This is a genomic window from Rhodococcus sp. 14C212, assembly GCF_011058195.1.
Classification (GTDB): Bacteria; Actinomycetota; Actinomycetes; order Mycobacteriales; family Mycobacteriaceae; genus Rhodococcus; species Rhodococcus aetherivorans.
In genome coordinates this window covers 113,773-155,773 of sequence record NZ_JAALEH010000005.1, presented here as the reverse complement: position 1 = coordinate 155,773, position 42,001 = coordinate 113,773, and the positions used below count along the sequence as shown (strand labels likewise).

General features: G+C 70.9%; 40 protein-coding genes (1 of these 40 cut by a window edge). 17 read left to right on the top strand and 23 right to left on the bottom strand.

Translation table 11 applies throughout. The annotated features are described in order from the left end of the window. Nucleotides 1-965, top strand: a 965-nt coding sequence (locus tag G6038_RS04585) for a bifunctional lytic transglycosylase/C40 family peptidase (protein WP_165036128.1), incomplete at its 5' end; no start/stop codon positions are given. 92 nt (nt 966-1,057) lie between these two features. On the opposite strand, the gene greA is transcribed toward G6038_RS04585, so the two are convergent. Both greA and G6038_RS04575 read right to left on the bottom strand, forming a co-directional pair. Then, nucleotides 1,058-1,552: a transcription elongation factor GreA gene (gene greA / locus G6038_RS04580; protein ID WP_003935085.1), complete on the bottom strand. Its 495-nt coding sequence runs from the start codon at nt 1,550-1,552 to the stop codon at nt 1,058-1,060. Between the two features lie 222 nt (nt 1,553-1,774). Further along, a complete protein-coding gene (locus G6038_RS04575; protein ID WP_029542204.1) occupies nt 1,775-2,206 on the bottom strand; it encodes a DUF4307 domain-containing protein in 432 nt (143 codons plus the stop codon). 154 nt (nt 2,207-2,360) lie between these two features. Between G6038_RS04575 and mca the strand changes: the two genes are divergently transcribed. From mca to G6038_RS04560, 3 genes are read left to right on the top strand one after another with little or no spacing between them, the layout of a single operon-like run. Then, nucleotides 2,361-3,239 carry a mycothiol conjugate amidase Mca gene (gene mca, locus G6038_RS04570; protein ID WP_346772740.1) on the top strand — a complete coding sequence of 293 codons (879 nt, stop codon included), beginning with the start codon at nt 2,361-2,363 and terminating at the stop codon, nt 3,237-3,239. Next, nucleotides 3,236-3,511, top strand: a complete 276-nt coding sequence (locus G6038_RS04565) for a hypothetical protein (protein ID WP_006940388.1) — start codon at nt 3,236-3,238, stop codon at nt 3,509-3,511. Before mca ends, G6038_RS04565 begins: the two co-directional genes overlap by 4 nt. A gap of 10 nt (nt 3,512-3,521) precedes the next feature. Continuing rightward, nucleotides 3,522-5,549 carry a thioredoxin domain-containing protein gene (locus tag G6038_RS04560; RefSeq protein ID WP_165036127.1) on the top strand — a complete coding sequence of 676 codons (2,028 nt, stop codon included), beginning with the start codon at nt 3,522-3,524 and terminating at the stop codon, nt 5,547-5,549. Between the two features lie 12 nt (nt 5,550-5,561). On the opposite strand, the gene G6038_RS04555 is transcribed toward G6038_RS04560, so the two are convergent. Both G6038_RS04555 and G6038_RS04550 read right to left on the bottom strand, forming a co-directional pair. Next, nucleotides 5,562-6,476: a mechanosensitive ion channel family protein gene (locus G6038_RS04555; protein WP_165036126.1), complete on the bottom strand. Its 915-nt coding sequence runs from the start codon at nt 6,474-6,476 to the stop codon at nt 5,562-5,564. A gap of 62 nt (nt 6,477-6,538) precedes the next feature. After that, entirely contained in the window at nt 6,539-7,207 is a 669-nt protein-coding gene (locus tag G6038_RS04550) for a hemolysin III family protein (protein WP_165036125.1), read from the bottom strand. A 164-nt stretch (nt 7,208-7,371) separates the two neighbouring features. On the opposite strand from G6038_RS04550, the gene G6038_RS04545 reads away from it, so the two are divergent. Next, on the top strand, nt 7,372-8,139 hold the full coding sequence (locus G6038_RS04545) for an isoprenyl transferase (protein WP_165036124.1): 768 nt from the start codon (nt 7,372-7,374) through the stop codon (nt 8,137-8,139). A 55-nt stretch (nt 8,140-8,194) separates the two neighbouring features. Here G6038_RS04545 and coaA read toward each other — a convergent pair whose 3' ends face one another. Beyond that, entirely contained in the window at nt 8,195-9,127 is a 933-nt protein-coding gene (gene coaA, locus G6038_RS04540; protein WP_165036123.1) for a type I pantothenate kinase, read from the bottom strand. Nucleotides 9,128-9,305: 178 nt separating this feature from the next. On the opposite strand from coaA, the gene G6038_RS04535 reads away from it, so the two are divergent. The 3 genes from G6038_RS04535 (at nt 9,306) to G6038_RS04525 (ending at nt 13,526) form a co-directional block, all read left to right on the top strand. After that, on the top strand, nt 9,306-10,496 hold the full coding sequence (locus G6038_RS04535; protein WP_165036122.1) for a DUF885 domain-containing protein: 1,191 nt from the start codon (nt 9,306-9,308) through the stop codon (nt 10,494-10,496). 111 nt (nt 10,497-10,607) lie between these two features. Continuing rightward, nucleotides 10,608-11,903: a serine hydroxymethyltransferase gene (glyA, locus tag G6038_RS04530; protein WP_165036121.1), complete on the top strand. Its 1,296-nt coding sequence runs from the start codon at nt 10,608-10,610 to the stop codon at nt 11,901-11,903. A 342-nt stretch (nt 11,904-12,245) separates the two neighbouring features. After that, nucleotides 12,246-13,526 (top strand): PhoH family protein, encoded by a 1,281-nt coding sequence (locus G6038_RS04525; protein ID WP_165036138.1) that lies wholly within the window; start codon nt 12,246-12,248, stop codon nt 13,524-13,526. 86 nt (nt 13,527-13,612) lie between these two features. Here G6038_RS04525 and G6038_RS04520 read toward each other — a convergent pair whose 3' ends face one another. Genes G6038_RS04520 through G6038_RS04510 form a run of 3 tightly spaced genes read right to left on the bottom strand, consistent with a single transcriptional unit; the run spans nt 13,613 to nt 16,111 of the window. Beyond that, nucleotides 13,613-14,023 carry a carboxymuconolactone decarboxylase family protein gene (locus G6038_RS04520; protein WP_006940401.1) on the bottom strand — a complete coding sequence of 137 codons (411 nt, stop codon included), beginning with the start codon at nt 14,021-14,023 and terminating at the stop codon, nt 13,613-13,615. Nucleotides 14,024-14,075: 52 nt separating this feature from the next. After that, nucleotides 14,076-14,501 (bottom strand): limonene-1,2-epoxide hydrolase family protein, encoded by a 426-nt coding sequence (locus tag G6038_RS04515; protein WP_165036120.1) that lies wholly within the window; start codon nt 14,499-14,501, stop codon nt 14,076-14,078. Next, the gene (locus G6038_RS04510) at nt 14,498-16,111 is read right to left on the bottom strand and encodes a serine hydrolase (protein ID WP_165036119.1); all 1,614 of its coding nucleotides are present in this window, start codon (nt 16,109-16,111) and stop codon (nt 14,498-14,500) included. The genes G6038_RS04515 and G6038_RS04510 overlap by 4 nt, the downstream gene beginning before the upstream one ends. A 190-nt stretch (nt 16,112-16,301) precedes the next feature. On the opposite strand from G6038_RS04510, the gene G6038_RS31135 reads away from it, so the two are divergent. After that, a complete protein-coding gene (locus tag G6038_RS31135; protein WP_240918289.1) occupies nt 16,302-16,490 on the top strand; it encodes a hypothetical protein in 189 nt (62 codons plus the stop codon). A 25-nt stretch (nt 16,491-16,515) separates the two neighbouring features. Here the strand turns inward: G6038_RS31135 and G6038_RS04500 are convergent, their stop codons facing one another. The 3 genes from G6038_RS04500 to G6038_RS04490 are packed head-to-tail and all read right to left on the bottom strand — an operon-like array spanning nt 16,516 to nt 19,594. Continuing rightward, nucleotides 16,516-17,499 carry an NADPH:quinone oxidoreductase family protein gene (locus tag G6038_RS04500; protein WP_165036118.1) on the bottom strand — a complete coding sequence of 328 codons (984 nt, stop codon included), beginning with the start codon at nt 17,497-17,499 and terminating at the stop codon, nt 16,516-16,518. A 40-nt stretch (nt 17,500-17,539) separates the two neighbouring features. Beyond that, on the bottom strand, nt 17,540-18,334 hold the full coding sequence (locus tag G6038_RS04495) for an SDR family oxidoreductase (protein WP_165036117.1): 795 nt from the start codon (nt 18,332-18,334) through the stop codon (nt 17,540-17,542). 3 nt (nt 18,335-18,337) lie between these two features. Then, entirely contained in the window at nt 18,338-19,594 is a 1,257-nt protein-coding gene (locus tag G6038_RS04490) for an acyl-CoA dehydrogenase family protein (RefSeq protein WP_165036116.1), read from the bottom strand. A 169-nt stretch (nt 19,595-19,763) separates the two neighbouring features. On the opposite strand from G6038_RS04490, the gene G6038_RS04485 reads away from it, so the two are divergent. After that, a complete protein-coding gene (locus G6038_RS04485) occupies nt 19,764-20,240 on the top strand; it encodes a MaoC family dehydratase (RefSeq protein ID WP_029542221.1) in 477 nt (158 codons plus the stop codon). Between the two features lie 67 nt (nt 20,241-20,307). Here the strand turns inward: G6038_RS04485 and G6038_RS04480 are convergent, their stop codons facing one another. Then, nucleotides 20,308-21,690: an MFS transporter gene (locus G6038_RS04480; protein ID WP_165036115.1), complete on the bottom strand. Its 1,383-nt coding sequence runs from the start codon at nt 21,688-21,690 to the stop codon at nt 20,308-20,310. Between the two features lie 151 nt (nt 21,691-21,841). Here G6038_RS04480 and G6038_RS04475 point away from each other — a divergent pair, with 151 nt between their 5' ends. Further along, nucleotides 21,842-23,359 carry an AMP-binding protein gene (locus tag G6038_RS04475; RefSeq protein WP_165036114.1) on the top strand — a complete coding sequence of 506 codons (1,518 nt, stop codon included), beginning with the start codon at nt 21,842-21,844 and terminating at the stop codon, nt 23,357-23,359. 53 nt (nt 23,360-23,412) lie between these two features. On the opposite strand, the gene G6038_RS04470 is transcribed toward G6038_RS04475, so the two are convergent. From G6038_RS04470 to glpX, 3 genes are all read right to left on the bottom strand, one after another. Further along, a complete protein-coding gene (locus G6038_RS04470) occupies nt 23,413-24,387 on the bottom strand; it encodes a phosphotriesterase (protein ID WP_165036113.1) in 975 nt (324 codons plus the stop codon). Between the two features lie 96 nt (nt 24,388-24,483). Next, nucleotides 24,484-25,893, bottom strand: a complete 1,410-nt coding sequence (locus G6038_RS04465; RefSeq protein WP_165036112.1) for a class II fumarate hydratase — start codon at nt 25,891-25,893, stop codon at nt 24,484-24,486. Between the two features lie 84 nt (nt 25,894-25,977). Next, nucleotides 25,978-27,015 carry a class II fructose-bisphosphatase gene (glpX, locus tag G6038_RS04460; RefSeq protein ID WP_006932905.1) on the bottom strand — a complete coding sequence of 346 codons (1,038 nt, stop codon included), beginning with the start codon at nt 27,013-27,015 and terminating at the stop codon, nt 25,978-25,980. Nucleotides 27,016-27,193: 178 nt separating this feature from the next. On the opposite strand from glpX, the gene G6038_RS04455 reads away from it, so the two are divergent. Further along, nucleotides 27,194-27,763 (top strand): DUF4245 domain-containing protein, encoded by a 570-nt coding sequence (locus G6038_RS04455; protein WP_165036111.1) that lies wholly within the window; start codon nt 27,194-27,196, stop codon nt 27,761-27,763. 12 nt (nt 27,764-27,775) lie between these two features. Here G6038_RS04455 and G6038_RS04450 read toward each other — a convergent pair whose 3' ends face one another. The 3 genes from G6038_RS04450 to G6038_RS04440 are packed head-to-tail and all read right to left on the bottom strand — an operon-like array spanning nt 27,776 to nt 30,019. Beyond that, nucleotides 27,776-28,018, bottom strand: coding sequence for an exodeoxyribonuclease VII small subunit (locus G6038_RS04450; RefSeq protein ID WP_165036110.1), 243 nt, complete (start codon nt 28,016-28,018; stop codon nt 27,776-27,778). Between the two features lie 10 nt (nt 28,019-28,028). Beyond that, nucleotides 28,029-29,276, bottom strand: coding sequence for an exodeoxyribonuclease VII large subunit (gene xseA, locus G6038_RS04445; RefSeq protein WP_165036109.1), 1,248 nt, complete (start codon nt 29,274-29,276; stop codon nt 28,029-28,031). Then, complete coding sequence (locus tag G6038_RS04440) at nt 29,273-30,019, bottom strand: lipid droplet-associated protein (RefSeq protein ID WP_165036108.1); 747 nt, start codon at nt 30,017-30,019, stop codon at nt 29,273-29,275. Before G6038_RS04440 ends, xseA begins: the two co-directional genes overlap by 4 nt. A 79-nt stretch (nt 30,020-30,098) precedes the next feature. Here G6038_RS04440 and G6038_RS04435 point away from each other — a divergent pair, with 79 nt between their 5' ends. After that, entirely contained in the window at nt 30,099-31,100 is a 1,002-nt protein-coding gene (locus G6038_RS04435) for a 4-hydroxy-3-methylbut-2-enyl diphosphate reductase (RefSeq protein ID WP_165036107.1), read from the top strand. A 36-nt stretch (nt 31,101-31,136) separates the two neighbouring features. On the opposite strand, the gene G6038_RS04430 is transcribed toward G6038_RS04435, so the two are convergent. Together G6038_RS04430 and G6038_RS04425 are read right to left on the bottom strand one after the other, a co-directional pair. Continuing rightward, nucleotides 31,137-32,039, bottom strand: a complete 903-nt coding sequence (locus G6038_RS04430) for an exosortase/archaeosortase family protein (protein ID WP_165036137.1) — start codon at nt 32,037-32,039, stop codon at nt 31,137-31,139. Nucleotides 32,040-32,092: 53 nt separating this feature from the next. Further along, nucleotides 32,093-33,256: a DNA recombination protein RmuC gene (locus tag G6038_RS04425; protein WP_165036106.1), complete on the bottom strand. Its 1,164-nt coding sequence runs from the start codon at nt 33,254-33,256 to the stop codon at nt 32,093-32,095. A gap of 84 nt (nt 33,257-33,340) precedes the next feature. Here G6038_RS04425 and G6038_RS04420 point away from each other — a divergent pair, with 84 nt between their 5' ends. Both G6038_RS04420 and G6038_RS04415 read left to right on the top strand, forming a co-directional pair. Beyond that, the gene (locus G6038_RS04420; RefSeq protein WP_165036105.1) at nt 33,341-34,516 is read left to right on the top strand and encodes an exonuclease SbcCD subunit D C-terminal domain-containing protein; all 1,176 of its coding nucleotides are present in this window, start codon (nt 33,341-33,343) and stop codon (nt 34,514-34,516) included. Continuing rightward, nucleotides 34,513-37,488: an SMC family ATPase gene (locus tag G6038_RS04415; RefSeq protein WP_165036104.1), complete on the top strand. Its 2,976-nt coding sequence runs from the start codon at nt 34,513-34,515 to the stop codon at nt 37,486-37,488. The genes G6038_RS04420 and G6038_RS04415 overlap by 4 nt, the downstream gene beginning before the upstream one ends. 10 nt (nt 37,489-37,498) lie before the next feature. Here G6038_RS04415 and G6038_RS04410 read toward each other — a convergent pair whose 3' ends face one another. Next, nucleotides 37,499-38,677, bottom strand: coding sequence for an AI-2E family transporter (locus G6038_RS04410; RefSeq protein WP_165036136.1), 1,179 nt, complete (start codon nt 38,675-38,677; stop codon nt 37,499-37,501). Nucleotides 38,678-38,804: 127 nt separating this feature from the next. On the opposite strand from G6038_RS04410, the gene G6038_RS04405 reads away from it, so the two are divergent. Next, nucleotides 38,805-39,221, top strand: coding sequence for a hypothetical protein (locus G6038_RS04405; protein WP_165036103.1), 417 nt, complete (start codon nt 38,805-38,807; stop codon nt 39,219-39,221). A gap of 160 nt (nt 39,222-39,381) precedes the next feature. After that, nucleotides 39,382-40,461 carry a redox-regulated ATPase YchF gene (gene ychF / locus G6038_RS04395; protein ID WP_165036102.1) on the top strand — a complete coding sequence of 360 codons (1,080 nt, stop codon included), beginning with the start codon at nt 39,382-39,384 and terminating at the stop codon, nt 40,459-40,461. 213 nt (nt 40,462-40,674) lie between these two features. On the opposite strand, the gene G6038_RS04390 is transcribed toward ychF, so the two are convergent. Then, nucleotides 40,675-41,652: a pseudouridine synthase gene (locus tag G6038_RS04390; protein ID WP_165036101.1), complete on the bottom strand. Its 978-nt coding sequence runs from the start codon at nt 41,650-41,652 to the stop codon at nt 40,675-40,677. Between the two features lie 121 nt (nt 41,653-41,773). Next, nucleotides 41,774-42,001, bottom strand: the end of a protein-coding gene (locus G6038_RS04385; RefSeq protein WP_165036100.1) for a ferritin-like domain-containing protein. It continues 735 nt past the right edge of the window; only the last 228 of its 963 coding nucleotides appear in the window; its start codon lies off the right edge, out of view — the gene reads right to left on this strand; its stop codon occupies nt 41,774-41,776.

The window sequence follows — 42,001 nt, the reverse complement described above, 5'->3', positions numbered from 1 at the left end:
AGCTGTGTATAAGAGACAGGGGTGGCGGTGCGGTGACGTTGCCGTCGATCCCGGCGATCCTGCCGGGCACGAACCTGGCGCCGATCGGGGCGATCGCGGTGTTCGCGCCGTGGCTGCGCAAGGCCGGGCAGCTGTGCGACGGGGTCGGGGCGCCGGTGCTGGCGGCGCTGTACTCGGCGGAGAACGGCTTCCGGTACGGGCCGAGCGCCCCGGTCTCGCCGGTGGGGGCGAAGGGGCCGGGGCAGTTCATGCCCGGGACGTGGGATGCCTACGGCAAGGACGCCGACGGGGACGGGCGGGCCGACGTGCTCGGCATCGCCGATCCGGTGATGGCGTCGGGGAATCTGCTGTGCGACAACTACCGGCAGATCGAGCAGTGGAAGGCGCAGGGGGTGGTGCGCGGGGACACCCTCGACCTCACGCTCGCGGCGTACAACGCCGGCCTGGGGGCGGTGCGCCGGTCCGGGGGGATGCCGTCCGGGTCGCCGGATTACGAGAACCAGACCAAGCCGTACGTGGCGAAGATCCGGGCGACGGAGATGGTGTTCGCGCGGTTGCTCTCGCCGTTCTTCGGGCTCGGGTTGCCGGGGATGACCGAGACCGGCAACCGGGTGGTGGATCTGGCGTTCCGGTATCTGGGGCTGCCGTACGTGTGGGGTGGCGGCAACATCAACGGCCCGTCCGGGGGCGGGTTCGACTGCTCGGGCCTGACGTCGTACGCGGTGTACGCGGCGACCGGGGTGACGTTGCCGCGCACCTCGCAGACGCAGTGGCGGGTCGGCACCGAGATCCCGATCCAGCTGGCCCGGCCGGGGGATCTGGTGTTCGGCAACTGGCAGTCCGACGGACCGGGGCATGTGGGCATCTACATCGGCGGTGGTCAGATGGTGCACGCCCCGACCTTCGGTGACGTGGTGCGCGTCGGCGCGGTCTTCCCCGGCATGAAGGCCCGGCGCCTGCTCTGAACAACCTGCTTCAGGCGCGCGAGAAGGGCCCGACCGGAGACCGGTCGGGCCCTCACGTCGTGCCGGCCGAGCCGCGGGGCGGCTGCCGCCGATCAGCTGTGGTACGGCTCCGCGCTGACGAGCGTCACCTTCATGGTGCTGCCGTTGGGGAGCGTGTACTCGCGGGTCTCGCCGACCTTCGCGTCGATCAGGGCACCGCCCAGTGGAGAGCTGGGGGAGTAGATCTCGATCTCGTTGCCCCGGGCGCCTTCCTCACGGGTGGCGATGAGGAACGTCTCCTTGTCGCTTTCGTCGCCGTCGTAGTACACCGTGACGACCGAGCCGGGCAGCGCGACGCCGGACTGCGTGGGCGCAACACCGACCTTCGCGTTGTTCAGCAGTTCCTGCAGCTGACGAATCCGGGCCTCTTGCTGACCCTGCTCCTCGCGAGCGGCGTGGTAACCACCGTTCTCCTTGAGGTCGCCCTCTTCACGGCGCTCGTTGATCTCGGCCGCGATGACGGGACGATTCGCGATGAGCTGGTCGAGTTCTGCCTTGAGTCGGTCGTACGACTCCTGTGTCAGCCAGGTCACCTGGGTCTCGGTCATCCTCGATCACTTCCTTCGGGTTGGAGCCCCCGGCTCCGTCGACTGGTCGCCGCACTCGCAGCGACGACGGCAACGCGGATCCCTCGAACGTTCCCCCCAAGCCAGTGGCGAACAGGACCGCACTGCTTCCTATGCAGCAATACACGGCCCCAAAGGGTGGAACCGTGTATCCGGCGATTCTAGCACCAACGTGGTCTCCGCCACGGAATCCGCAGCGTGCGGTCAGTGTGCGCGCAGGTATTCGGGCACGTCGAAGCTGCAGCCGTACATGTCCGCCATGCCCGGGCGCTGCGAGGTCACCACCGGGGCGTCCATCAGCAGGGTCCCGGACTCGGACGACGGGATCAGCACCTCGCGGCGGCCCGTCTCGGACCCGTCCTTCGACCGCGAGCGGATGATGCACACCGCCTCCTGCGACGGATCCTTCCGCGTCACGGTGAACTGCACCTGGACGGTCGAGTCGTCGACGACGGTGTAGGTGACGACGTCGCTCTCGATCTCCGGGGTGCCGAACTTCTGGTAGAGCAGGAACGCCCCGACCACCCCGACGACGAGGCCGACCGCGACCAGCGCCCACAACCAGGTGCGGCGGGATCCGCCCGTCGCCGGGTAGCGGCCGGTCGGATAGCGGTCGATCGGGGTGGTGTCGGTCATCACATTTACTTTCGTGCACCCGCGAAGGCCGCGGGGGCGTGGCTGACGGTGGACGTGTCAGGTGGAACTATAGGGGAGGAACCCAGGACGCCGGCTCGCAGTGCCGGTGGTCCGGGCAGCGACGATGCAGCCGACGGCGAGGTGGAGGAAAGACGTGAGCGGACTACGGCTCATGGCCGTGCATGCCCATCCCGATGACGAGTCGAGCAAGGGTGCCGCCACGACGGCCCGCTATGCCGCAGAAGGGCACGAAGTACTGGTGGTGACCCTCACCGGGGGCGAGGCCGGTGACATCCTCAACCCGGCGATGGACATCCCCGGCATCCGGGAGCGCATGCCCGAGGTCCGGCGCGAGGAGATGGCCGAGGCCGCCCGCATCCTCGGCGTGCAGCACCGCTGGCTCGGCTTCGTCGACTCCGGACTGCCGGAGGGTGACCCCAAGCCGCCGCTGCCCGAGGGCTGCTTCGCGCTGGTGCCCCTCGAGGAACCGACCCGCAAGCTCGTCGAGGTGATCCGCGAGTTCCGGCCGCACGTGATGACCACGTACGACGAGAACGGCGGCTACCCGCACCCCGACCACATCCGCTGCCACGAGGTCTCCGTCGCGGCGTACGAGGCGGCCGGCGACCCGGATCGGTTCCCCGAGGCCGGACCGGCGTGGAAGGTGCAGAAGCTGTACTACTCGCACGGGTTCATCCGCAAGCGCCTGGAACTGTTCCGCGAGGAGTACGAGCGGCGCGGCGAACCGTTCCCCATGGCGGAATGGCTCAAGCGGTGGCGCACCGAGCAGGGCGACATCATGGCGCGGGTGACCACGCAGATCACCTGCAGCGACTACTTCCCGAAGCGGGACGACGCACTGCGCGCCCACGCGACGCAGATCGACCCCAACGGCTCCTTCTTCGCCGTGCCGCTGGACATCCAGCAGAAGGTGTGGCCGACGGAGGAATTCGAATTGGCCAAGACCCGCGTGCACACGGCGATCCCCGAAACGGATCTGTTCGCGGGCCTCGAGGACGGACAGGTGAGATGACGGTAGGCATGCTGGCGGCCGAGGTCCTGGCCCAGGACCCCACCGGCCCCGAATTCGGCAAGGCGTCGCCGCTCGGTCTCGCGCTCATCGTGATCCTGCTCGTGGCGACCGCCCTGCTGATCCGCTCGATGAACAAGCGGCTCGGCAAGCTGCCCGAGACGTTCGAGCCCGAGCATCCGGAGCCGGACCAGGCCGCGGACGAGGGGACCGATCGCGGGGCCGCGGAGAGCCGCAAACCCGACCATCCCCAGCCCCCGATGGCCACGAACTGACGGGCGCGTCGTGACGCCCCCGGAGCCGTCGGTGCCCGACACCCGCAACCGGAACACCCTCGGCGAAGCGACCAGCCCCTACCTGCGGCAACACGCCGGCAACCCGGTGCACTGGCACCAGTGGGGCGACGAGGCGCTGGCCTGGGCCCGGGAGCGGGACGTGCCGGTCCTGCTGTCCGTGGGGTACGCGGCGTGCCACTGGTGCCACGTGATGGCGCACGAGTCGTTCGAGGACGAGGCCACCGCCGCCCTGATGAACGAGCACTTCGTGTGCATCAAGGTGGACCGGGAGGAACGCCCGGACATCGACGCGATCTACATGAACGCCACCGTCGCGATGACCGGGCAGGGCGGCTGGCCGATGACGTGCTTCCTCACCCCGGACGGCGCTCCGTTCTACTGCGGCACCTACTACCCGAAGGCGCCGCGCGGCGGCATGCCGTCGTTCACCCAGCTGCTCGAGGCGATCGCCGAGACCTGGCGCAACCGTCGCGCCGACGTGCACCGGTCCGCCGTCGCCATCGTCTCGGAGCTGCGCCGCGGCAGCGGCGGTCTCGCTCCCGGCGCGCGCCCGGTGGACGCCGTGCTGCTCGACGCCGCCGACGCCGCCGTCGCCGCCGACGAGGATGCGGTGCACGGCGGGTTCGGGGGCGCCCCGAAGTTCCCGCCGTCCGCGCTGCTCGAGGGTCTGCTGCGCGGATACGAGCGCAGCGGGAACCCGGCCGTGCTGTCCCTCGTCGAGCGGACGGCCGAAGCGATGGCGCGCGGCGGCATCTACGACCAGCTGGCCGGCGGCTTCGCCCGCTACAGCGTCGACGCCGGGTGGGTGGTCCCGCACTTCGAGAAGATGCTCTACGACAACGCGCTGCTGCTGCGGATGTACGCGCACCTCGCGCGACGGACGTCGGCGCCCTGGGTGCGACGGGTCACCGAGGAGACCGTCGAGTTCCTGCTGCGGGACCTGCGCACGCCCGGGCGTTGCTTCGCCTCCGCACTCGACGCCGACACCGACGGGGTCGAGGGCCTGACCTACGTGTGGACCCCCGGGCAGCTGACCGAGGTCCTCGGCGTCGACGACGCGCAGTGGACGGCCGAGCTGTTCGCCGTGACCGACGCCGGCACCTTCGAACACGGCTCGTCGGTGCTGCAACTGCTCGCCGACCCGGACGATGCCGAGCGCTACGAGCGGGTGCGGGCCGAGCTGTTCGCCGCCCGGCTGCAGCGGCCGCAACCCGGCCGCGACGACAAGGTCGTCACGGCGTGGAACGGTTTCGCGATCACCGCGCTGGCCGAGGCCGGTGCCGCGTTCGGCCGCGCCGACTGGGTCGACGCGGCCGTCGACTGCGCCCGGGCCCTGCTGGACCTGCACCTCGTGGACGGACGGCTCCGGCGTGCCTCCCTCGGCGGCACGGTCGGCGCCCCGGCGGGTGTGCTCGAGGACTACGGCGCCCTCGTCACCGCCCTGCTGGCGGTGTACCAGGCGACGGGCGACGCCGCGTGGCTCGACCCGGCCCGGACCCTCGCCGACGTCGCATTGACACACTTCCAGGATCCGGCGCGGCCCGGAAGCTGGTTCGACACCGCCGACGATGCCGAGACCCTGGTGGCGCGGCCCCGTGACCCGATCGACGGCGCCACCCCGTCGGGGGCGGCGCTGATCTCCGAGGCCCTGCTCACCCTCGCCGCGGTCGTGCCCGAGGACCCGCGGTACGCCGACGCGGCGGACGCGTCGCTGCGGTCGGCGGTGGTGCTGCTCGAACGGGCGCCGCGCTCGGCCGGGCACTGGCTCACGGTCGCCGAGGCGGCGGTGCGCGGCCCGATCCAGGTCGCCGTTGTCGGCGGTGGCGAGTTGCTCTCCGTCGGGCGACGGGCCGCTCCCGGCGGCGCCGTCGTGGTCGGCGGGGACCCGGACTCGTCACCGTTGCTGGCCGACCGCCCGCTGGTCGACGGGGGACCGGCGGCATACGTGTGCCGCGGATACGTGTGCGACAGGCCGGTCACGACGGAGGCCGACCTGCGCGCGGCGCTCTCGGCCTGAGCGGGCCGGGGCTCAGCCGGCGCGGGACGGGGTGAGCAGCGCCGGCAGCGGAGCGTCGATGCCGTTGCCGTCGAACGCCTCGAGCACCGCGCGGGCGATCGCCCGCTGCACGGCCCACTGCTTGCCGGCACGCGTGCGCACGGTGATCCGCAGTGTCACCGACTCGGGGGTGACGGAGTTGACGCCGAGCATCTCGGGCGGTTCGAGGATGTCGCCGGCCAGGTCGTCGCGTTCGACCGTCTCGAGGGCCGCGCGCAGGGCCACCTCGCAGGCCCGGTGCACGTTGGCGGCGTGGGCGATGGGGGCGTCGACGACGGCGACGGCGTAACCCTGGCTCATGTTGCCCACGCGCAGGATCTCGCCGTTGCGGCAGTACCAGAGGGTGCCGCTGATGTCGCGGACGGTGGTGACCCGCAGACCGACGGATTCGACGGTGCCGACCGCGTCGCCCAGGTCGACCACGTCGCCGACGCCGTACTGGTCCTCGAGCAACATGAACATTCCGGAGATGAAGTCACGCACCAGGTTCTGCGCACCGAAACCGAGCGCCACGCCGACAATGCCGGCGGACGCGATGAACGGCGCGACGTTGAGTCCGAGCGTGCCGAGGATCTGCAGGACGCACCAGACGAGAACCACGACGGAGACGCCGGACTTCAGCACCGAGCCGATCGTCTCGGCGCGCTGCGTGCGCCGCTCGTTGACCAGCACGCCCGGCAGGCCCCGGGGGGCGCGTTCCTGGAAAGGCCGGAGCAGTCCGGGTTTGCCGTTCTGGTGCCGCGGCTTCGTCATCCGGTCGATGAGCCGGTGCAACACGTACCTCAGGATCAGCGCTGCCACGAGGTATCCCGCGATCGTCAGCGGCCGCTCGACGAGCCACTCCCGGTTGGTTTCGGTCAGTTCGAATGCCAGTCGCTGAACAGTCATCCCGGCCGAGTTTACGGATCCGTGGCGCGGCCGCCACCGATGTGATCTTCGTCCGAACGGGTTTACCCGAACACCACCAGCCACACGGCAACGGCATGGCACAGCGCGGCGAGCACGGTCGCCGCGTGGAAGAACTCGTGGTAACCGAAGACGTGCGGCCACGGGTCGGGCCACTTGGTGGCGTAGAGGATCGCGCCGATGCTGTAGAGGATGCCGCCGACGAGCAGCAGCACCATCGGGACGATGCCCGCCTCGTCGATCAGCTGACCGGCGACGGGGACGATCGCCCAGCCGAGCAGCAGGTACAGCGGGACTCCCACCCAGCGCGGCGCGGTGGGCCAGAGCATCTTCAGCGCGACCCCGGCGAGGGCGCCGGCCCACACCACGAACAGCAGGGTGCGGCCGGTCTCCGGCGGCAGGGCGAGCGTCGCGAAGGGGGTATAGCTACCGGCGATGAACAGGAAGATCATCGAGTGGTCCGCACGCTTCATCCACGTGCGTGCCCGTGGATCGTGCCAGTGGACGCGGTGATAGAGGGCGCTCACGCCGAACACGCCGCAGACGGTGAGGCTGTAGATCACCGTCGACCAGCCCGCGGGCGGATCGGCCACGGTCTGCGACAGGACCACCAGCGCGATGCCGGCCACCACTGCGACGCCGAACGCCCACAGATGGATCCAGCCGCGCAGCCGCGGCTTCACGGGCAGTTCGTCGATCCCGAAAACCGTCATGGTCGGGCCTCCCTTCGGTACCGAAGAGTAACCTACGCTTCCGTAACTTTCGCGGTGCGCCGGATCCGCGGCGGGGCGAAGGCCGGCACGCGGGCGTCGGCCCCGACCGCCGCTGCGACCGGAGACGACCGTGAGCGTAATGTGACCCGCGTGGTGATCTCGGGGTGAACGCGCGCGGCCTGCTGTATCAGCTCTACGAACGACGGCTGCTGAGCAAGCTGGACGGCGCGCAGCATCCCCGGCACGTCGCCGTGATGTGCGACGGCAACCGTCGCTGGGCCCGCGAGAACGGGTTCACCGACGTCAGCCACGGGCACCGCATGGGCGCACTCAAGATCGCCGAACTGCTGAGCTGGTGCGACGCCGCCGGCATCGAGCGGGCCACCATATACCTGCTCTCCACGGAGAACCTGCAACGTGAGCCCGAGGAACTCGAGGCGCTGCTCGAGATCATCACCGACGTCGTCGAGGAGATCTCCGGGCCGGAGCAGAACTGGAGCGTCAAGATCGTCGGCACGCTCGACCTGCTGCCGGACGAACTGGGCCGGCGGCTGAGCGAGGCCGCCGAGCGCACGCAGGGGCGCACCGGCACCCACGTCAATGTCGCGGTCGGCTACGGCGGCCGGCAGGAGATCGCCGACGCCGTGCAGGCCCTGCTCCGGTCCAAGCAGGCCGAGGGGCTCGACGGCGAGGGCCTGGTCGAGGCCGTCACGGTCGAGGCCATCAGCGATCACCTCTACACCTCGGGGCAGCCCGATCCCGATCTCGTCATCCGGACCTCCGGCGAGCAGCGGCTCTCGGGCTTCCTGCTCTGGCAGAGCGCGTACTCCGAGATCTGGTTCACCGAGGCCTATTGGCCGGAGTTCCGCCGCGTGGACTTCCTTCGCGCCCTGCGCGACTTCGCGGCGCGGCACCGCCGCTTCGGCGCCTAGGCGCCGGTGCGTCCTTCGGGCTGTTCCCGCAGCCCAAAGGACGCACCGCCTGCGTCTACAGCTTCCGCAGGCGCAGGCGGTTGACCGAATGGTCGGAGTCCTTGCGCAGGACCAGCGTTGCGCGCGGCCGCGTCGGCAGGATGTTGTCCACCAGATTCGGCCGGTTGATCGAATGCCAGATCTCCTTCGCGGCCCCCACGGCGTCGCGGTCCGACAGGTTCGCGTAGTGGTGGAAATGCGCCTCGGGATCGGAGAACGCCGTCTTGCGGAGCGCGAGAAACCGCTCGACATACCACTTCTCGATGTCCTCGAGGCGGGCGTCGACGTAGATCGAGAAGTCGAACAGATCCGACACCATCAGCCGTGGACCGGTCTGCAGGACGTTCAGGCCCTCGATGATGAGAATGTCCGGTTGCCGCACCACGTGGTACTGGCCCGGGATGATGTCGTAGGAGATGTGCGAGTACACCGGGGCGGCCACCTCTGCGGCGCCGGACTTGACCTCCGTCACGAACCGCAGCAGCTTGCGACGATCGTAGCTCTCTGGAAAGCCCTTGCGGTGCATGATGTTCCGACGCATCAGTTCCCGGGAGGAGTACAGGAATCCGTCGGTGGTCACCAGGTCCACCCGGGGATGGTGCTCCCACCGCGCCAGCAGTGCCTGCAGCACGCGCGCCGTCGTCGACTTGCCGACCGCGACCGACCCGGCCACCCCGATCACGAACGGCACCTGCTGGTCCGGGTGCTTCTCGCCGAGGAACGTGGCGGTCGCGGCGAACAACCGCTGCCGCGCGGCGACCTGCAGGTGGATCAGACGGGCCAGCGGGAGGTACACCTCCGCCACCTCCGCCAGGTCGATCTGCTCGCCGAGGCCGCGCAGGCCGCGCAGTTCCTCCTCGGTCAGCACCAGCGGCGTCGACTTGCGCAGCGTCCGCCACTGCTTGCGATCGAACTCGACGTACGGACTCGGCTCGCTCAGGCGCGCCACCGGCACACTCCCGACTCGACGACGGGCCCGGCGGCGGCACACCCCGGGTATGGCTGGCGGCGAAGGAGGTCCATATCGGCCGATTGTGCTCGCTGACACATCCGCTCGCCGCGCGGGGTCCGGTTTCCGGGCTCGCCGGCAGGCACGGGGCCGATCCGGGGGACTAGGGTGCGAGGGCATGGACCCGGACTCGTTGGTGCGCGAATATCTCCTGCTCGGCCTGGCTTTCGACCGGCTCGAGGAGGGGTTCGTCGATGCCTTCACCGGCGACCCCGCCCTGCGCCGCCGGGTGGAGAACGCGCCGCCCCCCGATCCTCGTGACTTATCCCACACCGCGCGCACACTGCGGGCCGCGCTGCCCGGCTCCGGGCTCTCCGACGAGCGCAGCCGCTTCCTCGACGTGCACCTGCGTGCCCTCGACTGCTCGGCCCGCAAGTTCGCCGGCGCGGACATCGCCTTCGTCGACGAGGTCGAGGCCTACTTCGACGTGCGCATCGACATGGGCGACGAGGACGCGTACCGCGAGGCCCACCGCCGCATCGACGTGCTGCTGCCCGGCAGTGGCCCGCTCGCCGAGCGAGTGCAGGCCCACCGCAAGTCCGAGATCGTCCCCGCCGACCGCCTCGCCGAGTGCGTCGACGCCTTCTCGAGCGCCCTGCGCGACAAGGTCCGCGCGGTGTTCCCGCTACCCGAGACCGAAACCGTCGAATACGAGGTGGTCGGCGACAAGCCGTGGTCCGGGTTCAACTACTACCTCGGCAACTATCGCTCCCGCGTCGCGATCAACTCCGACCTCGAACAGCACATGTCCCACCTGCCGCGGCTGATCGCGCACGAGTCCTACCCCGGCCACCACACCGAACACTGCCGCAAGGAGGCCGGACTCGTCGCCGGCGGCCACGACGAGCAGACCCTCTTCGTCGTCAACACCCCGCAGTGCCTCATGGCCGAGGGACTCGCAGACCTCGCCCTCGAGACGATCGTCGGGCCCGGCTGGGGACGGTGGGCGCAGGACATCTACGCCGACCTGGGCCTGCGGTTCGACGGTGAACTCGCCGAGCAGCTGCACGAGGCGTCCGCCGGACTGCTCGGCGTCCGCCAGGACGCCGCCCTGCTCCTGCACGACCGCGGCCGCACCGGCGACGACGTCGTCGCCTTCCTGCGGCGCTGGTCGCTGTCGAGCCCGGAGCGGGCCCGGCAGTCGCTGCGCTTCCTGTCGTCGCCGTTGTGGCGGGCCTACATCAGCACCTACGTCGAGGGTTACCGCCTGCTCGGTGGCTGGCTGGCGCAGGCCCCTGCGGGCGCGGAACGCATCGAACGGTTCCGTCGCCTGCTCGACGAGCCCCTGGTGCCCAGCGCCCTGCGGTAACGGGCGGGCGTGACCTGGGCCATCGCCGGAGGGGACCGGGTTCCTCGACTGGGGGTGAGGTTCGTAGACTGGTAGGTGAATTCCTGCCGTCCCCAGCTTGGAGAATCCTCGATGACCGTTGTGCCCGGCACCGACGTCAACACCGCCTCGCTCTCAGACCTCGACCCCGAGCTGGCGCAGGCCATGGCCGGCGAGTTGTCGCGCCAGCGCGACACGCTCGAGATGATCGCGTCGGAGAACTTCGTGCCGCGCGCGGTGCTCCAGGCGCAGGGCAGCGTGCTCACCAACAAGTACGCCGAGGGCTACCCGGGGCGCCGCTACTACGGCGGCTGCGAGAACGTCGACATCGTCGAGGACCTCGCCCGCGCCCGCGCCAAGGAACTGTTCGGCGCCGAGTTCGCGAACGTCCAGCCGCACTCGGGCGCGCAGGCCAACGCCGCCGTGCTGATGGCGCTGATGAACCCGGGTGAGAAGCTGCTGGGGCTCGACCTCGCCCACGGCGGGCATCTGACCCACGGCATGAAGCTGAACTTCTCCGGCAAGCTGTACGACGTCGCGTCCTACGGGGTCAGCAAGGACGACCACCGCGTCGACATGGACGAGGTCCGCTCGATCGCGCTGGCCGAGAAGCCGAAGGTCATCGTCGCCGGCTGGTCCGCGTACCCGCGGCACGAGGACTTCGCCGCGTTCCGCTCCATCGCCGACGAGGTCGGCGCCTACCTGTGGGTCGACATGGCGCACTTCGCCGGGCTCGTCGCCGCCGGCCTGCACCCGTCGCCGGTGCCGTACGCCGACGTCGTGTCCACCACCGTCCACAAGACCCTGGGCGGCCCGCGCTCGGGTCTGATCCTCGCCAAGCAGGAGTGGGCCAAGAAGATCAACTCCGCGGTGTTCCCGGGCCAGCAGGGCGGCCCGCTCATGCACGTCATCGCCGCGAAGGCCGTCGCGCTGAAGATCGCCGCGAGCGAGGAGTTCAAGGACCGGCAGCGCCGCACCGTCTCCGGTGCGCAGATCCTCGCCGAGCGCCTGATGCAGTCCGATGTCACCGACAAGGGCATCACCGTGCTGACCGGCGGCACCGACGTGCACCTCGTCCTCGTCGATCTGCGCAACTCGCAGCTCGACGGCCAGCAGGGCGAGGACCTGCTGCACGAGATCGGCATCACCGTCAACCGCAACGCGGTCCCGTTCGACCCGCGTCCGCCGATGGTCACGTCCGGTCTGCGCATCGGCACCCCGGCTCTGGCCACCCGCGGCTTCGGGGACGAGCAGTTCACCGAGGTCGCCGAGATCATCGCGGCCGCGCTGACGGGGGCGTCCGACACCGCGACGCTGCGCGGCCGGGTGCGCAAGCTTGCCGCCGACGCTCCGCTGTACCAGGGTCTCGAGGACTGGAACCTGATCTAGGCGCGATGCCCGGCAATCTGCCCGGATCGTCTCGTTTACCCAATCTTCACCGACACGCCTCGTCGCTCGTCGAGCGAACGGGGCGTGTCGGCGTTAGCGTCGGGGGTGTAGACGGCGCAGTTGCCGGCTACGCGGGAGGTCCTGATCGTGACTGTGACAGGCAGAGCGAGGGGCCGGCACCCGGCCCTCGTGTCCCTCGTGGACACCAGGTCCGACCGGCCCATCGAACGAAGTCTGTGTGGTGCTACACAGGCGTAGGAGCCTCACGTGACTGCAACACGCTCCGTCCCCGCCCGCCGCTCCGGCAGGACCCCGGCGAAGAAACCCGATGTACGCACCTTCGTGCTGGACACCTCCGTGTTGCTCTCCGATCCGTGGGCGGTGACCCGCTTCGCTGAGCACGAAGTGGTGCTGCCCCTCGTCGTGATCGGTGAACTCGAAGGCAAACGGCACCATCACGAACTGGGTTGGTTCGCGAGGGAATCGTTGCGGCTGCTCGACGACCTGCGCCTGCAGCACGGCCGGCTCGACCAGCCCATCCCCATCGGGAACGCGGGAGGCACCCTGCACGTCGAGCTCAACCACACCGACCCGGAGGTGTTGCCACCCGGATTCCGCACCGACACCAACGACTCCCGGATCCTGGCGTGCGCGCTGAACCTCGCCGGCGACGGCCGCGACGTGGTGCTGGTCAGCAAGGACATCCCGCTCCGGGTCAAGGCCGGGGCCGTTGGGCTGACCGCCGACGAGTACCACGCCCAGGACGTGGTGACGTCGGGCTGGACCGGTATGACCGAGCTCGAGGTGGACAGGACGCTGATCGACGATCTGTTCGCCGAGGGGCTCGTCGACCTCGACACCGCGAGGGATCTGCCGTGCCACACCGGGATCCGCCTGCTGGGCGGCTCGTCCAGCGCCCTGGGCCGGGTCACGTCGGACAAGCGGGTACAGCTGGTGCGCGGAGATCGGGAGGCGTTCGGGTTGCACGGGCGTTCCGCGGAACAGCGGGTGGCGCTGGACCTGCTGCTCGACGAGTCCGTCGGCATCGTCTCGCTCGGCGGGAAGGCGGGCACGGGCAAGTCGGCGCTGGCGCTGACCGCGGGCCTCGAGGCCGTGCTGGAGCGTCGCACCCAGCGCAAGGTCGTGGTGTTCCGCCCGCTGTACGCCGTCGGTGGCCAGGAACTGGGCTATCTGCCGGGCAGCGAGAGCGAGAAGATGGGCCCGTGGGCGCAGGCCGTGTTCGATACCCTCGACGGTCTCGCGAGCCCGGAGGTGATGGACGAGGTCATCAGCCGGGGCATGCTGGAAGTGCTTCCGCTGACCCATATCCGGGGCCGGTCGCTGCACGACTCGTTCGTCATCGTCGACGAGGCGCAGTCCCTCGAGCGTAACGTGCTGCTCACCGTGCTGTCCCGGCTCGGCGCCGGCTCCCGGGTCGTGCTCACCCACGACGTCGCCCAGCGCGACAACCTGCGGGTGGGCCGCTACGACGGCGTCGCGGCGGTGATCGAGAAGCTCAAGGGACATCCGCATTTCGCACACGTCACCCTGACCCGCAGTGAGCGCTCGCCGATCGCGGCGCTGGTGACCGAGATGCTCGAGGAGTTCGCCCCGGGCGCCTGACGCCGTCGGGCTGGTGGGCCGAATGTCACACCGGTTCGATGTGATCGACCCGATGTGACATTCGGCCACCGCCCCGCGTGGGCGGGTCAGTCCTGCGAGGGACGCGGGCCGAGTTCGGCCTCGAGGACCTCCTGGACGACGCGCATCGCGGCCAGGCCGGCCGGGGCGCCGCAGTAGGCGCCCGCGTGGATGACCGCTTCGACGATCTCGGTGCGGGTCAGCCCGTTTCGCAGGGCGCCGCGCACGTGCCCGCGCAGCTCGTTCTCCGCGCGCAGCGCGATGAGCATGCCCAGGTTGAGCAGGCTGCGGCTGCGACGGTCGAGTCCCGGCCGGGTCCACACCGAGCCCCACACGTGCTCGGTGACGAACTCCTGCATCTCCTCGGAGTCGGTGCCGCGGGCGCGGTCGAAGGCCCGCTCGACGAAGTCGGCGCCCATCACCTCGCTGCGGACCTGAACTCCGGCCTCGAATGCGGGCGTCCGGTCGGCGTCGGTCATCGTCGTGCTCCCTGCCTCGTCGCCGTCGAACGGTTCGGCGGCCGGGGAGATTCTACGACCGGCGCAGCACCGCCCGGAGCGCGCCGGCGCCCAGGGCGCCGACGAACGTGCCGACGTTGTAATGGTCGTCCCAGACCGCGATCTTCCCGTCGCGCAGTTCGAAGGTGCCGCACACCCAGAACCGGGCGGAGACGGGGCCGAGGCGCATGACGTCGGTGCGCTCGGTGAGCACCACGTTTCCGGTCGCGGCGATGTGGTGGATGGTGACGTCGAAGCCCAGCGACGGCCGCCGCAGGCCCTCGAGGATGCGCCGCACGCGGGGCAGGCCCCGCACGGTCGGCAGCGACGTGTTGTGCCAGGCGATGTCCGGGTCGACGAGGGCGACGGCGCGCTCGACGTCCTCGGCGACCATCGCGTCGAGGAACTCGCGGACGACGGCGACGGACTTCTCGTCCACGGAGGTGTGCGGCTCGGTCATGACGCTCCTGTTCGGGTGAAGGTTCCCAGGCCGTTCTCGTTCCAGTACTCGAACGTGACGCCGTCGGGAGTGAAGGTGGCAGTGGAGATCGTCCCGTCCGGGGCGTTCTCACCGCCCTCGACCGGGAAGGTGAACACGTCGCCGTCCCAGTGGTCGAGCCGGTAGGTCTGCCCGGCGGGACCGATGGTGAGCACCAGTGTGCCGTCGCGATCGTCGATCCGCGCGGGACCGTAGTACTCGCTGGTGTAGGCGCCGGTGTACTGCCCGAGCGGACGGGCCGGGGTGGGGTTCGTCGGGGCGGTGCGTCCGACGAGCGAGCCCTTCGGGTCGTCGAACGTGGCGAAGCGCTGCTCGTACAGGTCGATCCAGTCCTCCCGGATCTCCCCGAACTGCACGAGATCGGTGAACTCGGCGGCGAGGGTTTCCGGCACGCCGATCGGGGCGGCGTTGGTGAGCGCGACGATCGCGACGTCCGCCGACGGCAGCGCCGTGAACGCGGTCGCGGCGCCCAGCGAGAACGCCCCGGAATGGCTCAGCGTCACCCGCCCGGCCGGGCTCGTGCCCACGTTGAACCCGTACCCGTAGAACCCCGCCCGGCTGTCGACGGTGCCCGGCGGGCTCGACACGGCCTGCGGGGACACCGCCGGCAGCAGGGCGTCCGCGTCGACGATGCGCCGGCCCTGGTACTCGCCGTCGCCGAGCAGCATGGTCAGCCACCGCGCGACGTCGGTGACCGAGGCGCTCACCCCGCCGGCCGGGGACTGGGCGTCGGGATCGCGGACGGCGCGCGCGACGTAGTCGCCGTCGACGAGCTGATGACCCACGGCCCGGTTGGGCCGGGTCTCGTAGTCCTCGAATCGTGAACTGGTGGAAGTCATTCCGAGGGGGTCATACAGCACTCGCTGCGACAGGTCCGCCCAGTCGGCCCCGGACGCGTCGGCCACCGCCTGCGCCGCGGCCGTGAGCCCGAAGTTGGTGTACTCGTAAGAATCCCGGAACGGCCCGAGCGGCAGCAGGCGGAACCGGTCGAACACCTGCTCGCGGTCGAAACCGAGGTCCTCGAGCTCGTCGCCGGCGTGGTCGGGAAGCCCGGAGCGATGGGCGTAGAGATCGCCGACGGTCACGCGGCCCGTCACGTACGGGTCCGCGAGGGCGAAGCCCGGCAGGCGTTCGATTACCGGGGTGTCCCAGCCGATCACGCCCTCGCCGACCTGGTGTGCGACGACGGTGGCGCCGAGCGGCTTCGACATCGAGGCCAGCTGGAAGACGGTGTCCGCGTCCACGGCGGCGTCGCGGCCGGCCTCGCGCACACCGAACCCCTTCGCGTACACGATCTCCCCGCGGTGCACGACCGCGACGGCCATCCCGGGGATGGCGGTCCGGTCCATCAGTTCGCGTGCGAGGTCGTCGAGGCGGGCGACGGCGTCGTCGACCTGCCCGTCCGGGATGTCGACGCCGGCGACCTGCGGGGGAGAAAGGGCCTGTCCTCCCGGTGAGGGCGGCGGCGAGGACGCCGGCGAGTCGGCGGTGTCGACCGAGACGCAGGCGGCCGACAAGGTCGCCACGAGAGCGAGGGCGGCGCCGATCCGGCGACGACGGGGTGCGCGCATGTCACGGCCTTTCTCGTCCGTCGCATGGTAAGCCCTGCGCCCGTGGCGCGGAAGCGTTCTGTTCCGCGTCACGGACGCCGGTGCCGGCGTCGGCCGCCGCTTGCAGCCTCGTTCGCCGATCGTTGTCCGACTGTGACGAGGGGAGCGGGGCGGGGTCGTCGAACCGCCGCACCCGGCACGACCTGCGCCGATGCCGCGATCGCTGCGGAGCGCGGACGGGTCCCGGCTGCGCGGTCCGGTCCGGCGCGCGAAAACCGCGGAGGGTGAACTCGGATTCCCGGTCAGTGACGAGCGCCCGATCCCGGACGGCCTGGAGAGCGAGTTCGAGATGGGCACCATCACCTACGTCGCGGGTGCGACGCAGGTGATCCCGCGGTAACCCGTCCCGATGTAGCCCGCGCCGGCTACGGCTGGAACACGAGCCGGCCGACGGTGTGCCCGTCCCCGAGACGGGCCACCCCGTCGGCGACGTCGTCGAGGGAGAGCCGCTCGCTGATCAGCGGTGTGATGGCGCCGTCGTCGGCGAGGCGGCACAGTTCCTCGTGGCAGGCCTCGATCGCGGCACGGTTGTACTGCCGATACAGGCCCCAGTGCAGGCCGATGATCGAGTAGTTCTTGATGAGCGCGTGGTTCAGCGCCGGTTGCGGGATGGTGCCCCCGGCGAACCCGATCACCAGGATGCGGCCCTCGAACGCGATGCACTTGGTGGAGCGGTTGTACGAGTCGCCGCCGACGGGGTCGTAGATCACGTCCGCACCGCGGCCGGCGGTGACGTCCTTGACGACGTCGACGAAGTCCTCCCGGTGCCGGTCGACGACGACGTCGGCGCCGAGAGCCCGGCAGTAGTCGGCCTTCTCGGCGCCGCCGACGACACCGATCACGGTGGCCCCGGCGGCCTTGCCGAGTTGCACTGCGGCACTGCCGACCCCACCGGCGGCGGCGTGCACGAGCAGCGTCTCCCCGGCCCGCAACTGCGTGCGGCGGTGCAGGGCGAACCACGACGTCTGGTATCCGATCGACAGCGCCGACGCCTCGGCGTCGTCGAGGGACGCCGGGGCACGGTAGGCGTCCTCCTCCGGAACCACGGCGAGCTCGGCGAATCCGCCGAAGGGGAACTCGGGATTGCCGATGATCCGGTCGCCGACGGCGAAGCGGGTGACGCCCTCGCCGACCGCGACGACGGTCCCGGCGAGTTCGACGCCCGGCGTGAAGGGCAGTTCCGGCTTCAGCTGGTACTGCCCGCGGCACAGCAGCACGTCGGGGAAGTTGGCCGGTGCCGCGGCGACGCGCACGACGAGCCGTCCGGGCCCCGCCCCGGGGTCGGGGACGTCCATCAGCTGCAGCGCTTCCTTGGGCTCGCCCACTTCGTGAATTCGCCAGGCCTTCATAGGGTTACCTTTCGCTCGAGTTCGGTGCGCGGAGGTGCGTTCAGCGGGCGGCGACGCCGGCCTCTGCTGCGGCGGCGGTGCCGAGCATTGCGCCACCGTCGACGACGAGGGTCTCGCCGGTGATCCAGCTCGCCGCGTCGGAGGCGAGGAAGGCCACCGCCGAGGCGATGTCGGCCGGCTCGCCGATCCTGCCGAGCGGCAGGGCCGCGTCGAGCCGGTCCTCGTGGTCCTTCCACAGTGCCTCGGCGAGGCGGGTGCGCACGACGCCCGGGGCGACGGCGTTGACCCGCACCCGCGGCGCCAGTTCCAGGGCGAGCTGGCGGGTGAGGTGGATCAGCGCCGCCTTCGAGGCGTTGTAGAGGCCGATGTTCGCCTCGGGTGCCATCCCGCCGACGGAGGCGGTGTTGACGACCGCGCCCCCGTGCTCGCCCATCCACTCCTGTACGGCCAGGGAGGTCCACAGCACCGGACCCCACAGGTTGACGTCGAAGGTCTTGGCGAACCGGGCGTGGTCCTGGGCGATCACCGGGCCGAACGCGGGGTTGGTGCCGGCGTTGTTGACCAGGATGTCCAGGCGCCCGAACCGCTCGACGGTGAGCTCGACGCACCGCCGGGCCGCGTCCTCGTCGACCGCGTGCGCGCCCACGCCGAGTGCGGTGCCCCGCACCCCGGCCGCGGTGACCTGCGCGGCCGCGGCGTCGGCCGCGTCCTGCTTGCGGGAGGTGAGCACCACGTTCGCGCCGGCCGCCGCGAGGTCCCGGGCGACGGCCAGGCCGATGCCGCGGGAGGCGCCGGTGACGATCGCGGTGCGGCCGGTCAGATCGAGTCCGGTCATGGGTCAGCCCACCGTCACCTTGTGGCCGTTGACCGACGGGGCGCCGGCGGGAGCGGTGCGGTACTTGCGCAGCTCGGCGACGGCGATGGAGCGCTTGTGCACCTCGTCGGGGCCGTCGGCGAGGCGCAGCGTGCGCATGTGTGCGTACATCATCGCCAGCGGGAAGTCGTCGGTGACGCCGCCGCCACCGTGCACCTGGATGGCGCGGTCGATGATCTTCAGCGCCATCGTCGGGGCGGCGACCTTGATGGCCGCGATCTCCATGCGTGCCTGCTTGTTGCCGACGGTGTCCATCAGGTGCGCCGCCTTCAGCGTGAGCAGGCGGGTCATTTCGATCTCGATGCGGGCCTCGGCGATCCAGTCCTGGATGTTGGCGCGCTCGCTGAGGGGCTGACCGAACGTCACCCGGCTCGCCGCGCGCCGGCACATGAGCTCGAGGGCCCGTTCGGCCATGCCGATGGCGCGCATGCAGTGGTGGATGCGTCCGGGCCCGAGCCGGGCCTGGCTGATCGCGAAGCCCTCGCCCTCGCCCGCGAGGACGTCCTTGCTCGGCACCCGCACGTTCTCGAAGGTGATCTCGGCGTGGCCCTCGCGGTCGGCGTACCCGAAGACCGGCAGGTTGCGCACCACTGTCACGCCGGGGGCGTCGATCGGCACGACCATCATCGACTGCTGGCGGTGCGGGGCGGCGGTGGGATCGGTCTTGCCCATCACGATGAGCACCCGGCAGTTCTTGTGCATCGCGTTGGAGGCGAACCACTTTCGCCCGTTGAGGACGTACTCGTCGCCGTCCCGGACCATGGACAGCTCGATGTTGGTGGCGTCGGAGCTGGCGACGGCGGGTTCGGTCATCGCGAACGCCGAGGCCATCGTGCCCTCGAGCAGCGGTCGCAGGTACTTCTCCTTGTGCTCATCGGTCCCGAAGAGGGTGAGCACCTCCATGTTGCCGGTGTCGGGGGCGTTGCAGTTGCACGCCTCGGAGGCGATGTGACTGCGTCCCATGACCTCGGCGAGGGGTGCGTACTCGAGGTTGGTCAGGCCCGGGCCCCACTCGGGATGGGGGTGGAAGAGGTTCCACAGGCCGCGCCGGCGGGCCTCGGCCTTGAGCTCCTCGAGGATCGGGGGCTGGAAGTGCGGGTCCCCGGAGGCGCGCATCTGCTCCTCGTACACCGCCTCGGCGGGGTAGACGTGCTCGTCCATGAAGGCGAGCAGGGTGTCGCGGTACTGCACGGTGCGCTCGGACATTTCGTAGACCGACATGGTCACTCCTGGCGGAAGGGGGGCAGGGCTGGGATCGCCCGTCGTCGAAGGCGGTGCGTCGCGAAGAGGGTGGTGACGGACGTCTCCCTCTCTGTATAGTTGAACGCGGTTTCAACTTCAAGTTTCGATTCGGCGCGAGTCGTTCCGGCCGCGCGGAGAGGAAGCATCCATGACCGACGACATCACCACCCTGCCCGTGCGTCCCACGGGCCTCGACGACCTCCAGGCCCTGGTGGGACGGGATATCGGGCCGACGGACTGGGTGCCGGTCACCCAGGAACTCGTGAACGCCTTCGCCGAGGTCACCGACGACCACCAGTGGATCCACGTCGACCCCGAGCGCGCCGCGACGAGTCCTCTGGGCACGACGATCGCGCACGGTCTGCTCGTGCTCTCGCTGGGGCCGGGACTGTCCTACAAGCTCATGAGCTTCGACGGGTTCGCCCACGGGCTCAACTACGGCTACGACAAGGTGCGCTTCGTCTCGCCGCTACCGGTGGGCTCCCGCATCCGGATGCGCATGCAGGTTCTCGGGGCCGAGGCCGCCGGCGGCGGCATCCAGATCCGGACGCTGCAGACGTTCGAGCGCGAGGGGCAGGAGAAGCCGGTCGCGGTGGCCGAGTCGCTCGCCCGCGTCGTCGCCTGAGCGGAATACGGCAAAGATGCTGCCGGCCTCCACGAGTGATCGTGGAGGCCGGCAGCACCCCTTCCGGTTACCGTGCGTGGGCGATGCCCGGGACGGCCTTCGGGTCGCGGCGCACCGCGGCGGGGTTGGTCTCCTTCAGCACCCACGCCGAGAACAGCGTGAGTGCACCCATCAGCGCCACGAACACCGAGACCCACGTCGTCGTGCCGGTGTTGGCGATCAGGGCGGTCATGATGAACGGCGTGCCACCGCTGACGGTGACGGCGGCGAGCTGGTAGGCGAGCGACGCGCCCGAGAGCCGGACGTTCGGTTCGAAGAGCTCACCCAGGTACGCCGCCAGCGGGCCGTACGTCATGGACTGGAAGATGGAGCCGATCGTGACGGCCACCGCGAACAATGCGAGATTCGCGGTGTTGACGAGCCAGAAGTAGGGGAATGCCCACAGCACGAGCGCCGCGGCCCCGATCATGATCATCGGCCGGCGGCCGACGCGGTCGGATATCCACCCCGACCACAGGATGAAGCCGAGGCCCACCAGCGAGCTGGCCAGCGACACGGCCAGGATCGAGTTGCGGTTCATGCCGAGTTCGGTGGTGCCGTAACTCAGGACGCCGGCGATGCTGATGTAGAACAGCGAGTTCGTCGCGGCGAGCAGGCCGCAGCCCAGCAGGATCTTGCGCCAGTGGGTACGGATCGCCTCGGCCAGCGGGGCCTGGACGACCTGCTGCTCGGGCCGAGTGGCTGCGACTTCGGCCTGCAGTTCCCGGAATTCGGGGGTGTCCTCCACCTTGGTCTGGATGTAGAGGACGACGGGGAACAGCGCCGCGCTGGCGAGGAACGGGATCCGCCAGCCCCAGTCGAGGAACACCTCGTTCGGCATCGCGGCCGTCGCCGTCAGGAAGGCGACGTTGCCCAGGATGACGCCGCACGGCACACCCATCTGCCCGAACGTGCCGGCGAAGCCGCGCCGCTTGGGATCCGCGGACTCGGTGAGCAGCAGGACGATTCCGCCCCACTGTCCGCCGCAGGCGATGCCCTGCAGGAAGCGCAGCGTCACCAGGAGGATGGGGGCGAGGACGCCGATGGAGGCGGCGGAGGGCAGGCAGCCGATGAGGAACGTCGCCAGGCCCATGAGCAGCAGGGAGACCACGACGACAGGTTTGCGGCCGTAGCGGTCACCGAAGTGGCCGGCTACGAGTCCGCCGATGGGACGGGCCACGAAGCCTGCCCAGAAGGTGCTGAAGGACAACAGCGTTCCCATCAGGGGTGAGCTGTCGGGGAAGAACACGTGCGGGAAGACCAGCGCCGCGGCGGTGCCGTAGAGAAAGAAGTCGTACCACTCGATCGAGCTGCCGATGAGCCCGGCGGCGAGCAGCTTACGATGAGCGCGCGTGTGGTGCGACGTGCCGGCGGGCGCGGTGCCGGTCGGACTCACGGATGACGATGTCACAGATCAATTCCTCCGGTCGGACGGGCCGAGAAACAGCACTCAAACATGAATTCGGGTTCAGGCTGTGGTGCTAGTCTGGGGCATCGGCCATGTGATGTCAATCACGAGCCGGCCTCCCCCCAAAATGTCACTCGACGAAGGGAAACCAGTCATGGCCAGTGTTCTCGACCCCGTCCTCGCCCATGCGGACGCGGCGCCGGAACGCATCGCCCTGCGCACGCAGGACGGGCAGCGAAGCTATCGCCGGCTTCGCGACGACGCGCTGCGCTACGGCGCACTGCTCCGCGGTCGCGGCGTCACCACCGGCGACCGGGTGCTCCTGCTCGCCCCGTCGGTACCGGAATTCGTCGTGGCCTATCTCGGCATCCAGGCGGTCGGCGCCGTGGTGGTCCCCGTGAACACCATGTCGACCGCGGCCGAGCTGCGCTATACGCTCGGGGACTCGCGGGCCGTGCTCGCGATCGCTTGGCACGGCGCCGCCGCCTCGGTGGCCGAGGCTGCGGAGGGGCTCGGCGTGCCGTGGCTGCCGCTGGAGCCGGGCGCCGCGGCCGACGGAGATCCCGTCGACCCCGTCGACCGTGCCGACGACGACATCGCGGCGGTGCTGTACACGTCGGGCACCACCGGCCGCCCCAAGGGCGCTCAGCTCACCGTCTCGAATCTGCTGTCCGCGGGCCGCATTTCGTGCGCATTGTCCGGATCGGGACCCGAGGACCGCGTGGGGACCGGATTGCCGTTGTTCCACATCTTCGGCCAGGCCTCGGTGATGATGTCGGCGTTCACGGCCGGATCCTCCCTGTCCCTACTGTCCCCGTTCGACCCGGCGGCGATGCTCGATCTCGTGGTCCGGGATCGGCTGACGGTGGTGTGCGGGGTGCCGACCATGTGGAACGCCATGTTGCATGCCGAATCGCCCTACGGCCCTGCGGATTTCGATGGTCTTCGGCTGGCGGTCTCGGGGGGAGCGTCGCTTCCGGGTGAGGTGGCCCGCGACTTCGAGCAGCGCTTCGGCTGCACCATCCGGGAGGGCTACGGCCTGACGGAGACCACGGCCATGGCGACCTTCTCGTGGGGGGACGTCCCGGCGCGCATCGGGTACAGCGGAACCGCGGCCCCGGACATCGAGGTCGAGGTATACGGGCCGGACGGCGCTCCGTGCGGGGCCGGCGAGGTGGGCGAGGTGTTCGTCCGCGGACCCGTCGTCATGGCCGGCTACTGGCAGCGACCGGCCGACACCGCGGCCGTGCTCGACGAGCAGGGCTGGTTCCGCACCGGCGACCTCGGAGAGTTCGACGAGCAGGGCCGGTTGCGCATCGTCGACCGGGTCAAGGACCTCGTCATCCGCGGCGGCTACAACGTGTACCCGAGCGAGGTGGAGGAGGTGCTCTACGAGCATCCCGACGTCGTCGAGGCCGCCGTGGTGGGCGTGCCGGACCGGCACTACGGCGAGGAGATCGCCGCGGTGGTCGTGCTGCGCGACGGCGCCGGTGCCGACGCCGAGGACGTCGTGCGGTGGTGCCGGGAGCGGTTGTCCGCCTACAAGGCACCCCGCATCGTCCGCTTCGTCGACGCACTGCCGAAGGGGGCGTCCGGGAAGATCCTCAAGCGGGCCATCGACCGGGACGAGCTGTCCCGGTTCGTCGTACGCCGCTCCGAGTCGGCGGTGTGATCCGTGCCGTCCGCTGCCCGGGTGCCATGCCCGGCAGCGGACGGCGTCCGGGCTCAGTACGTGTCGCGGCGTTCGAAGATCTCGCGCGGGTTGTCGATCAGCATCCGGTCGAGGTCCGCCTCGCTCGCCCCGGCCTCCCGCAACGCGGGCAGCACGTCGTTGTGCAGGTGCATGTAGCTCCACCGCGGCGTCGCCACGGCGAGCATCTGCGGATCGAGCCAGTCGTTGAGGGTGGCGTAGTCCTGCGACAGCAGCATCCGGCCGGCGTAGCCGCGCTCGACGAGGGTCGCGATGGTCTTCACCCGCTGCTCGAAGCCGAGGTAGACGTCGACGCCGCAGCGGTCCATGCCGATGTACGACCCGGCGTCCATCAGCGACGTGAGGTAGCCGATGTCGTCGGAATCGCCGCTGTGGCCGACGATCACCCGGGAGAGGTCGACACCCTCCTCGGTGAACAGTCGCTGCATCACCCGCCCCGACTCGGAGTGGGCGTGGGTGTGCACGGTGATCGGCACGCCGGTGCGGCGGTGGGCGACCGCCACGGCCCGGGCCGTGCGCTCGACGCCTGCGCTCAGGCCCGGGGCGTCGATGGCGCACTTGAGCATTCCGGCGCGCACGCCGGAATCGAGGATGCCCTCCTCGATGTCGCGGACGAAGAAGTCCACCAAGGGTTCCGGGCCGCCGAACAGGGTGTCGGGGCCGCGGTAGTGGAAGTAGTGCGGCAGGTCCATGTAGGTGTAGAGACCGGTCGCCACGACGATGTTCATGTCGGTGGCCTCGGCGACCCGCCGGATCAGGTCGATGTTGCGGCCCGTGCCGACCACGGTGAGGTCGACGAACGTGTCGAAGCCGGCCGCGTGCACCTCCCTGACGCGGTCGATCGCCTCGGCGACCGCCGCGTCGAGGTCGACGCCGATGTCCCAGTTGCCGTGCAGTTCGGGGGAGAGGATGAACAGGTGCTCGTGCATCAGCGTCCGGCCGAGGCTGCCGCTGTCGACGGTGCCGGTGACGGTGGGGACGGTGGTCATGGCGTCTCGCTTCCTGAAGACCTGAATTGGAATTCAGCTTCATATGAGACCATGATGAGACGCCTGTCACAAGGCCCCACCCGGCGCCGAGCGCAGTCAGTCCTGCGGCTCGACCCGCGTCATCGCCAGCACGTCGAGCCGCCGGTCCAGCTCATCCTCGCTCAGGCCGTCGCCGATCAGGCCCCGGTCGATCACCGCCTGCCGGATCGTCTTCTTCTCCCGCAGCGCCTCCTTCGCGACGGCGGCGGCCTCCTCGTACCCGATCGCCGAGTTCAGCGGCGTCACGATCGACGGCGACGACTCCGCCAGGGTGCGCAGGTGCTCGGTGTTCGCCACGAGACCGTCGACGCACCGCTCGGCGAACAGGCGCGAGACGTTGGCCAGCAGGCGCAGCGACTCGAGCAGGTTGCGGGCCATCATCGGGATGTACACGTTGAGCTCGAACGCGCCCGCGGCGCCGCCCCACGCCACGGCCGCGTCGTTGCCCACGACCTGCGCCGCCACCTGGGTCACCGCCTCCGGCAGCACGGGGTTCACCTTGCCCGGCATGATCGAGCTGCCCGGCTGCAGGTCCGGCAGCTGGATCTCGGCGAGACCCGTCAGCGGACCCGACCCCATCCACCGGATGTCGTTGGCGATCTTCGTCAGCGAGACCGCGATGGTCCGTAGCGCCCCGGACGCCTCGACCAGACCGTCGCGCGCGGCCTGCGCCTCGAAACTGTTCTTCGCCGGCGTCAGCGCCTCCACCCCCGTCGCGCGCACCAGTTCGGCGACGACGCGGGGACCGAACCCCTCGGGGGCATTCAGGCCCGTGCCGACGGCGGTGCCCCCGATGGCGAGCTCGCCGAGCCGCGGCAGCGTCGCCTGCACCCGTTCGATGCCGGCCTCGATCTGCCGGGCGTAGCCCCCGAACTCCTGCCCGAGCGTGACCGGCACGGCGTCCATCAGGTGGGTCCGGCCGGACTTGACGACCCGCTTCCACTCCTCCGCCTTCGCGGCGAGGGAGGCCCGGAGCTGGTCGAGGGCCGGGATGAGATCCTTCACCGCCGCCTCGGTGGCGGCGACGTGCGTCGCGGTGGGGAAGGTGTCGTTCGACGACTGAGACATGTTGACGTGGTCGTTGGGGTGCACCGTCACCCCGCGCTGAGCGGCGACGCTCGCGATGACCTCGTTGGCGTTCATGTTCGAGCTGGTGCCCGACCCGGTCTGGAACACGTCGATGGGGAACTGGTCGTCGTGCAGGCCCTCGGCGATCTCGGTGGCGGCGGCGACGATCGCGTCGGCCTTCTCCGCGTCGAGCAGGCCCAGGTCCTGGTTGACCCGGGCGCACGCCGCCTTGAGCAGGCCCATCGCGCGGATCTGGGTGCGTTCGAGGCCGCGGCCGGAGATCGGGAAGTTCTCCACGGCCCGCTGGGTCTGAGCGCGCCACAGGGCGTCGGCCGGGACCCGGACCTCACCCATGGTGTCGTGTTCGATTCGGAACTGCTGCTCGGGATTTTCGGCCATGGCTTCACAGTAGGCGGCTCGCGCCGCGGTGGCGCCCCTTCGGACCGGCGGAGATCCGAAAGGACACCACGACCGCGAAGCGGCTCACGGCATGGGAGGAACGGCCCCCGCGACGCCGTGGAAATCGATCGACGTGAACTCGCTGAGCTTCTTCAGACGGTGGTACGCCTCGACCATCCGGACGGTGCCGGACTTGCTGCGCATCACGATCGACTGCGTCGTCGCGCCGCCGCCGTAGTAGCGGACGCCCTTGACCAGCTCGCCGTCGGTGACGCCGGTCGCGCAGAAGAAGATGTTCTCGCCCTTGACCAGGTCCGTGGTGGTCAGCACGCGGCCCGGCTCGTGGCCCGCGTCGATCGCCTTCTGTCGCTCCGCGTCGTCCTTCGGGGCCAGCCGGCCCTGCAACGCGCCACCCATGCAGCGCATCGCGGCCGCGGCGATGATGCCCTCCGGGGTGCCGCCGATGCCGAGCAGCATGTCGACCCCCGAACCCGGGCGCGCCGCGGCGATCGCGCCGGCGACGTCACCGTCGGAGATCAGGCGGATGCGCGCGCCGGTCGCGCGCACATCGCTGATGAGCTGCGCGTGCCGGGGACGGTCGAGGATCGTGACGGTGATGTCGGAGATCTCCGAGTGCTTCGCCTTCGCGACCCGGCTGATGTTCTCGGCGACCGGGGCGGTGATGTCGATGACGTCCGCAGCCTCCGGGCCGACGGCGATCTTGTCCATGTAGAACACGGCGGACGGGTCGAACATGGCGCCGCGCTCGGCGACGGCGAGCACCGCGATGGAGCCGGGTGCACCCTTCGCCATCAGGGTGGTGCCGTCGATCGGGTCGACCGCCACGTCGCACAGCGGGCCGTCGCCGTTGCCGACCTCCTCGCCGTTGTAGAGCATGGGCGCCTCGTCCTTCTCGCCCTCACCGATCACGACGACGCCGCGCATCGACACCGAGCTGACCATGTGACGCATGGCGTCGACGGCGGCGCCGTCGCCGCCTTCCTTGTCACCGCGGCCGACCCAGCGGCCCGCAGCCATCGCCGCGGCCTCGGTGACACGCACCAGCTCGAGGGCGAGATTGCGGTCCGGGGCCTGGCGGCGGGTCGGGGTGCTGGCCGTCATGGGCTACTGCCTCCTGATGCAGTCGGTCGACGCGGACGCCGACGCGGGACGGCCGCCGAGGGGACAGCCGCCGGGTTCCGATGGTTTCGAGTGGTAATTCTCTCATCACCGCCCCGTGAGCGGGGCTCGGACCCGGCCACGTGCGGGTATCGGTGCGGACGGCTGTCAGACTGGAAGGGTGGCCTCCCAGAAACCCCGCATTCTCCACGACACGCGCGACATGGCGTGGTCGCTGATCCCGCTTCTGCTGATCATGGTCGTCGTGGCCGCGATCGCCAGCCAATGCTCCTTCAGCCCCGGTGGCCCCACGGCGGGGCCCGTGCCCAGCTTCGACGTCGACGCCGGCCTGAAGTACGACGCCCGGGAGCTGGACTTCCCGATCCGGCAGCCGAAGGTGCCCGAGGACTGGCAGGCCAACTCCGGCAGCCGCAGCATCATCACCGGCGGACAGGGCGGCGACTCGAGCACCGTCGGATTCATCACCCCGGCCGGCCGGTACGTGCGGTTCACCCAGTCGAACGCGGGGGAGGACGAGCTGGTGCGGTTCGTCGCCGGGGAGCCGCGCACCGCGACGGGGGCGCAGAGCCTCGCCGGCCGCGACTGGGTGGTCTACGGCGGCGAGGGCGTCGAACCGCTGTGGGTGTCCGACTTCGGCGATGTCCGGATCCTCATCGGCGGCTCCGGCGACGAGGCCGAGTTCCGCGAGCTGGCGACCGCCGCCGGGGCGGCCGAACCGCTGCAGCCCTAGCAGCCGCGCCGCTCATTCCTCGTCGGCGTGCGACAGCGCGGTCTCCACGCGTTGCCGGGCGCCGGCGAGATGCTCCTCGCAGCGCCGCGCGAGCGCCTCGCCCCGCTCCCACAGCGCCAGCGAATCGTCCAGGTCCAAGCCACCCTGTTCGAGCATCTTGACCACGTTGACCAGTTCGTCGCGCGCACGTTCGTAGCCGAACTCCGCCACGTCGCCGTTCGGGCCGCTCGCGGGCGTGTCGTTCGTCTCGCTCATCCGTTCCTCGTCACTTCTCTCGTCCGATGACCGCGGCGCGCAGCGCACCGTCGGTGACCCGTACCCGCAGCTGGGTGCCGGGCGGTGCGTCGCCGGCCCACCGCAGCACCTCCGGATCCCCGTCGGGGACCACCCGCTGGACCACCGCGTAGCCGCGGGCGAGGGTGGCGGCGGGACCGAGGGTCGCGAGCCGCGCGCCGAGGTGCTCGATCCGGGCGGCCTCGGCGTCGATGGCGCGGGCCACGTCGCGACGGGCGCACTGCCGCAGCCGCTCGATCTCCTCGCTTCGCCCGTCGACGGTGCGCAGCGGGTCTGCGAGCACCGGCCGGCTGCGCAACTGCTCGATCACGTGTTCCTCCCGGCGCACCCAGTTGCGCAGCGCCGCCGCCGACCGCGTTCGCAGCTCGTCCACCAGGTCCTGTTCGGCCACCGCGTCCGGCACGATCCGTTTGGCGGCGTCGGTGGGGGTCGCCGCCCGCAGGTCGGCGACGTGGTCGGACAGCGGGCTGTCCGGTTCGTGCCCGACGGCGCTGACCACCGGCGTCGTGCACCGGACGATTGCGCGGCACAACGCCTCGTCCGAGAACGGCAGCAGGTCCTCCACGCTGCCGCCGCCGCGTGCGAGCACGATCACGTCGACGGCCGGGTCGGCGTCGAGTTCCTCGAGCGCGTCCAGGATCTGCGGGACGGCGGTGGGCCCTTGGACGGCGGTGTTGCGGATCTCGAAACGGACGGCCGGCCATCGGCGCTGCGCGACGCTGAGCACGTCCCGCTCGGCGGCGCTCGCGCGCCCGGTGATCAGACCGATCCGCTGCGGCAGGAACGGCAGGGGTCGCTTCAGCCGAGGGTCGAACAGTCCCTCCGCCGCGAGCAGCGCGCGCAGCCGCTCGATCCGAGCGAGGAGTTCGCCGATGCCGACGGCGCGGATCTCGGTGACCCGCAGGGCGAGGGTGCCGCGGCCGGTCCAGAACGACAGCTTGCCGAACATCACCACCCGGCTGCCCTCGGTGAGCGGCACGGGCGAGTTCTGCACCAGTTGCGGCGAGCACGTCACCGACAGCGACATGTCCGCCGACGGATCCCGCAACGTGAGGAAGGCGGTGCGGGTGCCGGGACGGACGTTGAGCTGGGTGATCTGTCCCTCGACCCAGACCGAGCCGAGCCGGTCGATCCAGCCGGCGACCTTCTGCGAGACGGTCCGGACCGGCCACGGATGCTCCGCGGAGTTGGACGGGGTGGCCGTGGGCGCGGAGGTCACTTGGTGCTTGCGTTCGCGATCCGGTTGGACAGCATGGTCTCGAACGGGTCGCGTGCGCGCGTGGCGCTCTCGTACTCGAGCAGCGCCCGCAGGTCCTCGACCGACAGGGTGCGCATCCGGGCCCGCAGCTGCGCCAGGGTCAGCGACGGGTAGTCGAGCAGTTCGACGATCTCGGGAACCTCGGACCCTGCCGCGCTCTCGGCGGCCGTCTTCTTCGCCGTCTTCTTCGCGGGAGCTTTCGCGGCTACTCCTCCGGCCGCGTCGCCGCCGCCGACGGCGGTCTTGCCGGCGCTGATCTTTGCGGCGGTGGACTCGGCGGGCGACCCGGTCCCGGGGGCGCCGGATCCGGCGGTCTCCGTCTCGGTGGCCGCGGACTTGCCTGCCTTCGGGGCGGCGGTCATCGGCACCGCGGCCTCCGCGGCGGGCGGCATCGAGTAGAGCGCGAACCGTCCCGGAGCCGCGGCGGTCGACACCTCGCCAGTGCCCGCCGACGCCTCGAGATCGTCGTCGAAGGTGGCCCACGACGGCTCCTCGGCGGGGGGTGCGCCGAGCAGCTCGAACAGCTGGTCACCCTTGATGGCGAGCGACGTCATCGTCTGCTGGATCCGCATCGTTGTCTGAAGGATCTGGCTGACCGTGGTCATCGGCAGCGCGACCGCGGTGGACGGCAGCTTGAGGGTCTCTTCGTACGCGGTGACGGCCAGCCCGGCCGCCACCCGCGCCATGAACGGTGGACGGATCATGAGAAACAGACTGCCTCACGTGCCGCTCGATTGGTAGCCGAGGAGGGCCGACCCCGCGAACGGCCCGTACCCTGGAGGCATGTCTGCGCCCGTTCCCCTCGAAGTCGGAATCACTCGGTCGGCCGGTTCACCGGCCACCGGCAAGCGCGTCCTGCTCGCCGAGCCGCGCGGGTACTGCGCCGGCGTCGACCGGGCCGTCGAAACGGTGGAGAAGGCACTCGAGAAGCACGGTGCCCCGATCTACGTCCGCAAGGAGATCGTCCACAACCGTCACGTGGTCGAGACCCTCGCCGAGCGTGGCGTGGTCTTCGTCGACGAGACCGACCAGGTGCCTGCGGGCGCGGTGCTGGTGTTCTCGGCGCACGGTGTCTCGCCCGCGGTGCACGCCTCCGCCGCCGAACGCAACCTGCGCACCATCGATGCCACGTGCCCGCTGGTGACGAAGGTGCACCAGGAGGCCAAGCGCTTCGCCCGCGACGACTTCGACATCCTGCTCATCGGTCACGAGGGCCACGAGGAGGTGGAAGGCACCGCCGGCGAAGCCCCCGACCACGTCCAGCTCGTCGACGGGCCCGACGCGGTCGACCGGGTCACCGTGCGCGACGAGGCCAAGGTGATCTGGCTGTCGCAGACCACCCTCAGCGTCGACGAGACCATGGAGACGGTCCAGCGGCTGCGCGAGAAGTTCCCCCTGCTGCAGGACCCCCCGAGCGACGACATCTGCTACGCCACCCAGAACCGCCAGGTGGCGGTCAAGGCGATGGCCCCCGAATGCGACCTCGTCATCGTCGTGGGCTCGCGCAACTCGTCGAACTCGGTGCGGCTCGTGGAGGTGGCGCTGGGCGCCGGTGCCCGAGCCGCGCATCTCGTCGACTATGCCCGCGAGGTCGACCCGGCCTGGCTCGAGGGTGTGCAGACCGTGGGGATCACCTCGGGCGCATCGGTGCCGGAGGTTCTGGTGCGCGGCGTGATCGACCTGCTCGCCGAGCACGGCTTCGCCGACGTGCAGTCGGTGACCACGGCCAACGAGACCCTGGTGTTCGCGCTGCCCCGGGAACTGCGTTCCGCGCGGCGCGCCTGATCCGGCGTTCCGCGCGGCGCGTCTGATCCGGCGCGCTCAGTCCTCGTACCGGTCCCGGTAGCGCACCCGGGGCCGCCGGTATTCCGGGGTCTCCGGAACCGGGGACTGCCTGCGGGGCGGTGGGGGAACATCGCCGCGCTCGTAGGGACGGTCGGTGCGGGTCCGGTCGTCGCTGCGACGGTCGTATTCCCGGCGGGCCTCGGCGGCCCGTCGCGGTGCCGGTTCGCTGCGCCGCGGCCGGTCGGCGACGTCACGGACCGCGGCCGGTTCGGTTGCGCCGCGACGAACCGCGTCCGGGGCAGGGGCGGTGGTGCGGCGCCGCACCACCGGGTTGTCGCGTGTGTCCGCCACCTGCCGGACGCTGGCCTTGGTGGAGGCGGGCGGCCGGGGGGCCGGGCGGCCGCGGCGGCCCCGCGCCGGCTTCGCCGGCACGGAGGTGTCGCGGTCCTGCTGCGGGGCACCCGACGGGGCCTTTGCCGCGCGTGCGCTCCTCCTGGCCGCTCGGGTCCTGTCCGCTCGGGCCGGAGCCGGCACCGGCGGCCGGCTCAGGAAGATCCGCAGACCGCCGACGACCAGGACCGCCACCGTGGCGGTGAGCATCACCGGGAACCGGTTCACCAGCGGATACGCCACGTTGAGCGCCAGATCCTTCAGGCCACCGCCGCCGGATTCGACGAGGAACTCCTGTGCGATCGGGACGGCGACGAGGAGCAGCAGCGGCGGCTGCGCCATCGCGGTGAACAGCGCCCGGTGCTGCACGGCCGCCACCGCCGCGATGCATCCGAGCACGTAGAACGCGGAGAATGCCGAGCCGAGCTCGTCACCGCGTGCCGCATCGATGAGGAAGCCGAGCAGGGTCGAGCCCGCCGCGACGAGGATCGCGCCCCACCACGGGACGCCAGGCACAGTGGGCGCCACCGACCGCATGTCGAGCGGCACCGCCGAGCGAGCACGTTGCGTTGCAGACACATGTCGACACTAGACCCATCGGGTCAACTTGCTTCGTCGACAGGACCGCCGGACTCGGAGATATCCGTCGGAGTCGTGCGGCGCGGCCACGCGTCGACCGGTCGCACCTCCGGATGCTCGCCGTCGAAGATCTCCAGCTCGCTCAGCTTCCGCGCCGTGACCGCCACCCGGGACTCCATCGACGCGACGGTCAGGTTGAACGAGTCGACGGCCTTGCCCAGCTGGGATCCGAGCCGATCGAGGTGCCCGCCGACGACCCCGATCCGCTGATACAGCTCCCGGCCGAGCTGGTGGATCGTCGCGGCCTCCTTCGACAGGGCCTCCTGCCGCCAGGTGTGCGCGATGGTGCGCAGCAGCGCGACGAGGGTGGTGGGGGTGGCCAGGATCACGTTCCGGGCGAACGCGTACTCGAGCAGCTCCGAATCCGCGGCCAGCGCCGCATCGAGGAACGGGTCGCCGGGGACGAACAGCACCACGAACTCGGGCGTCGGATCGAACGACTCCCAGTAGGCCTTCGCCGAGAGCTGATCGACATGCGTGCGCACCTGGCGGGCGTGCCGCACCAGGTGCTGGTCCCGACGGGCCACGTCCTCCTCCTGGGCGGCGTCGAGATAGGCGGCGAACGGCACCTTCGCATCCACGACGATCTGCTTGCCGCCGGCGAGATACACCAGCAGATCCGGGCGCACCCCGTCCTTGGCGACCTGGGTGTCGAAGTCGCAGTGCCGCACCATCCCGGCGAGCTCGACCACGCGTTCGAGCTGGATCTCGCCCCACCGTCCACGCACCTGCGGGGCGCGCAGGGCCGTCACCAGCTGCTGCGTCTGCGTCGAGAGCAGCTGCGAGGCGCGGTGCATGCCCTCGACCTGCTCGGTCAGGCCGGCGTAGGCGTGCACCCGGTTCCGCTCGACGTGCTCCACCTGCCGTGCGAGCGCTCCCACCGCCTCCTGCAACGGCCCGACGAGACGGGAGACCTGCTCGCCGATCGCACCGGAATGCCGGCGGGCGGAATCCTCGCTCACGGCACCGAGCGCCTGCCGCAGTTGTGCTTCGTTCTCGCGCAGGGCCGCGAGCTGGGCCTCCGCCCGCGCGGCGCGGTCGCCGCTGCGCGCGGCGTGCAGCAACCAGCCGACAACCGCGCCGAGTGCGAGGGCGGCGAGCAACGCGAGTGCCGTGAGTGCCGTCATGATGCGCATGATGCCCGAGACGACCGACACGCTCACCCGGACCGGGAAATGTCGTGTCGGTGCGCTGCTCTACGGTCTGACGGCATGCGGATCCTGCACACTTCGGACTGGCACATCGGCCGCACCTTCCACGGCGTGGACCTGTTGTCCGACCAGGCGCAGGCGCTCGCCGCCCTCGCCGACCTCGTCGCCGAGCGGCGGGTCGACGTGGTGGTGGTGGCCGGCGACGTCTACGACCGTTCCATCCCGAGTGCGGATGCCGTCGCGGTGTGCAATGCGGGACTCGAGGCGATCCGCGGGGCCGGCGCCGTCATCGTCGCGACGTCCGGCAATCACGACTCGCCCGTCCGTCTCGGCGCCGGCGCGGCGTTCGCCGCCGAGGGGGGGCTGCACCTGATCACCCGGGTCTCCCAGATCGACCGGCCCGTCCTGCTCGAGGACGCCCACGGCACCGTCGCCTGCTACGGCATTCCCTATCTGGAGCCGGAGATCACCCGCGCCGAGCTGGGGGTCCCCGAGGCCCGCTCGCACGCGGAGATTCTCGGGGTGGCGATGGACCGGGTCCGCGCCGACGCGCGCGCCCGTGGCGTCCGCGCCGTGGTGCTCGCCCACGCCTTCGTCGTCGGCGCCGAGGCCGCCGGCTCCGAACGGTCGATCTCGGTCGGCGGTGTCGAAACCGTCCCGGCGTCGGCGTTCGACGGCGTCGACTACGTCGCGCTCGGTCACCTCCACTCCCCGCAGACCGTCGCCGAGCACGTCCGTTACTCGGGCTCGCCGCTGCCGTACTCGTTCGGCGAGCGCACCCACCGCAAGGCCGCGTGGCTCGTCGATCTGGACGCGACCGGGCGGGCGGGCGTCGAGCGCGTCGACCTGCCGGTCGTGCGGGGCCTGAGCCGTCTCACCGGCGTCCTCGACGATCTGCTCACCGACGACGCGCACGCCGCGGCGGAGGACCACTACGTCTCGGCCGTTCTCACCGACGCCGTGCGCCCCCTCGACGCGATGCGTCGGCTGCAGTCCCGTTTCCCCCGGGCCGTCCACGTCGAGTGGGAACCGCCCGTCGCGACCTCGACCGTCACCTACCGGCAGAAGGTGCGCGGCCGGACCGACCTCGACGTCACCCGCGGATTCCTCGCCGACGTGCGGTCCGATCCGTCGGAGCGGGAGCTGCGCTGGGTTCAGCAGGCACTGCGTGACGTCGACCGCGCCGCGGGCGTCGGGACCGAGCAGACCGTCGCACCGGGGGAGGCGTCCGCGTGAGGCTGCACCAGCTGGAGGTCACCGCGTTCGGGCCGTTCGCCGACACCGTGCGGGTGGACTTCGACGAGCTCGGCGCGGACGGGCTGTTCCTGCTGCACGGCCGCACCGGCGCCGGCAAGACCTCCATCCTCGACGCGGTGGCGTTCGCTCTCTACGGCACGGTGCCCGGGGCCCGCGCCGACGGACGCCGGCTGCTGTCGGACCACGCCCCCGCCGGCACCGCACCGCAGGTGAGTCTCGAGGCGACCATCGCGGGCCGGCGGCTGCGGATCGTGCGCAGCCCCGACTACGAGCGCCCGAAGCTGCGCGGGACCGGGACCGTCAAGCAGAACGCCAAGGCGAGCCTGACCTGGCTCGACGGCTCGGGCGAGCATCTCTCGCGGCTGCCCGACATCGGGGACGCCGTCCGGCGCCTGCTCGGGATGAGCGCCGAGCAGTTCTTCCAGGTGGTGCTGCTGCCGCAGGGCGAGTTCGCGAAGTTCCTGCGCGCCGACAGCGAGGACCGCGGCAAGCTGCTCGAGCGGCTGTTCGACACCACGCGATTCGGCTCCGTCGAGCGCTGGTTCAAGGACCGCCGCAGCGGCGCCGCCAGACGCCTCGAAGAACAGCAACGCGCCGTCGACCTGCTGCTCGCCAAGGTCAGCGCCGCGGCCGGCCTCGAGGCCGGCGCCGACGCCGAACCGGTCGTGTGGGCGCACCGGCTGCGCGACGACGCCGCCGAGAGCCGCGATCTTGCGCTCGCAGCGCTCGACGTCGCGCGCGCCGACGACACCCGCACCCGGGCCGCCCTCGCGGAGGCGACCGAGCTGCGACGGTGCCAGGAACGACGCGCCCGCGCGTCGGCCGAACTCGCCGACCTCGACGCCGCGGCCGGCGAGCTGCAGACCCTGTCCACGGAACTCGAGACGGCCCGGCGGGCGGCGCCGGTCGTCGACGTCGCCCGCGACGCGCGCCGCGCCGCGGAGGCCGCCGCCGCCGCACACGCCGCCGCGGAGGCCGCGGCCGCCCCGCTCGCCGCCGACGGGGAGGGGCAGGCCCTCGTCGCGGAGCTCGACGGTTCCCCCGCCGACACCGACCGCGCTCTGATCCGCCCCCACGAACAGCGTTGGTCGGCGGAGGTGGTCCGCCTCGATGACCTCCTCGACCAGGAGCAGCGCCTGATCCGGCTCGAGGCCGACCGCGTCGCCCTGCAGCAGCAGCGGCGCGACCTGGCCGCGCGCGCCGAGCGGATTGCCGCGGAACTGGAGGAACTTCCGGGCCGCCGCGATGCCGCGGAGGACGCCGCGCGCCGGTCCGAGCAGGCCGCGGCCACCCTGCCCCGGCTCGAGGCCGAACTGGGGCGGGCCACCGACGCCCTCGCGGCCGCCACCGAACTCGAGGATCGGGCCCCACAGCTGCAACTCCTCGAGGACGAGGTCGTCGCCCTGCGCGACGCACACCACGAGGCCCGCACCGCCCTGCTCGACGTGCGCGAGCGCCGCATCGCCGGGATGGCCGCCGAGCTGGCCACCGATCTGGTCGACGGGCGCCCGTGCGTGGTGTGCGGAGCCACGGCGCACCCGAACCCGGCCCGGCCGGCCTCGGACACCGCGACCAAGGCGGACGAGGACGCCGCCCGGGAGGCCGAGCAGCGAGCCGCCGCGGAACTGACGCGGGCGCAGGCGGCGGTCGCGGACGCGGCCAACACCGTCGCGGTGCTGCGGCAGCGCTGCGGTGACGCCGGTCTCGACACACTCACCGACATGCGGGCCGCGGCCGCCGCCACCCACGCCGCGACGGCGGCCACCGCCGCCGAACGCGAGCGCCATCGCGGCGAGATCACCCGGCTGCGCGGGCTCGACGCGGACCTGCGCGAGCAGGCGCACGCGGTGAACGTCGAAGCCGCTCAGGCCGCGCACCGCGAGGAGAGCGCCGCGGCAGAGGCCGACGAGATCCGCACCCGCATCACCACGGCGGCCGGTGCCGAGGACTCCCTCGCCGCACGCCGGCGTCGGATCGCGGCGCTCGCCGGCGCCGCGGCGAACCTGCTCGACGCCCGGGTGCGGGCCGCGAACGCCGCGACGATCGCTCGCGAGCGGGCCCAGGAGGCGACGGCCGCCGCCGAACGGGCCGGGTTCGCGAGCATCGAGCAGGCACTTTCGGCGGTGCGTCCCGATTCGCGCCTCCGCGAGATCGAGCAGGCCCAGCGTGCGGCGGCGGACCGGCGTGCGGCCGCGCAGGCCGTGCTCGACGACCCGGACACCGCCCGGGTCGGCGACGACCCGGTGGACCTGACGGAACCGGAGGCGGCGGTCACCCGGAGCGCGGCCGCGCTGGCCGCGGCGGTATCCGCGGCCTCCGAGGCCGAGCGGCGCCACGCCGACATCGAGAAGTTCGCGGCGCGCCTCGAAGAGGAGTACGCGAAGCTGGTGCCGCTGCGGGACGAGCAGGCCGAACTCGCGGCGCTCGCCGACGTCGTCGCGGGCACCGGGCAGAACACGCGCAAGATGTCGCTGCGCTCGTACGTTCTGGCGGCTCGCCTCGAGGAGGTGGCCGAGTCGGCCTCGGCGCGGCTGCGGCGCATGTCCGGCGGCCGCTACGAGTTCGTGCACTCCGATGCCGCGGGGACGCACGGCAGGCGCGGCGGCCTCGGCCTCGACATCCACGACGAGTACACCGGTGTGGTGCGGTCGACGAAGACCCTCTCGGGCGGCGAGTCGTTCCAGGCGTCGCTGGCGCTGGCCCTCGGGCTCGCGGACGTCGTCGCCGCCGAATCCGGGGGACTGGTGCTCGACACGATGTTCATCGACGAGGGGTTCGGCACGCTCGACGCCGACGCGCTGGACGCGGTGATGGGGGTGCTCGACGAGCTACGCGCCGGCGGCCGCGTCGTCGGCGTGGTCAGCCACGTCGACGAGATGCGCCAGCGCATCCCCAGCCGCCTGCACGTCGTGCGCGGCCGCACCGGCTCCACGGTGGAGATCGCGAGCTGAGCCCCGCCGATCAGGCCGGGCCCGGCTCGGCCGCCGCCGGTCCCGGCGGCAGCGCCGGTGTCTCCTCCTCGGCGGTCTCGGGCTCCTCCGGCGCAGCGCTGCGTTCGTCGATCTGTTCGCCGACGTAGCGGAGCACCACCGCGGCGACGGCCGCGACGGGGACGGCGAGGAACGCGCCGACGATCCCGAACAGCGACGCTCCGGCGGTGACGGCGAGCAGCACCACCACCGCGTGCAGGTGCATGCTGCGTGACTGCAGCACGGGCTGCAGCACGTTCCCTTCGAGCTGCTGCACCGCGATGATGATGACGAGCACGATGATCGCGGTGGTCAGGCCGTTCGCGACCAGCGCCACGAGGACGGCGAGCGCTCCGGCGACGAAGGCACCGACGATCGGTATGAACCCGCCGATGAAGGTGAGGATCGCGAGCACGGGCGCCAGGGGCACCCCGAGGATGACCAACCCCAGGCCGATGAAGAACGCGTCGATGAAGCTGACGAGCGCCTGGGTGCGGATGAAACCGCCGAGGGTGTTCCACATCCGGATCAGCACCTCCTCGAGGTGCCGCCCGGCGCGACCGCCGCCGACGGCGTGCACCCACGGGATGAACCGCGGGCCGTCCTTGATGAAGAAGAACACCAGGACGAGTACCAGACCGATCATCACCAGCAGGGAACCGGCCGTGCTGACACCGGTGAACACGCCGCTGGCGATGGTCGCGCCGCTCTCCTGGACCTTGTCGATCACCACCTGCGTCGCGTTCTCGAGCTGCTCGTCCTTCAGATTGACCGGGGGGCCCTGCACCCAGTCCAGCACCTTGTTGATGCCGTCGGTGGTCTTGTTCGCAAGCTCCGGTGCCTGCGCCACCACCGACGGGACGATGCCGGCGATGATGCCGCCGAGAATCGCGAAGAACAGGAACAGGGTCAGGCCCGCCGCGGCCGCCGGCGGCACGCCGCGCTTCATCATGCCGCGGGTGGGCGGCCACAGCATCGTGGCGACGACGATCGCCAGCGCCACGGGCAGGACGATCACCCACATCTTTTCGATGATCCAGCCGATGACCAGTGCGGCCGCCGCGATCACGACCAACGCCGCCGACCACTTCGCCAGCGTCAACCCGCCGGAGGCGATCAGCGTGGTGCGGTCCGGTTTCGGTGCCGGTGGCTTCCGCTCGGTGCTCTGCACATCGCTCAACGGACGGTCCTTCCGATGCTCTCGACGACGTGGATCGGGCTCGTCTGCAATCTACGGGAACCGTGCCCCGCGGGGCGGTTCACCGGCGCGAACACCCGGGTCGTGGCAGGCTCTGATCATGAAGAAGCTCACTGCCGTGCTGGCCGCGGGTGCCGCGGCCGTCGTGCTCGTGTCCTGCAGTTCCGGTGACGACGCGTCGAACGAATCCGATGCGGCGCGCACGACGCTCGGCGGGGCGGCCTCGAGCCTCGCCTCCGCCGCGTCGAGTGTGGCCGAGCAGGCGCGCGGCGCCTTCGACGAGGCGAAGCTCGCGACGTTCGTCGCCGCGTTCCGCACGGGCTACCCCAACCTCGCCGCCGACCGCGACGACGCCTCCATCGAGGCGATCGTCATCGAGACATGTCCGCTGATCGACTCCGGCGCGAGCGACCAGGAGGTGATCGCCAAGGTCGGGGAGCTGGCACAGAACGGGGACACCACTCCCACCGAGGAGCAGGCCGGCCGCATCTCGCAGCTCGTCCGGGTCGCCTGCTGACGCCCGCGGTGCGGGGATCTTCGGCGCCGGCCTGACGCTCGGGCACCGCTTCGCCACCTGGGATCTGCGGCCGTGGCACGACGACGCCGAGTGGCTGGTGGCCGTCGCACGCCGTGGGGATGGAAGGGGCGCGACCGCGACCACGTAGAATATTGATTCCGTGAGCCTAACCCTCGGAATCGTCGGTCTTCCCAACGTCGGAAAGTCGACGCTGTTCAACGCGCTGACCAAGAACGAAGTGCTTGCCGCGAACTACCCGTTCGCCACCATCGAGCCGAACGTCGGCGTCGTCGAACTGCCGGATCCGCGGCTGGAGCGGCTCGCCGAGATCTTCGGGTCGCAGCGGATCCTGCCCGCGACCGTGTCGTTCGTCGACATCGCCGGCATCGTCAAGGGCGCCTCCGAGGGTGCCGGTCTCGGCAACAAGTTCCTCGCCAACATCCGGGAGGCCGAGGCCATCTGCCAGGTCGTGCGGGTGTTCGCCGACGACGACGTCGTCCACGTCGACGGCCGCGTCGATCCGCTCGCGGATATCGAGATCATCGAGACGGAGCTGATCCTCGCCGACCTGCAGACCCTGGAGAAGGCCCTGCCGCGCCTCGAGAAGGAGGCGAAGAAGAACAAGGAACTCAAGCCCCTGTTCGACGAGGCCGTCAAGGCCCAGGGCGTGCTCAACGAGGGGAAGACCCTTTTCGCGGCGAAGGACTCGCTCGACTTCGGCCTGCTGCGCGAGCTGAACCTCATGACGACCAAGCCGTTCCTGTACGTGTTCAACGCGGACGAGGCGGTGCTCACCGACGAGGCGAAGCAGCAGGAGCTCCGCGCGGCCGTCGCCCCGGCCGACTGTGTGTTCCTCGACGCGAAGGTCGAATCCGAGCTGATCGAACTCGAGCCCGACGAGGCCCAGGAGCTCCTCGAGTCCATCGGTCAGACCGAGCCGGGCCTGCACTCGCTCGCCCGCGTCGGCTTCCACACTCTCGGCCTGCAGACCTACCTCACCGCCGGGCCGAAAGAGGCTCGTGCATGGACCATCCCGCAGGGTGCGACCGCACCGCAGGCCGCCGGCGTCATCCACTCCGACTTCGAGCGGGGCTTCATCAAGGCCGAGGTCGTCTCCTTCGAGGACCTCGACTCGGCCGGGTCGATGGCCGAGGCGAAGGCCCGGGGCAAGGTCCGCATGGAGGGCAAGGACTACGTCATGGCGGACGGCGACGTCGTGGAGTTCCGCTTCAACGTGTAGATGTATATGAGGCCACGACGTTGGTGACACCGGCTCGGCGTCAGCTCACGAGCCGTTGTCGGTGACGATGCGGTTGATGCGGCCGATGCCGTGGCCGGCTCGAGGGCGATCCGCCGCGCCGACCACTTCTGCTCGCGTCGAAACTGCTCGAGCCGGGCGACGACCTCGGCCGTCGCGTCCACCGGGTTGCCGAGCGCCGCGCAGGCGCGGCGCTCAGCAACCCGGCACGGGTGCCTCGCCCAGCGTCCGGCGGGTGACGAACTTCCGCGGCGTCCCCGACAGTGGATCGCTGAACTCCAGTTCCCGCGCGAGCAATTGGAGTGGGAGGGAATGATCGTCCGGCGCCTCGGGCAGCAGGTCGGGATACCAACGGTCGCCCAGGATCCCGGCGCCGAGCGCTGCCAGATGCACCCGCAACTGGTGCATCCTTCCGGTGTGCGGACGCAGAACCGTGTGCAGCACAGCACGTCCGGAGGCGCTCACGCCGGTCCCACTCACCTCGACCACCGTCTCGGCGTTGGGCTCACGGAAGTTGTCGACGACCACCCGTAATTCGCCGCGTCGCGCCTCGATGTGGTTGCGGTAGACGATGGGCAGGGCGCGCCCGGCAAGCGCCGGTGCGTCCGGGTCCCACCCGGCCGGTCGCGCCGACACCGCCTCGTAAACCTTCACGACCCGCCGCTTTTCGAACAGCGACTGGTATGCGCCGCGCGTCGCGGGACGGGCCGAGAACATCACCAGGCCGGCGGTCGCTCGGTCGAGTCGATGGATCGGCGTCAGGTCCGGGTTGTCGAGGCGGATCCGCAACCGGACGAGCGCGGACTCGCGCAGGTATCGCCCGCCCGGGGTGGTCGGGAGGAAGTGCGGCTTGTCGATCACGACGAGGTCGTCGTCGACATGCAGGATCTCCTCGTGGAACGGCATCGGTTCCTCCACCGGCAGATCGCGGTAGTACCAGACGAACCGATGCGTGCCCAGCGCGGTGCCGCGACCGATCGGACTGCCGTCGGAGCCCACGATCTCGCCGGCGTCGAACCGCCGGTACAGGTCGTCGGCGTCCAGGTGGTCGAACCTCGCGACGACGTACGCGGCGATCGTTGCCCACGGACCGGACGTCGGGACGCGCAGGCGCGTCGGTCCGACCCCGTTCTTGACGGGGAGCGGTGAGGGCATCGGCACGCCCGTCATCATCCCACCGCCTGCCGGCTCGTCCGTGCCGCGGGTCGCGACGAGACGTGGGCGGGACGGCCCGGCCTACAAGTGACCGCCGGGCCCCGCGACGCGGAACCCGGCGATCTCCTGGGGCGTGTGATCAGTGGAGCCCGACGACTTCCTGGGCGATGGCGGCCAGGCGGGTCTGGGCGGCCGACACGACGCCGTGCCGGTTCTTGTGGGCCTCCTCGTACGCGACGATCGCGCGGACGTCGGCCGGTTCGGTCAGTTCCTTGACCGCGGCGACCGCCTGGGAGACGTTGAGGCTGTCGTAGTCGGGGATCGGGAGTTCCTCGGTGGAGAGGATCCCGGTTGCGCTGCGGGCCGT

Excerpts from the sequence above, each read along its gene's own strand:
- G6038_RS04495 (WP_165036117.1), bottom strand. The coding sequence starts at position 18,334 with ATGACCGGACTCGATCTGACCGGCCGCACCGCGATCGTCACCGGCGCC.
- G6038_RS04565 (WP_006940388.1), top strand. The coding sequence starts at position 3,236 with ATGACGGTAGGCATGCTGGCGGCCGAGGTCCTGGCCCAGGACCCCACC.
- G6038_RS04520 (WP_006940401.1), bottom strand. The coding sequence starts at position 14,023 with ATGACCGACGCCGACCGGACGCCCGCATTCGAGGCCGGAGTTCAGGTC.
- G6038_RS31135 (WP_240918289.1), top strand. The coding sequence starts at position 16,302 with ATGCCGCGATCGCTGCGGAGCGCGGACGGGTCCCGGCTGCGCGGTCCG.
- G6038_RS04550 (WP_165036125.1), bottom strand. The coding sequence starts at position 7,207 with ATGACGGTTTTCGGGATCGACGAACTGCCCGTGAAGCCGCGGCTGCGC.
- G6038_RS04515 (WP_165036120.1), bottom strand. The coding sequence starts at position 14,501 with ATGACCGAGCCGCACACCTCCGTGGACGAGAAGTCCGTCGCCGTCGTC.
- greA (WP_003935085.1), bottom strand. The coding sequence starts at position 1,552 with ATGACCGAGACCCAGGTGACCTGGCTGACACAGGAGTCGTACGACCGA.
- G6038_RS04470 (WP_165036113.1), bottom strand. The coding sequence starts at position 24,387 with ATGACCACCGTCCCCACCGTCACCGGCACCGTCGACAGCGGCAGCCTC.
- G6038_RS04535 (WP_165036122.1), top strand. The coding sequence starts at position 9,306 with ATGGACCCGGACTCGTTGGTGCGCGAATATCTCCTGCTCGGCCTGGCT.
- G6038_RS04435 (WP_165036107.1), top strand. The coding sequence starts at position 30,099 with ATGTCTGCGCCCGTTCCCCTCGAAGTCGGAATCACTCGGTCGGCCGGT.
- G6038_RS04440 (WP_165036108.1), bottom strand. The coding sequence starts at position 30,019 with ATGATCCGTCCACCGTTCATGGCGCGGGTGGCGGCCGGGCTGGCCGTC.
- G6038_RS04405 (WP_165036103.1), top strand. The coding sequence starts at position 38,805 with ATGAAGAAGCTCACTGCCGTGCTGGCCGCGGGTGCCGCGGCCGTCGTG.
- G6038_RS04425 (WP_165036106.1), bottom strand. The coding sequence starts at position 33,256 with ATGACGGCACTCACGGCACTCGCGTTGCTCGCCGCCCTCGCACTCGGC.
- G6038_RS04500 (WP_165036118.1), bottom strand. The coding sequence starts at position 17,499 with ATGAAGGCCTGGCGAATTCACGAAGTGGGCGAGCCCAAGGAAGCGCTG.
- G6038_RS04510 (WP_165036119.1), bottom strand. The coding sequence starts at position 16,111 with ATGCGCGCACCCCGTCGTCGCCGGATCGGCGCCGCCCTCGCTCTCGTG.
- G6038_RS04490 (WP_165036116.1), bottom strand. The coding sequence starts at position 19,594 with ATGTCGGTCTACGAAATGTCCGAGCGCACCGTGCAGTACCGCGACACC.
- glpX (WP_006932905.1), bottom strand. The coding sequence starts at position 27,015 with ATGACGGCCAGCACCCCGACCCGCCGCCAGGCCCCGGACCGCAATCTC.
- G6038_RS04465 (WP_165036112.1), bottom strand. The coding sequence starts at position 25,893 with ATGGCCGAAAATCCCGAGCAGCAGTTCCGAATCGAACACGACACCATG.
- G6038_RS04420 (WP_165036105.1), top strand. The coding sequence starts at position 33,341 with ATGCGGATCCTGCACACTTCGGACTGGCACATCGGCCGCACCTTCCAC.
- G6038_RS04555 (WP_165036126.1), bottom strand. The coding sequence starts at position 6,476 with ATGACTGTTCAGCGACTGGCATTCGAACTGACCGAAACCAACCGGGAG.
- G6038_RS04450 (WP_165036110.1), bottom strand. The coding sequence starts at position 28,018 with ATGAGCGAGACGAACGACACGCCCGCGAGCGGCCCGAACGGCGACGTG.
- G6038_RS04575 (WP_029542204.1), bottom strand. The coding sequence starts at position 2,206 with ATGACCGACACCACCCCGATCGACCGCTATCCGACCGGCCGCTACCCG.
- glyA (WP_165036121.1), top strand. The coding sequence starts at position 10,608 with ATGACCGTTGTGCCCGGCACCGACGTCAACACCGCCTCGCTCTCAGAC.
- G6038_RS04390 (WP_165036101.1), bottom strand. The coding sequence starts at position 41,652 with ATGATGACGGGCGTGCCGATGCCCTCACCGCTCCCCGTCAAGAACGGG.
- G6038_RS04485 (WP_029542221.1), top strand. The coding sequence starts at position 19,764 with ATGACCGACGACATCACCACCCTGCCCGTGCGTCCCACGGGCCTCGAC.
- G6038_RS04475 (WP_165036114.1), top strand. The coding sequence starts at position 21,842 with ATGGCCAGTGTTCTCGACCCCGTCCTCGCCCATGCGGACGCGGCGCCG.